Source organism: Pseudonocardia abyssalis (assembly GCF_019263705.2).
Taxonomy (GTDB): Bacteria; Actinomycetota; Actinomycetes; order Mycobacteriales; family Pseudonocardiaceae; genus Pseudonocardia; species Pseudonocardia abyssalis.
This window is the reverse complement of sequence record NZ_JADQDK010000001.1, coordinates 1,870,069-1,926,847: the sequence shown is the minus strand read 5'-3', so window position 1 is coordinate 1,926,847 and position 56,779 is coordinate 1,870,069. Positions and strand designations below refer to the sequence as shown.

Here is a 56,779-nt window from a genome sequence, read left to right as displayed (position 1 = left end):
ACGCGGCGACCGCGGCATGCCCGGCGAGTGCGTTCTCGACCTCGGCCGAGTACACGTTCTCCCCGCCCGTCACGATCATGTCCTTGACCCGGTCGACGATGAAGACGTAGCCGCGTTCGTCCATGTACCCCGCGTCGCCCGTGTGCATCCACCCGCCGCGGAGCGCCGTCGCGGTCTCCTCGGGCCGGTTCCAGTACCCGAGCATGACGTGCCCGCCGCGCACCACGACCTCGCCGACGGTCCCGGACGGGACCTCGCCGTCGCCGGGATCCACGATGCGCACCTCGGCGCAGACGGCGGCCCGGCCCGCCGAGCGGCGCAGCACCGGGTCGGCGTGGTCGGCCGGGGTCAGCAGTGTCGCGATCGGCGACAGCTCGGTCATCCCGTAGGCCTGGGTGAACCCCGCGGTCGGGAAGTGCTTCTCCGCCCTGACCAGCAGCGCCTCGGAGATCGGGGAGGCCCCGTAGATCAGGGAGCGCACGCCGGAGAGCTCGGCGGGCTCGTTCTCCAGGTGCGCCACCAGCATCTGGATCATGGTCGGGACCAGTAGCACCTCGGTGACGGCGTGCCGCTCGATCGCCCGCGCCACCGCCGCCGGTTCGAACATCGGGACGATGACGTGGGTGCCGCCGACGATGCCCCGTCCCACCCACGTCGCGATGGCGGCGAGGTGGAACATCGGCGCCGCGTGCAGGAACCGCCCGTCCGGGACGACGAACCCGCCCCCGGTCGCGCCCCCGCCCATCGCCGACACCAGCAGGTTGGCGTGACTGAGCATCACGCCCTTCGGGTGAGCGGTGGTGCCGCCGGTGTAGAAGATGCCGGCCAGGTCGTCGCCGCTGCGGTGCGCATCGGGCGCGGGATCGTGTCCCGCCACGAGGCCTTCGTAGGGCAGTGAGCCCTCCGGCGCGGGACCGTCGCCGCAGTGGACGACGGTGGTCAGGCCGGGGCACAGGCTTCGCAGGGTGGGCAGCATCGGGGCGAAGGCGTCGTCGACGAACAGGACCGTCGAGCCCGAGTCGCCGAGCGCGTAGGCGATCTCGGCCGGGTTCCAGCGGATGTTCATCGGCGTCACGACCCCGCCCGCCCACGGCACCGCGAACAGGTACTCGTGGTAGCGGTCGGAGTTCAGCGCCAGCATCGCGACCCGGTCCCCGACCCCGACCCCGGCCCCGCGCAGGGCGGCCGCGAGGCGGGCCACCCGGTCGGCGCTCTGCGCCCAGGTCCGGACGCGGTCGGCGAATATCGTGGCGGGCGTGTCCGGCGTCTGGCGGGCGCAGCGGTGCAGGGCCTGGGTGAGGTACACGATGTCCGCTCCTGGAGTCGTTCGGGTGCGCCCGGCGCGGCGCGTGCGGACGGAGTCCTGATGTCCGGTGGGAGATACCGGCCGTTCAGGTGGTCGTCGGAACCGGCGGTGCGCCCGTTCGGGAACCGCCGGGTCGTCCTGGCCCCGGTCCGGTGCTCGACCGGTGGCGTCACGCCGGGATCAGGCCGGGGCCGGCACCGTGTCCGAGGCGCCCATCGCATGGACGTGCTGAGCGAGGACACCCAGATCGGTGCCGCGGGCCATGGCTTCCGGCACCCCACCGACGAGGCCGGTCACGTTCATGACGACGGGGTGCTCGAGTCCGGCGGCGGCGTAGGGCTCGAGCCGCCGCGCGACGTCCGCGGCGGTCCCCATCAACAGGTACTCCTCCAGCAGCTCGAACGGGATCCGGGGGGCGAGATCGCGCAGCGCGGCCGGGTCGAGCTCGTGCGGGATCATGTCGATGAAGCCGCGACCGCCGGGCCCGGCCGGGTGCTCGATCCCGTACGCGGCCCAGGCCGGGGCCGGTGACAACCACAGGGCGAGCAGCTTCGCCATCGGTTGGGCCTCGAACATCTCCCGGATGCGGTCGCGGCTCTCGCCCAGCAGGACGAAGACGAACAGCCCCGACTCCGGCTCCGGGCGTCCGGCCGCCGCCGCGTGCCGGGCGACCGTCGCCTTCATCGTCCGGTACTCCTGCGGGTCCGGGGCGTCCACCGGGAGCCAGCCGTCGGCGTACTGGCCGGTCAGTCGGAGCATCCTGGGCCGGTGGGCGGCCACCCACACCTTCGGCCTGCCCGCTGCGGACTCCAGCGGCAGCCCGAGACGACCGAGGGTGCCGGGCATCGTCCCCTGGTCGAGGAGGTGGCGGAGGGTCTGCAGGAAGGCCTCGGTGCGGGTGACCGGACGGTCGAAGGAGTAGCCGAAGGGCAGCAGGTTCTCCGCCTCGCCGCAGCCGAGACCCAGGTTGAACCCGCCGGGGCACAGGTGCTGCAGGCTCAGCGCCGCCCGGGCGACGTCCGGGGCCGCGCGGCGGATGCTGTCGGTGACGGCGATCCCCAGCGGCAGGTCGGTGCGGCGACCGGCCCAGGCGCACATGCAGAAGGGGTCGAGCAACCCGTCGGGGTCGGGGACCAGCTCGGCGAAACCGGTCTCGCCGTACAGCTCGGGATGGAACACCCCGAGCAGGTGGTCGAAGGCCCACAGCGAGTCGGCCCCGACGGCGTGCGCGGCCTCGAGCGTCATGTCGGTCAGGGCGGGCGGGTGGAACGGCGGTACGACGAGTCCGAGCTTCATGGCGGTGGTTCCTCCTGAGTCGCCTCTGGGGTGGGTCGGGCGTCCGGGCTCCGGGCCGGTGTTCAGCCGTTCGGCGCGTCGGCGCCCAGGTGCCCCAGCTGGGCGAGGATCGTCATGTTGTCCCAGGTCACCCACCATTCGGCGATCCGGCCGTGCTCCATGCGCATGATGCCGCTGTACCAGAAACGGGCCGTCTTCCCCGACGCCGGGAACGGCCCCATCGGTCCGTCCTGCGTGCCCTCGTAGGTCGCCCAGACCGCGGCCATGTCGCCGTCGACGAGGATGTGGTCGAAGGTCTGGACGCTGTCGGGGAACACGGTCAGGTCCTGGTCGAGGAAGTCGGCGAACTCCCCTCGGGTGCGGACCTCGACGCCCGGGGTCGCCTCGCAGTGGCGGACGAAGTCGTCGGTGACGATGTCGACGAGGAGGTCGGGCTGCCGGGTGTTCACGGCGTGCTCCAGGCGTCGGATCACGGCTCGGGTCGCCTGGGTGTCGGGGACGGTGTCCGGGCTGGTCATGTCGGGCCTCCAGAGGGTGCTGGGATCAGCCGGCCAGGCGCTTGGCCGGGTCGGGGGGCGCGGCGCCTGCCGCGACGAGGGCGTCGGACCATTCGGCGAGCTGCGTGGTCAGGGAGTCCAGATCGGGCCCGATCGCGTCGATGACGGTCCGTTGCATCGCGTCGGTCGTGTGCTCCAGCGCGTCGCGCACGCGCAGACCCTCGGCCCCGAGCGCGTCACCGTCGAGCAGGCCGCGCGCACGTAGGCCCGCGACGGCGGTGTCCATCCGCTCCGCGGTCCAGCCGCGCGACGGGGTGTAGGTGAGCAGCGGGTAGCCGCACCACAGCTCGGTGAGCACGTTGGCCTGCACCGGGTCGAGGCCGGCGGCGGCGCACGCGGCGAGGTGGGAGTCGCCGCGGTGCTCGCGCAGCACGTTGCCGGCGTGCACCAGCGCGGCGAGCGGGTCCTGCGGCCAGGGGTCGGCGCAGAGACCGGTGAACAGCGGGCGGGCCGTCGACTCGGCGGCCTCGATCCCCCGGCGCAGCAGCGCCACCGCCCGGGCCGCCTCGGCGTCGATCCCGCCGAGCTCACGGCGGAGGGTGCGGCCGGGCGCGTCGAGCCGCACCCGGACGACGTCGGCCCGGGACAGCGCCGCGACGCCCGCCTCGAACACCGGCCCGACCAGGTCGGGCGCGAAGACCCCCAGCGCGGTGACCGCGAGCCGGGTCGGCGGCGTGCCCAGCGCCGCGGTGCGCTGCCACACGTAGGCCGCGAAGTAGTCGTCGAGCCCGAGCGCGGCATAGTCCTCGGCGGCCTCGGGTGACCAGATGGCCTGGCAGGCCAGCGGCTCGATCGCGTCGCGCAGCAGCCGGGCGGGGGTGCGGTGCGCGGTGGCGGGACAGGGCGGCCGGGGTGCGCCGGGCGGGGTGAAGAACAGCCCGCGCATGGTCTGGTAGTCCACGGATGCTCCGGTGGTCGTGGTGTGCGGAGGGTCGCCGGCCCGGGATGCGGGCCGGGGCGACGGTCGCCGGTGGGCAGCCCGGTCCGACGGCGGGCACGCCGTCGGACCGGGCCGATCGTGGGGTGCAACCGGCCGCAGGGCTACGGGTTCCGGCGCGGCGGCTGGTCGCAGTTCGCGTAGCCCGCGTTGTCGACGACCTGCAGGTGCGCACCGGCCGCGACGACCCGCCCGAAGTCGGGGACCTGGGTGGCGGCGACCCGGATGGCGCTGCCTGCGCAGTCGTGGTCGGCGGAATCGCCTGCCGCGACCGCCGGGCCGGCCGACAGCACCGCTGCGGCCCCGGCGATGGTGGCGACGACGAGCAGGCGCCGGACGGTGCGGGTGGTCATGATCGCTCCCGGTTGTCGGTGGGGGTCGAAGCATCGGCCCAGCCGGTTGCGGCACGGTTGCGCCACACAGCGGGCGGGGGTGGAGAGCCTGCGGCGCTGGTCCGGACCCGGCCCCGAAACGTCCGGTGGCGCCGGTACGAACCTAGGAGGGGAGCGGCGTCGTCGTCGTCGGCACGAGTCCCTGAGAAACACCCCGAGAAGGTGATCCGGATGCCCGAGCTGCTGGAACGTGACCACGAGACCGGTTGCGTGCGGCGGCTGGTCGACGCGGCGGCCTCCTCGGCCGGGGGACTGCTGGTCATCGAGGGGGACGCGGGCATCGGGAAGACCGGTCTCGTCCGGGCGGCGGCCACCCTGGCCGCCGAGCGGGACGTCCGGGTGCTCGGGGCCCGGGGCGCGGAGCTCGAGCAGGATCTGGCCTTCGGGATGGTGCGCGAGCTGCTGGGAGCGGCGGCGTCCGAGCCGGGAACGGCACTCGAGGGTGCGGCCACCCTCGCCGGACCGGTGCTGGGCCCGGTGTCGGCGGCCGGTCCGGGCGGCCAGGACCTCTTCGGGATCCTGCACGGTCTGTACTGGCTGGTGGCCGACCTCGCCGCCGTGCGTCCGTTGCTGCTGGTCGTCGACGACGCGCACTGGTGCGACGTCCCGTCCCTGAGGTTCCTGGCGTACCTCGCGCGGCGGCTCGACGGGGTGGCGGTCGGGTTGCTGGTCGCCACCCGGCCGACCGCGGTCGGGGGCAGGCAGGACCTGCTCGGCGTGCTGGCCGCCGAACCGGGGGCGGTCATGGTGCGACCCCGACCCCTCACTGCGGACGGGGTCCGCCGCCTCGTCACGGCCGCGCTCGGCCCGCCCGACCCGGCGTTCTGCGCGGCGTGTCGCACCACCACCGGGGGCAACCCGTTCCTGCTCGGCGAGCTGCTGGCGGAGCTCGCCGCGGCCGGGGTGACGCCCCGGGCGGCCGACGTCGACCGGGTCGCGGCCGTGGTGCCCCGCGGGGTGCTGCGCGCCGTGCACACCCGGTTGGCCGCCCTGCCCGGGCCGGCCGTGGCCCTCGCCGCGGCCGCGGCGGTGCTGGGTGACGGTGCCGATCCGGGGCGTGCGGCGCGCCTGGCCGGGATCCCGGACGCCGAGGTCGTCGCGGCGGCCGACGCACTCGTCGCCGCGCGGCTCGTCGAACGGGACACGGCCCTGACGTTCCTGCACCCGCTCCTGCGCTCCGCGGTGGCCTCCACGCTGGGGCCCGCCCGGCTGGCCGCGACCCACCGGCGGGCGGCGACGGTCCTGGCCGCCGACGGCGAGCACGGGGACGCACTCGTGCCGCACCTGCTCGCCGCACCGCCCGCGGGCGACCCGTGGATCGTCGACGCCCTGCGCGCGGCCGCGAGGCGGGCGACGGCCCGGGGTGCCCCGGAGACGGCGGCCCGCTACCTGATCCGCGCCCTCGCCGAACCGGTGACCCCGGCCGACCGCCACGGCGTGCTGCTCGCACTCGGCCAGGCCGAGATGCAGGCGGGTTCCGCCGCCGCGGCCACGCACCTGGCCGAGGCCGTCGAGGACGCACCCGACGGCGTCGCCCGGGCCCGCTCGAGCCTCCTCCTGGCGCGCGTGCTCGCCCACAGCGGCCGGTTCCCGGAGGCGGTGCAGGTGTGCGAGCGGGCCGTCGAGGCACTCGGGGAGGCCGACGCCGACCTCACCACGGAGCTGACCGTCGAGCTGCTGACGGCGGCGACCCAGCACGGGTCGACCCGTCCCGTCGCCCTGCGGTGGCACGCCGCACGCGCCGCCGACCCGGAGCCGACGACCCGCGCCGCCTGCATGCTCCTGGCCAACCTGGCCCTGGAGGAGGTCGTGCGGAACGGCTCACGGGAGCGGGCACTCCGGCTCGCCGAGCTGTCGCTCGGCGGGCGGCACCTGCTCGACCCGGCGGCGATGATGTCGCTGCCGAGCGCGCTGATCAGCCTGACGCTCGCCGGGCGCGCCGGGCGGGCCGTCCAGGTGTGGGACGAGGCGATCGCGCTGCACCGGCTGCGCGGAGACGTGCGTGGGTTCGCGCTCGCGTCGGCCTTCCGGGGGTACGCGTCCCACTACTGCGGCGATCTCGACGCCACGATCGCCGACACCCGCTGCGCCCTCGACCTGGTGCGCGCCGAGGCCGGGCCGACGGTGACCGAGGGCTTCGCCGTGGCCTGGCTCGTCTACGCGCTGATCGACACCGGGGACCACGCCGGCGCCGACGCCGAACTGGCCGCGCGGGCGTCGCTGTTCGAGTCCGGGCCGTGGTCGACCACGAACTACCTGTTCAGCGCCCGCGGACGCCTGCGGGTCGCACAGGGCCGCCACGACGAGGCGGTGGCGGACCTGGAGCAGTGCGGCCGGCGCGCGGCCTCCATCGACGCGGACGGTCCCGTGATGTTCCGCTGGCGGCCGCACCTGGCGCTGGCCCTGTTCGGCCGCGGCGAGGGCGACCGCGCGTCGGTCGTGGCGAAGGACGCCGTGGACAGCGCGAGGGGGTGGGGTGCACCGTTGCCGCTCGCGGAGTCGCTGCGCGTCGCGGGCCTGGTCACCGCGGGCCCGGAGGGCGTCGCGCTGCTGCGGCAGGCCGTCGACGTCGCGACGGACACCCCGCTGGAACGGGCGCGGGCGCTCACCGCACTGGGCGCGGCGCTGCGGCGGTCCGGGCGGCGGGTCGAGGCGCGCGTGCCACTGCGCGCGGGGTTGGATCTCGCCCTCGCGCGGGGGGCGGGGGCGGTCGCCGACCTCGCCCACGAGGAGCTCGTGGCCGCGGGCGGGCGCCCGCGCCGGCTGCGGGCGACCGGTGTCGACGCGCTCACCGCCACCGAGCGACGGGTGGCGACGATGGTGGCGGGCGGCCTCACCAACCGGGCCGTGGCCCAGGCCCTGTTCGTCTCCGAGAAGACGGTGGAGACCCATCTCGGCCACACCGACCGCAAGCTGGGCGTCACCTCACGCACGCAGCTCGGCGCCGCCCTCGGCTAGCTCCGGCTCGGCCGGGCCGACGCGCAGCCCGCCGCCGGTGGCCGCGCCCCGCCCCGCCGCGCCCCGCCCCGCCGCGCGCCGGTCCGCGACGCGGGCCGGCCCTCGACCTGCGCCCGCACGTCGGGCACGATCGCGGCCGTGGTGGAGGGGGTGACCCGGTGTCCGACGTCGAGGTCCGGGTGCTCGGTCCGCTGGAGGTGTGGGTCGACGGGTGTGCGGTACGGATCGGCAGCCGCAAGCAGCGCCTGCTGCTGGCCGCCCTCGCGGTACAGGACAACCGGCCGGTCGGCACCGACGCGCTGACCGAGCTGCTGTGGGCCGCGGGCGAGGTGCCACCGAGCGTCCGGGTGACGCTGCGCAGTCTGGTCTCCCGGCTGCGCAGCGCGCTCGGGCCCGCCGGGGACCGCCTCGCCCCCCGCGGCGGCGGGTACGTCCTCACGGTCGACCCGGCCGCGATCGACGCGGTCCGGTTCGAGCGCGGGCTGGCGCGGGGTCGCGAGCAGCTCGCCGCCGGACACGCCGCCGCCGCGGTCGGCACGCTGCGCGACGCCCTCGCGCTGTGGCGGGGACCCGCCCACGCCGAGCTCGACGGGCACGGGTTCGCCCGCGCCCCCGCACACCGCCTGGAGGAGGCGCGGGCCTCGGCGGTGGAGGACCTCGTCGACGCCGAGCTCCGCGCCGGGCTGACCGCGGACGCGCTGGACCGGGCCGAGGGGCAGGTGCTCGCGCACCCGCTGCGCGAGCGGGCCTGGGGCCAGCTGATGCTGGCGCGCTACCGCTGCGGCCGGCAGGCCGACGCGCTGGCCGCCTACCGGACGGTGCACGCGCTGCTCCGCGACGAGCTGGCCGTCGCACCGACCCCGGCGCTGGTGGAGCTGCAGGCGCGGATCCTGCGGCAGGACCCGCTGCTGGCCGCGGACGGCGGTCCGGGTCCCGCCGACCACGCCGCGGTCCCGGACCTGCCGACGGCGCCGACCCCGCTGGTCGGCCGGTCGGCCGTGCTGGCGGAGCTGGCCGGGCTGCTGGCCGGGACCCGGCTGCTCACGCTGACCGGCGTGGCGGGAGTCGGGAAGACCCGGGTGGCGTTGCAGCTCGCCACCGACGCCGCACCCGCCCACGACGGAGGCGTCCGGCTCGTCGAGCTGGCCCCGCTCGACCGGGCGGCGGGCGACGGGACCGTGCTCGGCGAGGTCGCGACAGCGCTCGGCGTCGCCACCGCGGGCGCCGGCACGCCCGCGGCGATCGTGCAGCGCATCGCCGGCCGACTCGGTGACCGGCCCCTGCTGCTGGTGGTCGACAACTGCGAGCACGTCGTCGGCGCCGTCGCCCGCGCCGTCGAGGCGCTGCGCCGGCGCTGTCCCCGGCTCACGGTCCTCGCCACCAGCCGTGAGCCGCTGGGGCTGGCCGGGGAGGTGACCAGGGTCGTCCCGCCGCTGTCGCTGCCGGCGCCGGACGCGGTGGCGGTGGCGGACCTCGCGGGCTCCGACGCCGCCGTGCTGTTCCGGCAGCGGGCCCGCGCGGCGGCCGCCGACTTCGAGCTCGACGCGGGCACCGCCGCCGCGGTGGCCCGCATCTGCCGTCGCCTCGACGGCATCCCGCTCGCGTTGGAGCTCGCCGCGGCGCGGATGCGCGTGTTGTCCGCCGAGCAGGTCGCGGCCCGGCTCGACGACCGGTTCACCCTGCTCACCGCGGGGCACCGGACCGCATCGCCGCGGCAGCGGACGCTGCGGGGCGCGATCGAGTGGAGCCACGACCTCCTCAGCGTCGACGAGCAGGTCGTGCTGCGCAGGCTGGCGGTGTTCGCCGCGGGTTTCGACCTCGACGCGGCCGCGGCGGTCGCCGGCGACGGCGGGGACGCGGGCCGGGTCGCGGAGCTGGTCTCGCGGCTCGTGGACAAGTCGGTCGTGAGCACCCGGCGCCGCCGCGGCGAGGTCCGCTTCGTGCTGCTGGAGACCGTGCGCGGCTTCGCCGCCGAGCGGCTGTCCGACGCGGGGGAGGTCGGGTCGGTCCGGGCCCGGCACCGTGCGCACTACGTCGGATCGGCCCGCGAGCAGCGCCGGGTGTGGGGGGCCGGCTGGGACTCCGCGCTGTGGCACCGCCGGGTCGCCGCCGAGGAGGAGAACTTCCGCGCCGCCGTCGCCTCGGCGCTGGCCGACGGCGACCACGACGGCGCCCTGTTGCTGCTCAGCGGGCTGTGGGTGCACTGGGCGTGGGCCGCGGGACGCGCCGAGGCGGTGGGCTGGCTCCAGGCCGTGGTGGACGGCCCGGGTACCGACGCCGTCGCGCGGTGCGAGTGCGTGGTCGGTCTGGCGGTGCTGCTGCGGTGGTGGGAGGTCGGTGACCCGGAACGGTCGGTGCGGTTGTTCGTCCGGGCCGCGGAGCTGGCCGAGGAGGCCGACGACGACGCCTGCCGGTTCTGGGTCCGCTACTTCCACGCGGAGTTCCGGATGCTGCGGGGCGACCGGGACGGGGCCCGGGCCGGCTATCTCGACGCGCTGCGCTGGGCCGTGCCGCGCAGCAGCGCGGGGTGGTGCAGCTACAGCTTCGGATGGCTCGCGATGGGAGCGGGCGACGCCGCGGCGGCCCGGGCCGAGTTCGCCCGGGCGGTCGATCTGTCCGGGGACGACGACCTGGTGCGCCCGCACGCCCTCGCCGCGCTCGCGCCGCTGCTCGCCGGGGCCGACCCTGCGGAGGCCTCGGCCGTGGCGGGGCGGGCTCTGGCGTCGGCCCGGGACTTCCCGCTGCCCGGTGTGCACGTGATGGCCCTCGTGCGCGCGGCGCAGACCTACGTCCTGTGCGGGGAGGACGACATCGCGCGCGACGTCGTCGCCGAGCTACTCGACCTCCAGCACCGCCTCGGCAACCTGCAGTTCCGGGCCGAGACCTTCGAGGTGGTCTCGGTGCTGGCCGCCCGGTCCGGTGACCACCGGGTGGCGGCCCGGCTCCTCGGTGCGGGCGGCGCGGTCCGCGCCGCCCGCACCGAGGACGACGCAGGCGTGCGGGTGCTCGGTGACGTCGTGGCCGCGACCCGCCGCAGCATGCTCGCCGGGCTCGGCCCCGAGGCCTACGGGCGGGAGGCCGCGGCGGGAGCCGCGGTCCCCGTACCGGACCTGGTCGCGGAGGTGCGTGCGGCCCGGCTGCGGCGCTGACCGGCCCCAGGAGCTACCCGACGCGGAACACCCGGTAGTCGATGCACGGGCCGGGCAGGATCCGCGCCTCGGCGACGAACAGGACCCGGTTGACCCATGCGTACCGCTCGTCACCGGTCTCGAGGCGGGGTGTGGTGACGAAGTACTGCCCGCCGAAGTCGGTCGGGACGGCACCACCCGCGAAGACGGCCAGGACCGCAGGAGTCAGCTCGACGAGACCGTGCAGCTGGATGTAGACGCAGGCGCCGTCGGCCGTGAGCACGGTGTTGCGGACGTCGAGCCGCCCGTAGCCGTCCTGGCCCAGCAGGAGCCAGTCGCCGCCTGCCGACGGGGCGATCGTCCCGGTGAGGCGGTCGCCGACGACCTTCCCGCCGGACCCGGCGGCGATCATCCGGTGGCCGTACGGGCCGGTCCCGACGTCGGCGACCCCGCCCACGTCGACGTGGTAATCGAACTCGTGGATCAGTGTGGGCACGGTGCACCTCTCGGCGGCGGGAGTCACGGACTCCGGCAGGGTCGCCCCACGAGGTTGCGCGTCGGTTGCGCGGGCGTGAGCGGCCTCCGGATCAGCCATGGCCCAGGACGGCCGGGCCGAGGCCCAGCACGCCGTCGGTGAGCGGTTCGCAGCGCATCCCGCCCCGGTGGCGCAGGGCGCGGAAGGCCCCGGGCGCCAGCACGACGTCCATCCAGGCGCACGGGTTCGCCGGACGGTGGGCGCGGAAGCGGACCGGGCCGTCGCCGGAGTCGAGCGAGAACTCGGAACCGCGCGGCAGGTCGTCGACGGCGAAGCCTCGCAGGACGATCGTGCGGCGGGTCCGCAGCGGGTCCGGCACCGCGGCCAGGTCCAGCTCCGCGGCCATGTGCTCCAGCGACTCGACGGCGAGCACGGTGACCGACGCGGTGCGGTGCGCCGGATGGCCGAAGTAGCGGTCGCCGACGACCCCGAGCCCGGCGCGGACCTCGATGCGGTCGTGGGCGCCGCCGTCCGGGTCGGGGAGGGGGCCGTCGCCGGGACGTCCGGAGTAGGCGTGGACGGGCGAGGTGTGCAGCGCGACGATCTCCACGTGCATTCCCCCGAGCGTACGGAACGACCCCGCCGGATCCTCGTCGCCGGTGGGTCGGGATCGGGCAGCAGCACGATGGTGCGGCTGTGCAGCCGCACCGAGATCAGGTCGTGCCCGGCCGGGGCCGGCGGGCGACCAGCACCCGGGCCGGGGGCAGGTTCGCCCACACCGGGCGGCTGAGGGAGACCTCGGCGAACCGGGCCCGCACGGCGTGCTCCTGGCGGCGGGCCGGTGGCATCCAGGTCGTCGGCAGCAGCGTGACCTGGGTGAACGTGCCGGTCGGGGTCAGTGCGGCGGCGGCCAGGTCGGCGATCGGGGCGTGCCAGGCGATCCAGGGCAGCAGGCTGGACACGGCGTCGACGCGGTCGATCCCGTGCTCGCGCAGCACCCCGGGGAGCCGCCCGGCGTCGGCGCAGACGACGGTGACGCCGGGGTGGCGAGCGGCGAGGCGCCGCGCCAGCTCCGGGTTCAGCTCGACGGCGACGTGGCGGCCGCGGCCGCCGAGCCGGGCGACGAGGGCGTCGGTGACGCGGCCGGTCCCCGCCCCCAGCTCCACGACCGTCGGGTCGTCGCCGAGGTCCAGCGGGGCGAGCATCGCCGCGACCAGCGCGTCGGAGCTGGCGGTGACGGTGGCGACGCGGGTGGGGGCGCGGAGGAACTCGCGGAACAGGACGTGGCGGTCGGACACGGACCGGACCGTAGGGGGCGCGGGTGAACGGCCGGTGACCCAGTGCGTGCCCGGGGTGAGGTCGTCGCGGTCGGGACGGGTGTCGGGCAGGACCAGACCGGCGCGCTCCGGCGTGCCCCCGCGGTCCCGGGCCGGGGCGCCGGTAGCCTCCGTCGTCGAACAGGTGTTCGCGGAGGGGGAACCAGGTGCGGGTGCTCGGAGTCGACCCGGGGCTGACGCGGTGCGGCCTCGGGGTCGTCGACGGCGCGTCCGGGCGTACGGTGCGCGCCGTCGCCGTCGACGTGGTGCGGACCGCGCCGGACCTGCCGCTGGAGCAGCGCCTGCTCGCCGTCGGCGCCGAGGTGGAGCGGTGGATCGAGCGCCACCGGCCCGACGTCGTCGCGATCGAGCGGGTGTTCAGCCAGCACAACGTGCGCACGGTGATGGGCACCGCGCAGGCCAGTGGGGTGGTGGCTCTGCTCGCCGCCCGGGCCGGGCTGCCGGTCGCGTTCCACACGCCGAGCGAGGTGAAGGCGGCCGTCACGGGGGAGGGCCGCGCGGGCAAGGAACAGGTGACGATCATGGTCACCAAGGTGCTGGGGCTGGCGCAGGCCCCGCGCCCCGCCGACGCCGCCGACGCACTGGCCCTGGCGATCTGCCACTGCTGGCGCGCCCCGATGATGGAGCGGATGGCGCAGGCCAAGGTGCGGTCCGACGAGCTGGCGAAGGCGCACCGCGCCCGTCTCGCGGCGGCGGCGCGGGCGGCGAGGTAGCCGGCTCGCACGGAGGGTCGGGGGCTCGCACACGGGACCGGACCTGTGTGCGACCCGCGGACGGTGTGTGCGAGCCTGCGGGCCAGTGACCAGCAAGCGACCAGGAGGGATGTCACCGTGATCTCGTCGGTGCGGGGTGAGGTGCTGGAGATCGCGCTCGACCACGCCGTCGTCGAGGTCGGCGGGGTGGGGCTCGCGGTGGTCGCCGCCCCCAACACGCTGGCCGGGCTGCGCCGCGGTGAGCAGGCGCGCCTGTCGACGGTGCTGGTGGTGCGCGAGGACTCGCTGACGCTGTTCGGGTTCGCCGACGCCGACCAGCGGGAGCTGTTCGGGCTGCTGCAGTCCGTCGCGGGCATCGGGCCGCGGCTCGCACTGGCCACGCTCGCCGTCCTCACCCCCGACGACGTCGTCCGCGCCCTGCTCGACGGCGACACCAAGGTGCTGACGCGGGTGCCCGGCATCGGCCCGAAGGTCGCGCAGCGGATGGTGCTGGAGCTCAAGGACAAGGTCGTGGCCACCGCCGCCGCGCCGGCTGCGACGCTGCCCACGCCCGTCACCGGCACCCGTCGTGACGAGGTCGTGGAGGCACTGGTCGGGCTGGGTTTCACCCCGAAGACCGCGGAGACCGCGGTGGACGCCGCGCTGGCCCGCGACGCCGACGCCGACGCCGCGACGCTGCTGCGTGCGGCGCTCGGCAGCCTGGGCCGGTCCCGGTGAGCACATCCCCCGTGAGCACGACATCGGCGAGCGCGTCCTGCGGGAGCACGTCTCCGGTGAGCACCTCGCAGACCCCGCGGTCGCCGCGCAGAGCGCCGGCGGTCGGTGCGAGGCCCGCAGGTCTGCGGGGTCGGCCGGACCGGTGCGTAGCGGTGCGCGGAGCAGGGGGCGGCGGCCGTGGGTGAGCTGAGCGCCGCCGCCGAGCCCGAGGACGTCGAGGTCGACGCCTCCCTGCGCCCCCGCAACCTCACCGAGTTCATCGGGCAGCCCCGCGTGCGCGAGCAGCTGGAGCTGGTGCTGCAGGGCGCGCAGGGCCGGGGGACCCCGCCCGACCACATCCTGTTGTCCGGGCCTCCCGGGCTGGGCAAGACGAGCCTCGCGCTGATCGTCGCCGAGGAGCTGGGGGCCGCGGTGCGCCTCACCTCGGGCCCGGCGCTGGAGCGGGCGGGTGACCTCGCCGCGATGCTGTCCAACCTCGCCCCCGGCGACGTCCTGTTCATCGACGAGATCCACCGGATCGCCCGTCCCGCGGAGGAGATGCTCTACCTCGCGATGGAGGACTTCCGGGTCGACGTCGTCGTCGGCAAGGGCCCGGGCGCGACGTCCATCCCGCTCGACATCGCCCCGTTCACCCTGGTCGGGGCCACGACGCGGTCCGGTGCGCTGACCGGTCCGCTGCGCGACCGGTTCGGGTTCACCGCGCACATGGAGTTCTACGAGCCGCACGAGCTGGAGCGGGTGCTGCGCCGCGCCGCGGTGATCCTCGGCGTCGACCTGCACCCCGACGGTGCCGAGGAGATCGCCGGGCGCTCCCGCGGCACGCCCCGCATCGCGAACCGGCTGCTGCGCCGTGTGCGGGACTTCGCGGAGGTCCGGGCCGACGGCCGGGTCACCCGGGCGGTCGCCCGCGACGCACTGGCCGTCTACGACGTCGACGAGCTCGGCCTGGACCGCCTCGACCGGGCCGTGCTCGGCGCGCTGGTGCGGTCCTTCGGCGGCGGCCCGGTGGGTGTCTCGACGCTGGCCGTCGCGGTGGGGGAGGAGCCGGGTACCGTCGAGGAGGTCTGCGAGCCCTACCTCGTCCGGGCCGGCATGCTCGCCCGGACGCCACGAGGGCGGGTCGCCACGGCGTCCGCGTGGGCCCATCTGGGCCTCACCGCTCCGCCGGACGTCCTCCCGGGTGGCCCTCCGCCGTTGTTCTGAGGCCGGGCTGGCAGACTCACCCACCGGCCGACGACGTGCGGAGATACGGAGACCATGGACCTCTCGCAGCTGTTCCCCCTGTTCATCCTGCTGCTGTTCATCCCGATCTTCCTGTCGGGGCGCAAGCAGCGCCGGCAGATGGCGGAGATGCAGCAGATGCAGTCCGACCTGGTGGTCGGCGACATCGTCGTCACCGCCTCCGGCCTGCGTGCCACGGTCGTCGACGTCTCCTACAAGGAGACCGTCGACCTGGAGATCGCCGACGACGTCATCACCACCTGGGTGCGGGGCTCGGTCCGGGAGAAGGTCGTGGCGTCCGAGCCCGCCGACGCCCTGACCAACGACGACGCCCCGCCGTCGTTGGTCAAGGACAACGACTCCAACGGCGCCACCCAGAGCTGAGCGGCTGAAACCCCCGCCGCGGCCACCGGCCGCGGCGTGACGTCAGGAAGAGACCACCGTGGCCACCACCCCGGGGCAGATCCGCCCCTGGCGCTACCTCGCGTCGTTCGTCGGCGTGATCGCCGTCCTGTACTCGCTGGTGTTCTTCACCGGTGACGGCGCCATCACGCCCAAGCTCGGCATCGACCTGCAGGGCGGCACCCGCGTCACGCTGGAGGCACGCACCGAGACCGGGGCGCAGGCCCCGCGCGACCAGCTGCTGCAGGCGCAGGCGATCATCCAGCAGCGCGTCGACGGGCTGGGTGTCGGTGGCTCCGAGGTGGTGCTCGACGGCAACAACCTGACGATCACCGTTCCCGGCGACGACGGCGAGCAGGCCCGGTCGCTGGGCCAGACCGCGCAGCTGCGCATCCGCGAGGTGGTCGGCGGCCCCGTCGCCGCCGCCCCGGCGCCCGCCACGGCCCCGGCGGTACCCAGCGACCCGGCCGCGCCTGCCGAGGTCGCCCCCGCCGACCCCGCCGACCCCGCCGCCCCGACGGGGACGCCGCAGGGCGCGGGCCTCCCGGTCGTCGAGACCGACGTGGCCCCCGTCGCGCAGACCACCCCGCTGACGGCGCCGACGCCCGGCCCCACGCCGGAACCGACTCCCGCCCCCGACGCCCCCGCGGCGGACATCCCGGACGCCCCGGCCGACCCCGAGCTGGCCGCGGCCATCGACGAGGCCAGGGCCCTGCGGCAGAGCACCGACCCGGCCGTGCAGCAGCAGGCCCTCGCCACGTTGGACTGCACCGCGAACGACCCGCTGCGCGGTTATGACGACCCGACTCTGCCGCTGGTCGCCTGCGACGTCGACGGCACCGCGAAGTACGTGCTCGCCCCGATCCTGCTGGAGGGCACCGAGATCGCCGGGGCCCAGGCCCAGCCCGCGCAGGGCGGCATCGGCACCGTCGTGAGCGTCCAGTTCACCACCAGCGGTGCCGCCACCTGGGGCGCGTACACCTCGGCGAACATCGGCAAGAACGCCGCGTTCGTGCTCGACGGCGAGGTCGTCTCCGCCCCGCGGATCAACTCCGCGATCTACGGCGACACCCGGATCGAGGGCCAGTTCACCCCCGAGGAGGCCCAGGACCTCGCCGGGATCCTGCGCTACGGCTCGCTGCCGCTGTCGTTCACCTCGTCGGAGGCGCAGACGGTCTCGGCCACGCTCGGGCTCGCCTCCCTGCAGGCCGGCCTGATCGCGGGCGGCGTCGGTCTGCTGCTCGTCTTCCTCTACTGCCTCGCCTACTACCGCGTGCTCGGACTGCTGACGATTCTGTCGCTGATCCTGTCCGGGGCGGTCGTCTACGCCGTGCTGGTGCTCCTCGGGCGCTGGATCGGGTTCACCCTCGACCTCGCGGGCGTGGCCGGGTTCATCGTCGCCATCGGGATCACGGCCGACTCGTTCGTGATCTTCTTCGAACGGTTGAAGGACGAGATGCGGGAGGGCCGGACGTTCCGCTCCGCCGTCCCGCGGGCCTGGGTGCGCGCGCGGCGCACGATCCTCGCCGCCGACGCCGTCAGCTTCCTGGCCTCCGTCGTGCTCTACGTGCTCGCGGTCGGGCAGGTGAAGGGCTTCGCGTTCACCCTGGGCCTGTCGACGGTCCTCGACCTCGTCGTCGTGTTCCTCGTGACGCACCCGCTGGTCGCGCTGGCGTCGAACAACAAGGTGTTCGGCAGCTCCAAGTTCTCCGGCCTCGGTTCCGCCGCGCGGATGGGGGCCGAGCACAAGAAGGCCACCGCCGCCGCGTCCGGACGTCGCGTCTCCACCACGAAGGGGGCCTGACATGCCCAGCGTGTTCGCCCGGCTCTACACCGGCACCGGCGCGTTCGACGTCGTCGGCCGGCGGAAGACCTGGTACGTCGCGTTCGGCGTGCTGGTGCTCGTGTGCATCCTGTCGATCGCGATCCGGGGCTTCAACCTCGGCATCGACTTCACCGGCGGCACCCAGATCCAGTTCCCGACGTCGGGCACGACGACCCCGGTCGACGTCGAGTCCGTCCGGGCGGTCTACGAGCGGGCCGTCGGCGAGGAGCCGGCCGCCGTGCAGGTCGCCGGCACCGGGGCGGCGCAGTCGGTGCAGATCCGCTCCGAGACGCTCGACGCCGCGCAGCTCGTCACACTCAAGGACGCCCTGTTCGCCGAGTTCGCCCCGGTCGGGCCGGACGGTACGCCGACGCAGACCGCGATCAGCGACAGCGCGGTCAGCGGCAGCTGGGGCGACCAGATCACCCGACAGGCCGTCATCGCGCTCGCGGTGTTCCTCGTGCTGGTCACGGTGTTCCTGGCGTTCTACTTCGAGCGCTCCATGGCGATCGCGGCTCTGGTCGCGCTGGTGCACGACGTCGTCGTCACCGCGGGCATCTACTCGATCATCGGGTTCGAGGTCACCCCGTCCACGGTGATCGGCCTGCTGACGATCCTCGGCTTCTCGCTCTACGACACCGTCGTGGTGTTCGACAAGGTCAAGGAGAACACCCGCGGGCTGCTCGGGCTCTCCCGCCGCACCTACGCCGAGGCGGCGAACCTCGCGCTGAACCAGACGCTGATGCGCTCGATCAACACCTCGCTGATCGCGGTGCTGCCGGTGCTGGGCCTGCTGGTGATCGGCGTCGGGGTGCTCGGCGTCGGCACGCTGGCCGACCTCGCGCTGGTGCAGATGGTCGGCATCATCGCCGGTGCCGTGTCCTCGCTGCTCCTGGCCACGCCGCTGCTCGTCGACCTCAAGCTGCGCGACCCGAAGGTCCGCGAGCAGGCCGAGCGGGTGCGGATGCGCCGACTGCGCGCCGCCGCCCCGGGCGCCGGCGACCCGGACGTCGGCGACCCGGGCGTCGGCGAACCGGGAGTCGGCGACGACGCCGTGCTGGCCACCGAGCTGCGCAAGGAGAAGGCGCTCACGGCCGCGTCCGGGGTGCCGTCGCGTCCGGGCAAGGCGCCTGCGCAGCGGCCGCAGGCCAACCGGCCCACCGGACGTCGGCGCACGTGACCGTCGCCGACCCCGACCTCGACGAGGACGGCTCGCTCACCCACGTCCTCGGGCTCGTCCACGACGTCCCCGACTACCCGGGCCCCGGGATCCTGTTCAAGGATCTCACCCCGGTCTTCGCCGACGCCCGCGCGTTCACCACCGTCGCGACCGAGCTGGCGGCGTGCGTGGGGGAGGCCGACGTCGTCGCCGGCATCGAGGCGCGGGGGTTCCTGCTCGGGGCCGCGGTGGCGCTCGTCGCGGGTGTCGGGATGATCCCGGTGCGCAAGGCGGGCAAGCTGCCGCGCGTCGCCGGATCGCGCACCTACGACCTCGAGTACGGCACCGCCACCCTGGAGCTGCCCGCCGACACCGTGGCGCCGGGCGCGCGCGTGTTCGTCGTCGACGACGTGCTGGCCACCGGCGGCACGGCGGCGGCCACGGTCGCCCTGCTCGCCGACGCGGGGGCCGAGGTCATCGGGTTCGGGGCGCTGCTGGAGCTCACCGCGCTGTCCGGGCGCCAGGCGCTGGCGCCGCTGCCGGTGCACGCGCTCCTGCACGCCTAGAGCGTCTATCCTCACCGAGGTGACCGACGTCCAGCCGGCAGCGCCCCCGGTCCCCACCCCGGACGGCCCCGCCAAGCCCTCGGCCACCCGCCGTGTCCGGGCCCGGATCGCCCGCCGGATGACGCCGCAGCGCGTCGCCGTCGTCGCGCCGGTGCTGGAGCCGCTGGCCAGCGTCCACCGCACCGTGCACCCCAAGGCCGACCTCGCACTGCTGCAGCGCGCGTTCGACGTCGCCGAGGCCAAGCACGAGGGCCAGAAGCGCAAGTCCGGCGACCCGTACATCACGCACCCGCTCGCGGTGTCCACGATCCTCGCCGAGCTGGGCATGGACACCACCACGCTGGTCGCGGCGCTGCTGCACGACACCGTCGAGGACACCGACTACTCGCTCGACCGCCTGCGCGCCGACTTCGGCGAGGAGGTCACCCAGCTCGTCGACGGCGTCACGAAGCTCGACAAGGTCGAGTACGGCAACGCGGCCGAGGCCGAGACGATCCGCAAGATGATCGTCGCGATGGCCCGCGACCCCCGCGTCCTGGTGATCAAGCTGTCCGACCGGCTGCACAACATGCGCACCATGCGGTTCCTGCCGCCGGAGAAGCAGGCGAAGAAGGCGCGCGAGACCCTGGAGGTCTTCGCGCCGCTCGCGCACCGGCTCGGGATGGCCACGGTCAAGTGGGAGCTCGAGGACCTGTCCTTCGCGATCCTGCACCCGAAGAAGTACTCCGAGATCGTCCGGCTCGTCGCCACCCGCGCCCCGTCGCGCGACACGTACCTCAAGCAGGTCATCGACGAGGTCACCGCCCAGCTCGACTCCGCGCGGATCGCCGCGACCGTCGAGGGCCGGCCGAAGCACTACTGGTCGATCTACCGCAAGATGATCGTCAAGGGCCGCGACTTCGACGACATCCACGACCTCGTCGGCGTGCGGATCATGGTCGACGACGTGCGCGACTGCTACGCGGCCATGGGCATGGTCCACGCGCTGTGGCAGCCGATGCCCGGGCGGTTCAAGGACTACATCGCGCAGCCGCGGTTCGGGGTCTACCAGTCGCTGCACACCACGGTGATCGGGCCCGACGGCAAGCCGCTGGAGTGCCAGATCCGCACCGCGGAGATGCACCGCACCGCGGAGTACGGCATCGCGGCGCACTGGCGCTACAAGGAGACCGCACAGAAGAACGGCGCGGCGTCGCACGCGGGATCGACCGTCGAGGTCGACGACATGTCGTGGATGCGCCAGCTGCTCGACTGGCAGCGGGAGGCCGCCGACCCCGGCGACTTCCTGGAGTCGCTGCGCTTCGACCTGGGCACCAAGGAGATCTTCGTCTTCACGCCGAAGGGCGACGTGCTGACGCTGCCGCTCGGCTCCACGCCCGTCGACCTGGCCTATGCCGTGCACACCGAGGTCGGCAACCGCTGCATCGGCAGCAGGGTCAACGGCCGGCTGGTGGCGCTGGAGCGCAAGCTGGAGTCCGGCGACGTCGTCGAGATCTTCACCTCCAAGGCGGAGGGGGCCGGGCCGTCGCGCGACTGGCTCGCGTTCGCCGCGTCCCCGCGCGCCCGCACCAAGATCAAGCAGTGGTTCGCGAAGGAGCGCCGCGAGGAGGCGATCGAGAACGGCAAGGACGCGATCACCCGTGAGGCCCGCCGCACCGGTGTGCCCCTGCAGCGGCTCGTCTCCGCCGACTCGATGGCCGCGCTGTCGCGGGAGCTGCACTTCCCCGACCTGTCCGGGCTCTACGCCGCGGTCGGCGAGGGTCACGCGAGCGCGCGGCACGTCGTGCAGCGGCTCGTCGCGCTGCTGGGCGGGATCGAGGACGCGGAGGAGGAGCTCGCCGAGCGGGCCACCCCGTCGACGGTCCGGACCCGGCGCGCCACCGGCGACGCCGGGGTCGTGGTCCGGGGCGACTCCGCCGACCTGGCCGACCTCTACACGAAGCTCGCCCGCTGCTGCACCCCCGTGCCCGGCGACGACATCCTGGGCTTCGTCACCCGCGGCGGCGGGATCTCGGTGCACCGCACGGACTGCACGAACGCCGCGGAGCTGCAGAGCCGCTCCGAGCGGATCATCGACGTCGCCTGGTCGGTGTCGGCGGGCTCGGTGTTCCTGGTCGCGATCCAGGCCGAGGCCCTCGACCGGCACCGGCTGCTGTCCGACATCACGAAGGTGCTGGCCGACGAGAAGGTCAATATCCTCTCGGCGTCGGTCACCACATCGCGCGACCGGGTCGCGGTGTCGCGGTTCAGCTTCGAGATGGGCGACCCGAAGCACCTCGGGCACGTGCTGAAGGTGGTGCGCAACGTCGAGGGCGTCTACGACGTCTACCGGGTGACCAGCGCGGGCTGAGCCCCGGGGTCGGCGTGGCTCGAGCCGCGCGGCCGTCGACGGTGTGTCTGATCCCGATGACGGTGTCGGCGATCGCCGTGACGTCCTCCTCCACCCGTCGGACGCGCGGGGTGAGGTCGGGCGTGGTCACGGCCGGGGACGGTACCGGGAGCCGGGGACGGTACCGGGAGCCGGGGACGCCCGCGCCGGTTCGCCGGGATCGGTTCCGGTGGCGGGCGGCGGCCCGGGTGCTGGTGGAGCACGAGGGCCCGTCGACGATCCTGCCCCTCGACCTCGACGGCCACATCCTGCGCGCCCGCACCCACCCCCGACCTCCGGGTGACGGTGGGGGAGACCGTGCCGCCGGCGTGCGATCCGGCGCAGGTGCACGTGTTCGACCCCGACTCGGGGCGGAACCTGGGCACGGCCGCCGAGCCGGTCCCGGAGGCGATGGTGGCCGGCGCGTGAGCCGCTACGGCGACACCTTGGTCGTGTTCGACCGGAACGACACGATCATGTCCGACGTCGCGCGGGCGGTGGGGGCCACCAACACGGTCCTCACCGCCCGGGGGCCGGCCGGGCTCACGGAGGAGCGGTTCCGGGACGGGTTCTCCCTCCCGCTCGCCGGCCGGCTGGCCGGGCTCGGGGTGGTCGACGCCGATGCGGCGGAGGACGAGCGGAACCGCGCGCTCGCCGCCGCACCGGCGGAACCCCGATCCGAGGCGGCGGCGGTGCTCGCCGAACTGGTGGGGCACGGCGCGCTCACCGGGGTGGTGTCGGCGGCGCTGGACCCGATCGCGGTGGGCTCGCCGCGGTGCGGACCGACGTCGACGCGGCCGGGCCGGGGCGCTGGCTCGGGTCCGTCCGGGGCGGGGTGGCCGACAAGGCGGCGCACCTGAGCGCGGTGCGCGGGCTGCGGACCCGTGCGGTCTACGTCGGCGACACCGAGTACGACGTGCGGGGCGCGCTGCGGGCCGGGTTCGAGGCGGTGGACGTCACCGGGGGGCACCGGCCCGCGGCCGCCCTGCGCGGGGCCGGGCGGGCGCGGTGATCGACTCGCTGTTCGAGCTGGTGGTGGTCCTGGACGGGGTCGCCCCGCGTCAGGACGCGGCGAGCGGGCCCACGTAGGTGCCGGGGCGGGTGGCCCCGTCCTGGCGCAGGACCGTGTCGCCGTTCCACGGCACGGTGAGCTGGGAGGTGTCGCCGGGCGGGGTGGTCACGAGCTCGGTGGGCACCCAGCCCGTCGAGCCCAGCGTGCCGACGGAGCCGTCGCTGTCGGTCAGGTAGGTGAGCGTGGCGGAGACGGAGCCCCCGGGCTCCAGCGTCGCGCCCGCACCGTCGGCCTCCTGGCGCAGCACCGAGTAGACGGGGCCGTTGGGGTCGTCGGGGCCCCGGAGGTCGACTCCGGGCACACCGCGCGCCTCGCACGGCCGGTCGGAGACGTTGCGGTAGACGATCGACACCGTGCGCTGGCCCTCGCCGGACGCCTCGCCCAGGCCCGCGCGGAGGTCGGCGGCGACGCAGCGGGCGACCTCGCCCGTGGGCGGGGTGGTGGTCGCGGCGGCGCTCGTCGTCGTGGGCGCGGGTTCCGTGGTGGGGGCCGGGGCCGCCGGCGCGCCGCCGCAGCCCGCCAGCGTCAGCAGCAGGGCGGGCAGGAGCAGGCTCCGTAGCATGATCACGGGGCCGAGGCTACCGCCAGATGCCGCAGTGGTGCTCCGCGGCGATGTCCCCGGCCGGGTGATCCGCGGGCGCACCCGCGGTGATCGTGCGGACGGTGCCGCCGCCGGTCCAGGCGGGCCAGCCGGGGTCACCGGAGCGGGCGAACCGGGCCCACGCCGTCACCAGTTCGGCGGCGGTGCCCCCTTGCGCCGCCGTCAGCGTGACGCCCGGGCGCAGGTCGAACAGATAGGGCACCTCGGCGCCGTGCGTGACACCGTCGGCCAGGTCGGGGGCGAGTGCGGCGAACGGGGACGGGGCCGTAATGTCGGCGAACTCGTAGGCGAAGACGGGGCCGCGGCCGGCGAGGGCGGCGTAGGTGTCGAGTGCGGGGCACGCGTACGCGCGGTCGGTGACGACGGCGGCCCAGACGCGCGACGGCGTGCGGTCACCGGGGGAGTAGGTGCGGCCGACGTCACGGGCCCGGTCGCCGCCCGCGCGGGCGAGCAGCGTGCGGAACGTCGACGGGTCGAGCGTCGGCAGGAACGCGTTCGTGAACAGGGTGCCCTCGTCACGGGTGGTGCCGGCGAGGATCGGGACGGGCGGCATCGTCGTGAGCACGTCGGACGGGCGTCGGGGGAGCAGGGGTGTTCCGGTGGCCGGGCTCCAGTAGCCGGGCGCACCGACCAGCTGCTCGACGGGCCGGGTGCGCAGGCACTCCAGCGGGCGTCGGCCGCCGCAGCCCAACGCCTCGGCGGTGTCCGTCCCCAGCTCCTCGGCGACGTCGAGGAGTTTCCAGGTGTCGCCCGCCGGGCCGGTGCCCGGCCCGATGACGTCGAGGAGGTTGGCGGTGCCGCACCCGCCGCTCTGCATCACCGCGCGCGCGAACAGCCCGGCGGCCGCGGGGGCGGCGAGCTGCGCGCACACCCCGTCGGCCCCGGCCGACTCCCCGGCCAGCGTCACCTGTGCGGGGTCGCCGCCGAACACGGCGGCGTTGCGGGCCACCCAGCCGAGCGCGGCCTGCTGGTCGGCCAGCCCGAACGTGCCCGACCCCGCCAGGCCGGGCAGGGCGAGGAACCCCAGCATCCCGAGCCGGTAGTTGACGGTGACGACGACGAGCCCGGCGCGGGCGAGGCGGCGCGGGTCGTAGTCGGCCCCCGCCCCCGCGGAGAACCCGCCGCCGTGCAGCCACACCAGCACCGGCAGCCGCGCGTCGGCCGGGGTGCCGGTGGGGACGGTGACGTCGAGGGTGAGGCAGTCCTCGTCGACGCTCGCCGCGGTGGCGTGCGGGACGTCCGGTGCGGCGGCGGTCTGCGGGCAGCGGGACCCGGGACCGGTGGCGTCGCGGACGCCGTCCCATGCCGCCGGCGGGGCCGGGGCGACCCAGCGCTGCGCCGGGGCGGCGTACGGGACGTCGCCGAAGCGCAGGACGTCGCCGTCGGTGCGGCCCCGCAGCTCGCCCTGCTCGACGCGGACGGTCTCGCCGACCGGCGGGCCCGCGCCGCACGCGGACACCACGAGCGCGCCGAGCAGCGCGCACGCGATCGCCCGCAGGTGCACGGCGGGTCAGCCGGCGATCGTGGCCGTCTCGATCACGACCGGCTCGACGGGGGCGCCGCCGCCCGGCGAGGGGTCGAGCGACCCGTCGTGCCCGGCGCGGGCGATCGTGTCGACGACCTCCAGTCCGGCGGGGTCGATCGAGCCGAACGCGGTGTACTGCGGCGGGAGCTCGCCGTCGCCGTAGACCATGAAGAACTGGCTGCCGCCGGTGTTCGGCTGGCCGGTGTTGGCCATCGCGAGGATGCCGCGCCCGTAGGTGAGGCCGTCGAAGAACTCGTCGGGGACGGTGTAGCCGGGGCCGCCCTGGCCGGTGCCGGTCGGGTCGCCGCACTGCAGCACCTGCAGGCCCGGGTCGGTGGTGAGGCGGTGGCACGGGGACCGGTCGAAGTACCCCTGCTGCGCGAGGCTCACGAAGCTGTCGACGGTGCAGGGCGCGAGGGCCTTGTCCAGCGTCAGCGGGATGGCCCCGGCGCCGGTCTGCAGCGTCACCGCGACGGTGCCGGTGCTGCTGACGTCGGTGCCGGCCGGCGGCTGCACGGGCTTGGCCGCCGCGCTGCCGTCGGGGGTGAACGTGCACGTCGTGGGGTTCGGCAGCGGCTCGGGGCGGACCGGGAGCGCGACGGCCTCGGTGGGGATCTCCGCCGGGGTGACGGCCGTCGACGCCGGGTCGGCGGCCGCAGGGGCGTCCTCGCCCCCGGACAGCGTCGTGAACAGCACGATCCCGACGACGACCACGACCACCACGGCCACCGAGGTGAACACGGCGACCTGCTTGCGGCGCTTGTCCTGCTGGACCCGCCGCTCCTGCTGACGCTCGAGCTTCCGCTTGGCCGCCTCGCGCCGCATCTGGTTGGTCGCCACCCGTGCACCTCCGTGTCCACCGATCGGCCGCCACGATATCCAGGAGCACCGGGCTCTACGCTGGTCGGGTGCTCGTTGCCGGATTTCCCGCAGGTTCGTTCCAGACCAACTGCTACGTCGTGGCGTCGGGTCCGGGGGAGGCGTGCGTCGTGGTCGATCCCGGCCAGGACGCCGTGGAGCCCCTCGACGCTCTGCTCGCCGAGCACCGCCTGACCCCGGTCGCCGTGCTGCTCACGCACGGGCACTTCGACCACACGTTCAGCGTCACCCCGGTCTGCGACGGCCACGACATCGCCGCGTGGATCCATCCCGAGGACCGCGAGATGCTCGCCGACCCGATGAAGGGGCTGTCGAGGGAGTCCGCGGCGTTCTTCGGCGGGCGGCTGGAGATGCGGGAGCCGAAGTCGGTGGAGGAGATGACCGACGGGTCCTCGCTCGACCTCGCCGGGCTCACGCTGCGCGTCGACCACACCCCGGGCCACACCCGCGGGTCGGTGATCTTCACGCCGACCTCGGCCGCCGACGAGGGGCAGGGCGCCGAGGTGATCATCGCGGGCGACACGCTGTTCGCCGGGTCGATCGGGCGCACCGACCTCCCGGGTGGTGACCACGGCCAGATGCTCGCGAGCCTGCGCGACAAGCTCCTCACCCGTTCCGACGACGCGCTGGTCCTGCCCGGGCACGGGGCGACCACGACGATCGGGCGGGAGCGGGCGTCGAACCCGTTCCTGCAGGGGCTGCCGGTCCCGGGGCGCGGGCTGTGAGCACCTTCGCGGCGCCCAAGGGGATCCCCGAGTACACCCCGCCCGACTCCGCCGCGTTCGCCTGCGTCCGCGACACCCTCGTCGGGTCCGCGACCCGCGCGGGCTACGGGCTGCTGGAGCTGCCGGTCTTCGAGGACACCGGGCTCTACGCGCGGGGCGTCGGGGAGTCGACCGACGTCGTCAGCAAGGAGATGTACACCTTCGCCGACCGCGGCGACCGCTCGGTGACGCTGCGCCCGGAGGGCACGGCGGGCGTCGTCCGCTCGGTGATCGAGCACGGGCTCGACCGCGTCGGGCTCCCGGTCAAGGTCTATTACGCGGGCCCGTTCTTCCGGTACGAGCGCCCGCAGGCCGGGCGCTACCGGCAGCTGCAGCAGGTGGGCGTCGAGGCGATCGGCGTCGACGACCCGGCCCTGGACGCCGAGGTCATCGCCGTCGCCGACGAGGGCTTCCGCTCGCTCGGCCTCACCGGCTACCGCCTGGAGATCACCTCGCTCGGCGACGCCGACTGCCGTCCCGCGTACCGCGGGCTCCTCCAGGAGTTCCTCGCCGGGCTGCCGCTCGACGACGCCACCCGCGCCCGGGCGGAGCTCAACCCGCTGCGCGTGCTCGACGACAAGCGGCCGGAGGTGCGCGCGCTGACGGCCGACGCCCCGCTGCTGGTCGACCACCTGTCCCCGGCGGCCGCCGAGCACCACGCGGCGGCGCTCGCCCACCTCGACGACCTCGGCGTGAAGTACGTCGAGAACCCGCGGATGGTGCGCGGGCTCGACTACTACACGAAGACCACCTTCGAGTTCGTCCACGACGGGCTCGGCGCGCAGTCCGGCATCGGCGGCGGCGGGCGCTACGACGGGCTCATGGAGACGCTCGGCGGGCAGCCGCTGTCCGGCGTCGGCTTCGGGATCGGCGTCGACCGCACGCTGCTCGCCTGCCGGGCCGAGGGCGTCACACCCTGGTCGGACGCGCGGGTCGAGGTCTTCGGGGTGCCGCTGGGCGACGCGGCGAAGCGCCGGCTCGTCGTGCTCGCCGGGGCGTTGCGCCGCTCGGGCGTACGCGTCGACCTGGCCTACGGCGGGCGCGGGCTCAAGGGCGCGATGAAGTCGGCCGACCGCTCCGGCGCCCGCTACGCCCTCGTGCTCGGCGACCGCGACCTCGATGCCGGCACCGTCGGGGTGAAGGACCTGGTGTCGGGGGAGCAGCGGTCCGTCGCCCTCGACTCGGTCGTCGACGAGCTGGTGACGCTGCTCGATGCCTGAGCCCGACGCGGTACCCGGAGCCGATGCGTCCCGCTGGGACGCCCGCCACGCCGTCGCGGGGCCGGTGGTCCCGATGCCGCCCGACGCCGTACGCGGCCGCGAGCACCTGCTGCCCGCCGGTGGTCGCGCGCTCGACGTCGCGTGCGGGCGCGGCGGGGTCGCGGCGTGGCTGGCGGGACGCGGGTTCGCCGTCGACGCGGTGGACGTCTCGCCGGTCGGGTTGGCGGCCGGGGCGGCGCTCGCGCCCGGCGTCACCTGGATCGCGCACGACCTCACCACGGGGCTGCCGGTGGCCGGGCCCTACGACCTGGTGGTCTGCCAGCGCTACCGCGAGCCGTCGCTCTACCCGGCGCTCGCCGCGGCACTGGCCCCCGGGGGTCTGCTGGTGATCACCGTGCTGTCGGAGGTGGGTGACTCCGGCGGACAGTTCCGCGCGGCCCCGGGCGAGCTCGTCGCGGCGTTCGCCGACCTGGTGCCCCTCGCGATCGCGGAGGGTGGCGGCGAGGCGACGCTGGTGGCGCGGCGCCGCGAGTGACGTCGGATCCGCAGGTCGTCGGATCCGCAGGTCGTCAGATCCGCAGCGCCTCGGGGGTCTCGCGGCGCGCCACCACCGCGGCCAGTGCCGTGGTGATCGGGACCGACGCCACCAGACCGATGCTGCCCACCAGCGTCCGCACGATCTCCGTGGCCACCGCCTGCGAGGTGGCGACGTCACCCAGGGACTGCCCGGACAGGGAGAACAACAGCAGCAACGGCAGGGACGCGCCCGCGTAGGCGAGCACGAGGGTGTTGACGGCCGAGGCGACGTGGTCGCGCCCGATCCGCATGGCCGCGGTGAACAGCCCGGCGGTGCTCATGTCGGGGTCGGCGCGGCGCAGCTCCCAGACGGCGCTGGTCTGGGTGACCGTGACGTCGTCGAGCACGCCGAGCGCCCCGATGACGACGCCGGCCAGCAGCAGGCCGCGCGCGTCGACGCCGGTGCCGAGCGACGCGATCAGGGTGGTGGTCTGGTCGTCGAGCCCGGTGAGCCGGGCGACCGCGGAGAACAGTGAGCCGAGCACGCCGATCAGGGCCAGTGAGGCGAGTGTGCCGAGCACGGCCGTCGAGGTCCGGGCGGACGGGCCGTGCGTCAGGTATAGGACCGCGAACATGATCAGGCAGGACCCGACGACGGCGACGGCGAGGGGGTTGGCGCCGGCCAGGATCGCGGGCAGCACGAACCCCAGCAGCACCACGAAGCTCAGCACCAGCGCCCCGAGGGCCGCGAGGCCGCGCCACCGGCCCAACAGCACGACCGCGGCGGCGAACAGCACGGTGAGCCACACCAGCGCGCCGCTGCGCTGGAAGTCGACGACCTGGTAGGAGCCCGGATCGGTGGCGTCCCCACCGGAGTAGCCGAGGACGATGTCGTCGCCGACGCCGAACGTCGGGGTGCCGGGCTCGACCGGCACGACCTGTACGAGATCGCGGCCGGGCAGCGGCCCGTCGGTCATCCGGACGACGAGCGCGACGCACCCGCCCTCGCCCGAGCCGGGGGAGCAGTCGGTGGCCCGGGCCGCGGTGATCTCGCCCTGCACCGGCTGCTGGGCGGTGGCGGGCGGGGCGATCGCCGGGCCACCCGGCCACAGCAGCGCCACCCCGACCAGCGTGGCCAGCGCGCACGGCACGAGAAGGGCGGCGATGAGGATCCGCACCCGGCGACCGGCCGGTGCGGCGGGCCCCCCGTGGGAGTGGCCGTGGCCGACGGCGGCGGGGGCCGAGCGGGCGCGCTGCCGCGTCGCCCGTCCTGCCGGGGTCGCCCTACCGTCCGGGGCCGCGGGCTCGTGGTCGTCCGCGGTGTCCTGGTCGGTCCGCCCGGCCGTCCGCCCGTCGGGTCGCCCGGTCGCCCGGCCGGTGAGGTCGCGCGAGGGGTCGGCATCCCGATGCTCGACCGGGTGCGCCGGCTCCTCCCGCTTCGGCTCCTCCCGCTTCGGCTCCTCGCGGCCGCCTGTCGGCCGTCGCGGGGTGGGTCGGCCGAGGACCGGCAGCTCGTCGGTCACGGCGTCCCCGCCGGTGTCCGCTGCCCGGCGGCGCTCGCCGGGCGTCGGGGGGTCGGCGGCTCTCACCCCGTCATCCTCCCTAGACGACGAGCGACAGCAGCAGCACCCCCGCGAGCCCGACGACCGAGATCACCGTCTCCATCAGCGACCAGCTCTTGAGCGTCTGCCCCACCGTGAGCCCGAAGTACTCCTTGACCAGCCAGAACCCGGCATCGTTGACGTGGGAGAAGAACAGCGAACCGGCCCCGATCGCGAGCGCGAGCAGCGCGACGACCGGGGCGTCGAGGCCCGCCGCGAGCGGCGCGACGATGCCGGCCGCGGTGATCGTCGCGACCGTCGCCGACCCCGTGGCCACCCGGATCCCGACGGCGACGAGCCAGCCGAGGATCAACGGGGAGAGCGCGACGCCCTCGGCGTAGCTGCCGACGAGGTCGCCGACGCCCGCGTCGATGAGGGTCTGCTTGAACCCGCCGCCCGCGCCGACGATGAGCAGGATGCCCGCGATCGCCGGCAGCGCGCCGCCGACGGACGCCGAGATCGCGCGGCGGTCGAGCCCGGCGGGGGCGCCGAGCACGACCATCGCCAGCAGGACGCCCGCGAGCAGTGCGACCACCGGCTCGCCCGCGACCTCCAGCGCCCCGCGCACGGAGTCCCCCTCGGGCAGGAGGACCTCGGCGACGGCACGGATCAGCATCAGGGCGACGGGCGTGAGCACGACGGCGATCGCCGATCCGACGCCGACCTTGCGCCCGGTGCCGGTGGGCGTGGCGGTGCCGGTGGGCGTGGCGGTGCCGGCGGGCGTGGCAGGGTCGGTGGCGGCGCCCGGCTTGTCGGCCGGCCGGTCGTCACCCGTCGACGACGCGGCCGCCGTCGGGACGGTGGCGGCGGGCAGGGGTACCCACCGCACGACGAACCTCGCCAGCAGCGGCCCGGAGACGATCACCGTCGGGACCGCGACCAGCAGCCCGAACGCCAGCGTCAGGCCGAGGTCGGCACCGAGGGCGTCGATGGCGACCAGCGGACCGGGGTGTGGGGGCACCAGGCCGTGCAGCACCGACAGTCCGGCGAGCGCGGGGATGCCGACCGCGAGCACCGGCACCCCGACGCGTGCCGCGACGAGCAGCACGACCGGCACCAGCAGCACGACCCCGACCTCGAAGAACAGCGGCAGGCCGATCAGTGCGGCGACCCCGGCCATCGCCCACGGCAGCCCGCGCGGGCCGAACCGCGAGGTGACCGACTCGACCACCCGGTCGGCCCCGCCGGAGTCGGCGAGCAGCCCCCCGATCATGGCGCCGAGCGCGATGAGCACGCCGACGCCCCCGACGGTGGACCCGACGCCGTCGGTGAAGCTGTCGATCGTGCCGGACGGCCCGAGCCCGCCGGTCACGCCGAGCACGGCCGACCCGAGCAGCAGCGCGAGGAACGGGTGGACGTGCAACCACGAGATCAGCACGACGATGACCGCGATGCCGAGCAGCGCGGCGGTGACGAGCTGCCCGGCGCCGGCCGTCGGTGCGGCGGCGTCCTGGGCGAGCAGGGAGATCACGACGCGGCCCCTTCGGTCGAGTGCCCGAGCAGGGCGAGCGCCCGATCGGCGACCGTGCCCGGGTCGCCCGTCGTGTCGACCTCGACGCCCGGTTCGTCGTCCTCCAGGGGCTCCAGCGCGGCGAGCTGGCTGGCCAGCAGGGACGGCGGCATGTAGTGCCCCTTCCGGGCGGTGATCCGCTGCTCGACCAGCTCGGGCGGGGCGAGCAGGTGCACGAACCGCACCGACGGGTGACCGTCGCGCAACAGGTCGCGGTAGCGCCGCTTGAGCGCCGAGCAGGTGATGACGGCGCCGAGCCCGGCCTCCTCCTGTGCACCGATCCGGTCGGCGATGCGGTGCAGCCACGGCCACCGGTCGTCGTCGTCGAGGGGATGGCCGGCCGCCATCTTCCGCCGGTTGGCCTCGGGATGCAGGTCGTCGCCCTCGGCGAAGGCCCACCCGGTGCGCGCCACGAGCTCCTGCGCCACGGACGTCTTGCCGACGCCGGAGACGCCCATCACCACCAGGGTCTGTCGGTCCATGGGGGCAGAGTGCCCCACGGCACCGACAACCGCTGGAGGAGAACCCGCTTGCCGCGAGTTCGAACGTGTGTTCGAATGACGCCATGCGGTGGAGCGGGCAGCAGGTCCTGGACGAGGGCGTCGGTGCGGAGGCGGCTCTGCCGGGCCTGCGCGGCCTGTTGCGCTCGGTGCGCACGCCGGAGTTCGCCGGCGCGGTGTTCCACGAGGTGGAGGCGCGCTCCGCGCTCAACCGCGTGCCCGGCACATCGCCGGTTCCGTTCCGCTGGACGGTCAACCCGTACCGCGGCTGCTCCCACGCCTGCGTCTACTGCCTCGCCGGGCCCACCCGGGTGCTCATGGCCGACGGCTCCACGCGCCCGATCGCCGACCTGCGTGTCGGCGACGCCGTGGTCGGCACGGAGCAGGTGGACGGATGCCGGCGCTACGTCCGCACGACCGTCCGGGCGCACTGGTCCACGGTCAAGCCATCGGTGCGCCTGCGCCTGTCCGGCGGCACCGAGATCGTCGCGAGCGGGGAGCACCGCTTCCTCACCGACTCCGGCTGGCGCCACGTCACCGGCGGCTGGTGCCGGTCCGGGCGCCGCCCGCGTCTCCGCGCCGGGAGCGCGCTGCTCGGCCCCGGCCCGTTCGCCGGGCGCACCGCGGCACCGACGCCCGGTTACCGGCGGGGCTACCTGTCCGGGCTGGTCCGCGCCGACGGTCCCACCCCGGCCGAGCCCGACCGCTGCTTCCCCTCGGCCCACCTGGAGCTGGAGGCCCTCGGTCGGGCGCACCACTACCTCGCGGAGATCGGCCGGGAGGTCCCGGTGCCGGTCGCCGTCGGGGGAGCGGTCGACGGCCGCATCGCGCCGCCGGTGCCCCGCCCCGCCCGGCCGGGCGCCGGGATCGCACCGGTCGCCGAGGTCGTCCGCTGGCCGGAGAGCCCGGGCGACGACTGGTGCGCCGGCTTCCTGGCCGGGGTCGTCGACGCCCGGGGTGCCGTCGCACACGGCGAGCTGCGGGTGCGGCACGCCGACGAGGAGGTGGTCGGGCGGGTCGCCGGGGCGCTGCACCGGATGGGGTTCGGCTTCGTGATGGAGACCCCCGACCGCGGCGAACGGATCGTCCGGCTCACCGGCGGCACGGCGGCCTACGTGCGGTTCCTGCAGCTCACCGGGCCCGCCGTGGGACGGCGCCGGGACCTGTCCGGCGCGCCGGTCGGGGTGGCCGCGGAGGTCGTCGCGGTGGAGCCCACCGGCCGCACCGTGGCCATGTACGACATCACCACCGGCACGGGCGACTTCGTGGCCGAGGGCGTCGTCAGCCACAACTGCTTCGCCCGCGGCACCCACACCTACCTCGATCTCGACCCGGGAGCCGATTTCGACTCCCAGATCGTCGTCAAGGTCAACGTCGCCCGGGTGCTCGACCGTGAGCTGCGCCGCCCGAGCTGGGCCCGTGAACCGGTCGCGATGGGCACCAACACCGACCCCTACCAGCGCGCAGAAGGGCGCTACCGGCTGATGCCGGGCGTGATCGACGCGCTGGCGCGGTCGGGCACCCCGTTCTCGTTGCTGACGAAGGGCACGGTGCTCACCCGCGACCTGCCCCGGCTGGCGGCCGCTGCCCGCGACGTCCCGGTCGGGCTCGGCGTCTCGATCGCCCTGCTCGACCGCGGTCTGCAGACCCGGCTCGAACCCGGCACGCCGTCGCCCGGGGCCCGTCTCGACCTGGTCCGCCGCATCGCCGACGCCGGGATGGGCTGCGGGGTCATGGTCGCACCGGTGCTGCCGCTGCTCACCGACTCCGACGACGCCCTCGACGCCCTGTTCGGCCGCATCGCCGCGGCCGGCGCCACCGGGGTGAGCGTCATGGCCCTGCACCTGCGTCCGGGCACCCGTGACTGGTTCCTGGCCTGGCTGGCGCGGGAGTACCCGCGACTCGTCGAGCCCTACGCCCGGCTCTACCGCCGCGGCGCCTACGTCGACGCGGAGTACCGGCGGGCGCTGGGCGCCCGCGTCGTGCCGCTGCTGCGCCGCCACGGTCTCGCGGCGTCGCAGGGGGTGGTGCGGGGTGCGCCCGGTCCGGTCGAGTCGGAGCGGGCCGCCGTGCACGCCGCGGAGGCTGAGCAGCTGACCCTGCTGTGACAGCCTGCCGTGGCGAGCCACCCGCACGACCGGCAGGTGGTGGCCGGGTCGGGATCCGGCTGCGCCCGCGCGACGGGCCGGGTCCGGGTCGTGACCGGGCGTAGGGAAACCTGCTGGCCGGGTGCCGGGGGGTGCCGGATAGCCTCGTCGCCGTGATGCGATCCCACCCCGCCGGTACGTTGCGTGCCGAGCACGCCGGACAGTCCGTGACCCTCGCCGGCTGGGTGGCGCGCCGCCGTGATCACGGCGGAGTGATCTTCGTCGACCTCCGCGACGCCTCCGGGTCGGCGCAGGTCGTGTTCCGTGAGGGCGAGATGGCCGAGCGGGCGCACCGGCTGCGCTCGGAGTTCTGTGTGCAGATCACCGGCGAGGTCGTCGCCCGTCCCGCGGGCAACGAGAACCCGGAGCTGCCCACGGGCGCCGTCGAGATCACCGTCACCGGGTTCACGGTGCTGTCGGAGTCGGCCCCGCTGCCGTTCCCGGTCGACGAGCACGGCGAGGTCGGCGAGGAGATCCGCCTCAAGCACCGCTACCTCGATCTGCGCCGCAGCGGCCCCGCAGCGGCCCTGCGCCTGCGCAGCGCGGTCAACAAGGCCGCCCGCGGCGTGCTCGACGAGCGCGACTTCGTCGAGATCGAGACCCCCACGCTCACCCGGTCGACGCCCGAGGGGGCCCGCGACTTCCTCGTGCCGGCCCGTCTGCGCCCGGGGAGCTGGTACGCCCTGCCGCAGAGCCCGCAGCTGTTCAAGCAGCTGCTCATGGTCGGCGGGATGGAGCGGTACTACCAGATCGCCCGCTGCTACCGCGACGAGGACTTCCGCGCCGACCGCCAGCCCGAGTTCACCCAGCTCGACATCGAGATGAGCTTCGTCGAGCAGGACGACGTGCTGGAACTCGCCGAGGCCATCCTCGCCGCGCTGTGGAGCCTGATCGGCTACGAGGTCCCGCTCCCGATCCCGCGGATGACCTACGAGGAGTCGATGCGCCGGTACGGGTCCGACAAGCCCGACCTGCGGTTCGGCATCGAGCTCACCGACATGACGGAGTACTTCTCCGAGACGCAGTTCCGCGTCTTCCAGAACCCCTACGTCGGTGCCGTCGTGATGACCGGCGGGGGATCGCAGGCCCGCCGCGCGCTCGACGCCTGGCAGGAGTGGGCCAAGCAGCGCGGCGCCCGCGGTCTCGCCTACGTGCTCATCGGTGAGGACGGCTCGGTCGACGAGCGCGGCCCGGTCGTCAAGAACCTGTCCGAGGCCGAACGCGAGGGGCTCGCGAAGGCCGTCGGCGCTCAGCCGGGCGACTGCATCTTCTTCGCCGCCGGCACCCCGAAGGACGCCCGCGCGCTGCTCGGCGCGGCCCGCGGGGAGATCGCGCGCCGCACCGGCCAGATCGACGAGTCGGCGTGGTCGTTCGTCTGGATCGTCGACGCCCCGATGTTCGAGTCCACCGCCGAGACCGACGACGTCGCCGTCGGCAGCGGTCAGTGGACCGCGCTGCACCACGCGTTCACCTCGCCGAACGCCGACTGGATCGACACGTTCGAGTCCGACCCGGGCAACGCGCTCGCCTACGCCTACGACATCGTCTGCAACGGCAACGAGATCGGCGGCGGGTCGATCCGAATCCACCGTGCCGACGTCCAGAAGCGCGTCTTCGAGATCATGGGCCTCGGCGCGGAGGAGGCGCAGGAGAAGTTCGGCTTCCTGCTCGACGCGTTCGCGTTCGGCCCGCCCCCGCACGGCGGCATCGCGTTCGGCTGGGACCGGATCACGGCGCTGCTCGCGGGCGTCGACTCGATCCGCGAGGTCATCGCGTTCCCGAAGACCGGTGGCGGCTACGACCCGCTCACCGCGGCGCCCGCCCCGATCACCCCCGAGCAGCGCAAGGAGGCAGGGGTGGACGCCAGGCCCGCGGCCAAGGCCGCCCCGGCCGCGCCCGCCGAACCGAGCTGACCCGCGGTGCAGCACCTGCGGGTCATCTCCCCGGTGGAGACGACGGCCGCCGTCCGGGACCTGCTGCTCGCCGAGCCCGGCGCCACGCACCTCACGGTGCTGACGGGAGCGGCGGTCCAGCCGGCCGGTGACGTCGTCGAGGCCGACGTCACCCGCGAGGCCGTCGACGCCGTGCTCGACGGCCTGTGCGCGCTCGGTGTCGACCGCGTCGGTGGCGTCACGCTGGAGACGATCGACACCACACTGTCCGACGCGGCCGACACCGCCGAGGAGGTGGTGCCCGGCGACCCGCAGGACGCCGTCATCTGGGACGAGGTGGTGGCCCGCACCGGCGAGGACTCGCGGCTGTCGGTGAGCTTCCAGGCGTTCCTCACCGTCGCCTGCCTGCTCGCCGCGATCGGCGCGATCACCAACTCGCCGGTCACGGTCGTCGGCGCGATGGTGCTCGGCCCGGAGTTCGGGCCGCTGGCCGCCGTGGCGGTCGGGATCGTGCTGCGCCGCCGTGATCTCGTGCGCCGGGGCGCACTGGCGCTGGCCGTCGGCTTCCCGCTCGCGATGGCCGTCACCGCCGTCGCCACCGTCCTGTTCGACTACGTCGGGCTGCTCGACGCCACCACCCTCGACGCGCTGGACCAGGTCGACTTCATCTACCAGGTCGGCTGGTTCTCCCTCATCGTCGCGCTGCTGGCCGGGGCGGCCGGCATGCTCGCCCTGACCTCGGCGAAGTCGGCGTCGCTGGTCGGGGTGTTCATCTCGGTCACGACCGTGCCCGCGGCGGCGTTCGCGAGCGTCGCGCTGGTGGAGGGCCGGTTCGCCGAAGCCGCGGGCTCGGCCCTGCAGCTGGTCGTCAACATCGTCGGGATCGTGCTGGCCGCCATCGCGGTGCTCCTGGCCTCGCGCACGTCCGCGGCACGGCGGCGCGGGACGCGGCGGCTGTCCACCGGCTGACGCCTTCGGCCGCCCGGCGGGCGAGCGGGTAGGGTCCCGGGCGATGGTAAGCGACCTGGGCAGTTTCCCCAGGCCGGTGCTCGTCGCGCTGGCTGCCGCCGAACGCCTGCTCACCCGCAGGGCGGGTGCTTCCGTCGTTCTCGCCGACCCGGAGGATCTGGGCGGCAGCGACCGCTCGGTCGTCGCCCGCGCCCGGGTCGCGCGCAACCCGTTCTCGTTGCCGCGCACGCTCGTCGTCAAGCACTACCTGGCCGACCCGGAACCGGGGATGCCCGACCCGTTCCACCACGAGGTCGCGAGCTGCCAGCTGTTCACCGCGCTGCCCAGCGAGGCCCGCGCGAGCCCGGTGCTGATCGCCCACGACCCCGTCGCGCGGCTGCTCGTCCTGGAGGACCTCGGCCGCGGCTCCACCCTCGCCGACGCCCTGTTCGGTCCCGATCCCGCCGCCGCGCAGCGCTGCCTGCTGGGCTGGGCGCGCGGGCTGGGCCGGATGCAGGCGGCCACGGCCGGGCGTGAGAACGACTTCGGCGCGCTGCTGCGTCGGATGGGGGAGCGGACGTCACGCGACCCCGTGATCGACGACGCGCGCGCGGCCCTCGCCGGGGTCTCCGCGATGCTGACCGACGAGCTCGGCATCGCGGTGCCCGCCGCGGCGCACCGCGAGGCGCAGGACACCGCGCGGCTGCTCGGCGGCACCCGCTACCGCGCGTTCAGCGCATCGGACACCTGCCCGGACAACAACCTCGTCACCAGCCGCGGTGTGCGGTTCGTCGACTTCGAGGGCGGGTGCTTCCGTGACGTCGCCCTGGACGCCGCGTACTTCCGCGTGCCGTTCCCGGCGTGCGAGGCGAGCTTCGCGCTGCCGTCCGGCACGGCCGCGGTGATGCTGGAGGCCTGGCACAACGAGATCGCCGACATCTGGCCCGACCTCGACGACCCCGAGTTGCTCGAGCACCGGCTGCTCGACGCGCAGCTGCTGTGGGTGTGGTTGTGCACGTGGTGGCTGCTGCCGCGGATCCGCAGCCGCGACGTGCCACTGGGCGCCGACCCGACCCGCACCCCGCGGGTCAGCACCGTCCTCGCGCACTACTGGCGGGAGATGGCGGTGTCCGCTGCCGCAGCCGGACGGCCCGCCAGTGCCGGGCTGGGTGTCGCCGTCGCCGACGTGCTGCGCGACCGGCACACCGACGCCCCGTCGACGCTGCCGGTGTACCCGGCGTTCCGCTCGGTGGCCTAGCGGGGTGCGCGGCGGCCGGGAGGGCCCGCCGCCGCGCACCGTCCGTCCGGTCAGCCGGCGGCCTGCCGTGCGTGCTCGACCTGCTCCACCCGGTCCTCGGCGGCCAGGCGGGTCAGCTCGGCCCCCGCGTCGGCGTCGCGGGTGAGGTTGTCACCGGTCTCCGGGTCGAAGACGTGCACCTTGCGGCTGTCGAGCCAGAACTCCGCGTCGCGCCCCTCGCGGATGCGGCTGGTCGCGTCGATCGACACGATCGCCTGGGTCCGCAGCTGGTCGGAGTCGAGCTCGCGCGAGAGCTCCTTGAGCTGCAGCGTGACGTCCTCGGGCGCGTCGTAGGGGATGTAGGCGTACTGCGAGTCGCCGAGCCACTCCGTGACGTCGACGCGCGCGGTGAACACCGACCCCAGCGGGCGCTTCGCCTCGTCGACCAGCGAGGCGTCCTCGAAGTACTCCGGGCGGATGCCGACGAGCACCAGCTCCTTGCCCTCGACGGCCTTCGCGCGCCGCTCGTCGAGCTGGATCGGCCCGAACGGGGTGTCCAGGCTGCTGCCCGAGACCGTCGCGGGCAGGAAGTTCATCGGGGGGGACCCGATGAACCCGGCCACGAACAGGTTGACGGGCTGTTCGTAGAGCTCCCGCGGCGAGGCGACCTGCTGGATGAGGCCCTTGCGCAGCACGCAGACGCGGTCGCCCAGCGTCATGGCCTCGGTCTGGTCGTGGGTGACGTAGACCGTGGTGATGCCCAGGCGTCGCTGCAGGCGCGCGATCTCCGTGCGCATCTGCCCGCGGAGCTTGGCGTCGAGGTTCGACAGCGGCTCGTCGAACAGGAACGCGTCGGCGGAGCGGACGATCGCCCGCCCCATCGCGACGCGCTGGCGCTGCCCACCGGAGAGGTTCGCCGGCTTGCGCTCCAGGTGCTCGTGGAGCTCCAGGACGTCGGCCGCCTCGGTGACGCGCCTGCGGACCTCGTCGTCGGGGACGTTCTGCAGGCGCAGCGGGAACGCGATGTTCTCGTAGACCGACAGGTGCGGGTAGAGGGCGTAGTTCTGGAACACCATCGACAGGTTGCGGTCGCGCGGCGCCTTGTCGTTGACGCGCGTACCGCCGATGATCATGTCGCCGGTGGTGATGTCCTCCAGGCCGACGATCATCCGCAGCAGCGTGGACTTCCCGCAGCCGGACGGGCCGACCAGGATCATGAACTCGCCGTCGGCGATGTCCAGGCTGACGTCGTTGACGGCGGGGAAGCCGTCGCCGTACTTCTTGACGATGTTGCGCATCTCGATCGAAGCCATGACTTCTCCTAACCCTTGACCGCGCCGTTGGTGAGACCGGCGACGATGCGCCGCTGGAAGAACAGGACGAGGATGATCACCGGGATGGTGACGACCACGGCGGCCGCGGCGATGCCGCCCGTCGGGTCCTCGAACTGCGATGCGCCGGAGAACAGGCCGAGCGCGGCCGGCACGGGGCGGGCCGCCGAGGTCGAGGTCAGCGAGATCCCGTACACGAAGTCGTTCCAGGCCAGGAAGAACGCGATGATCGCCGTGGTGAACACGCCGGGGGCGGCGAGCGGCACGATGACCTTGCGGAACGCCTGCCAGGTGGTGGCGCCGTCGACCTGCGCGGCCTGCTCCATCTCCCACGGGATCTCCCGGAAGAACGCCGACATGGTCCAGATCGAGATCGGCAGCGTCAGCGACAGGTACGGGATGATCAGGCCGGGCCAGGTGTCGTAGAGCCCGATCTGGCGCCACAGGTTGAACAGCGGCGTGACGATCGAGATCACCGGGAAGATCGCCACCGCGAGGGCCGTGGACAGGATGATCTTCTTGCCGGGGAAGTCGAGCCGGGCGATGGCGTACGCCGCGAACATCGCGAGCAGGCACGACAGCGCCGTGGCGATCAGGCAGATGCCGAAGGAGTTGAGCAGGGCGGGCAGGAACAGCTCACTGGCGTCCCCGGTGAGGATCAGCGAGTAGTTCTCCCAGGTGAAGACGGTGGGCAGGAACTGCCCGTTGGAGATGTCGGAGGCCGATTTGAACGACAGCGACACGATCCAGGCGATCGGGAACAGGGCGTAGAGGATGATCCCGATGCCGGCGACGATCCACCAGGTGCGTTCGCGCGTGGACATCTACTTCTCCCCTCGGGCCTGGGCCAGGTCGACCTTGAACCCCTTGATGAATCCGAACGCGATGAGCACCACGGACAGGAAGAGCAGAACCGACACCGCCGACCCCAGGCCGATCTCGAGCCGGGCGATCGTCTGGCGGTAGGCCAGGAACGACACCGTCTCGGTGCCGTTGGCGCCCGCCGTCATGATGAAGACGCTGTCGAACACGCGGAACGCGTCGAGCGTGCGGAACAGCAGGGCCACCATGATCGCGGCCTTCATGTTCGGGATGGTCACCTTGCGCATCCGCTGCCACCAGGTGGCGCCGTCGACCTGCGCGGCCTCCTGCAGCACGTCGGGCACCTGGGCCAGACCCGCGAGCAGCAGCAGCGAGATGAACGGGGTGGTCTTCCAGATCTCGGCCAGGCAGATCACCAGGAGCGACGTGCCGGTCTGGCCGAACCAGTCGGTCTCCGCCGAGATGCCCGGCAGCCACGCGAACCAGCTGTTGACGAAGCCCGACGTCAGGTCGAACGCGAACTGCCACGCGAACGCCGAGACGACGGTGATGATCGCGTAGGGCAGCAGGATCGCGGCCCGCAGGATCGGGCGCAGGCCCTTGAGCGCCTTGAGCATCACCAGCGCGAGCGCGAAGCCCAGCACCAGTTCCACCGCGACGGTGACGACCGTGATGAACGCGGTCACGCCGAAGGACTGCCACCACAGGGCGTCGGTGAGGACGACCCAGTAGTTGCCCAGCCCGACGAACGAGCGGTTGCCCGGGTCGGTGAGCCGGTAGGAGAACAGCGAGTCGTAGATCGCCTGGAAGATCGGGTACGCGGTGACGAGCAGCATCACCGCGAACGCCGGACCGGCGAGCATCCAGCCCAGGCGCCGCTCGGCGCGGACGCGGTCGCTGGTGTGCCGGGCCGGTGCCGGCGCGGCCGTGGCCGACCCGGTGGACGGGGGCGCGGTCGTGGTCACAGCAGTTCCTCCCCGGACAGGACGGCGCGGATCAGGGCGGCGGCGTCGGGCCCGGTCGCGGGCGACACCGCGGTCGGCGGGTGGTACTCGCGCTGCAGGCTGCCGGAGACCTCGCTGTAGTACGCGGTCTGCGGGCGGGGCTTCGCCTGCTGCAGGGACTGGGCGATCACCGGGGCCATGGGGAACTCCGCGATGACCTCCGGGTCCTCGAACACCGCGAGGCTGGCCGCGGGGTTGCCGTCGGAGATGAAGTACGCCTTCTGGTTCTCGTCGGAGGTGATGCACTCGGTGGCCTGGTACGCGAGGTCCGGGTAGCGGCTGGACGCGCCGACGCCGAGGTTGATCCCGCCGTAGGGCGGGGCGCTGGGCGTACCCGGGTCGACCTCGGGGTAGACGGCCCAGCCGTAGTCGTCGACCACGGACTGGTCTAGCGTGCCGCCCTCGACGCCGCTCTTCGCGCGGCCCCAGACGAACGGCCAGTTGACCATGAACCCGGCGGCGCCGTTCTCGAAGGACGCGACGCTCTCGTCCTCACCCGCGGTGGTGAACGCCGGGCCGACCACGCCGCTGTTCGCGATCTCGCTCATGACGGCGGAGGCGCGCTGGGACTGCGGGCTGTCCAGACCGAGCTGGATGTCCTCGGGCCGGTCGGCGGTCTGCGTGATGACCTCGCCGCCCGCCGACTGGATCAGCGCGTTGAACCACACGACGAGCGACTCGGCGCGGCGGCCCTGCGCCGCGATCTGGGTGTCCTGGGCCTGGGCGGCGGCGACGAGCTGGTCCCAGGTGACCGGCTGGGTCATGTCCAGCCCGGCGGCCTCGGCGACCGACTTCTTGTACCAGAGGAGCTGGGTGTTGGCCCAGAACGGGATGGTGACCAGCTGGTCGTTCCACGTCGCACCGTCGATCGCGCTCTGCGCGACGCCGTCGATCGCGCGCGCCCCGACCTCGGCGGGCACGGGGGCGAGGAAGCCGGCCTGTGCGAACTCCGGGATGTAGGGCGGGTCGAGGCTCATGATGTCGATCGAGGAGTCGCCCGCCGCGAGGCGGCGCACGAGCTGCTGGCGCTGCTCGGAGGACTCGCGGGGCAGGGTGGAGACCTCGATGTCGTAGGCGCCGTTCGCCGCCGCGGTGCAGGCGGCGGCGATCTCGGCCTGTCCGCCGGAGTCGGGGTTGATGTACCAGGTCAGGGTGGGTGGTCCGGGATCGGAGACCCCGCACCCGGCCAGGCCGCACAGGGCGAGCGCGGCCACCGCCGCGGTGCCCAGGCGCCGCCGTCGTCGTTGACGCATGCTGCTCCTCCGTGGGATCGAACTGCCTTCATCGGGACGTCTGCGCCGCACGAGCCGGCGGTCAGTGGCCTCGGCCCACCGGGCCGGATCGGCGACCCGGGGCGGGCGGCACGCCGGGGGCCGGCGTGGGTGGGCGGGTGTCGACCGCGCCCGGGGGAGCAGGGCCGGGCGGGCGGCGGCGGGGCGCGCCGCCCCGGTTGACGGCGGCGGGGCCGCGCGGGTATACCTCACGGACCGCCACGGAGCACCCCCGGGAGCCCGACGACTCGGTCACAGGCCCCCCTTGGAAGCGCTTCCAGTTCTAGCACTCTGGACGACCCGCGTACGTGCTGTCAAGAGTGCGTAAGTGCTCCGGAAGCCCTTCCGGTGACCTAGGCTGGTGCGATGAGCGTCACCCTCGCTGACGTGGCGCGCCGGGCCGGGGTCTCCCCGGCCACGGCGTCGCGGGCGTTGAGCGACCGACCCCACGTCGCGGTCGCGACCCGTGCGCGGGTGCGTGCGGCGGCCGAGGAGCTGGCCTTCGTGGCCTCCCCGGATGCCGCCGGTCTGGCGCGGGGGACCACCGGCCGGGTCGGCGTCGTCCTGCCGCACCTGTCGCGCTGGTTCTTCGGGGCGGTGCTGGAGGGCATCGAGTCGGTGCTGCGTCACGAGCGCATCGACCTGCTGCTCTACCGCGTCGGTGACGCCGCCGACCGGCGCGCCTTCTTCGATACCCTTCCGGCCCGCCGCAAGGTCGATGCGCTGGTGGTGCTGGGCCTCCCGGTCGACGCCCGGGAGCGGGAGCGCCTCGAGCTCATGGGCGTCACGATCGTGGCGGCGGTCGGGCAGGTGGCGGGGCACCCCTTCGTCGGGGTCGACGACCACGTCGCGGGACGCCAGGCCGTCGACCACCTGGTGCACCTGGGGCACCGCCGGATCGGCATGATCGCCGCGACCGACCCGCAGAGCGACGGGTACCCGGACGCCCGCTCGGTCGCCTACCGCGACTCACTGGCCGACGCGGGCATCCCCTACGACGAGGACCTGGTGGCGGTCGTCGACTGGGGCGGTGCCGGGGGCGCCGAGGGGATGGCGCGGCTGCTCGGGCTCCGCGAACCGCCGACGGCGGTCTACGCGCACTCCGACGAGGTGGCCCTGGGCGCGGTGCGGACGCTGCGCCGGGCCGGGCTGCGGGTCCCGGAGGACCTGTCGGTGATCGGGATCGACGACCATCCGCTGGCCGACCTGACCGACCTCACCACCGTGCGGCAGCCCGCGCGGGAGCAGGGCGAGGTGGCGGCGCGGATGGTGCTCGCGGCCCTGGCCGATGCCCCCGGGGCGGACGTACCGGGGGCACGTGCTCCCGGGGGTGTCACGCTGCCCACGCAGCTCGTGGTCCGCCGCAGCACCGCGCCCCCGCGCGACGGGGTGACCGCGCCCCCGCGCGACGGGTGACCGCGCCCCCGCGCGCCGGGTGACGGTCCGTCCCGGGCGGGTGCGGGTCAGGCGGCGCGGCGCACCGGTTCCGGGGCGGCGGGGGCCCGGGGCGTCGCGATCGTCATTCCGGCTTCGATGAGCCAGAGCTGGGCGCGGGTGCAGGTCGGGCAGATCCAGACGACGGTGCCGTCCGGCTCGTGCTGGCTGCTCCACGTCAGGTCGCCGGGGGTGTGCGGGAGGGCGCAGAGCGGGCAGGTGTCCATGCCGGTAGAGCCTGACGCACCCGCTTTGCCGCCCCGTGAACCCGGCGCTAACTCCACGGTGCGTGGACGTCCTACTACAGGGAGTGCAGGAACCTGTCGATGCGCACCAGCGCCTCCTCCAGCTGAGGCAGCGCGGTGGCGTAGGAGCAGCGGATGTGGCCCTCGCCGGAGGGCCCGAACACGTTGCCCGGCACGACCGCGACGCTCTCCGCGTGCAGCAGCCGCTCGGCGAAGGTCTCGCTGTCGAGCCCGGAGGACCGGATCGAGGGGAACGCGTAGAACGCCCCACCCGGCTCCGGGCAGTCCAGCCCGATCTCGCGCAGGCCCTTGACGAACACGCGGCGGCGGCGGTCGTAGTCGGCGACCATCGCGTCGACGTCGTCGTCGGGCCCGGTCAGCGCCTCCACCGCGGCGAGCTGGGAGACGTGCGGCGCGCACAGCATCGTGTACTGGTGCACGCGCACGCACAGCTCCGCGACGGCCTGCGGCGCGCAGATCCAGCCGACCCGCCAGCCCGTCATCGCGTGGGCCTTGGAGAAGCCGCCCAGCAGCACGGTGCGCTCGCGGGCGCCGGGCAGCGCGCCGAGGCAGGTGTGCGTGCCGTCGTAGGTGAGGCGGTCGTAGATCTCGTCGGAGATCAGGTAGAGGTCGTGCTCCTCGGCGAGCCGGACCAGCGCCTCCAGGGCCGCGCGGGGCTGCACCGCACCCGTCGGGTTGGCGGGGGAGCCGATCAGGATGGCCTTGGTGCGCGGGGTGATCGCCGCGGCGACGACGTCGGCGTCGATCGCGAAGTCGTCCTCGGCGCGGGTCGGCACCCGCACCGGCGTGCCGCCGGCGAACCCGACGCACGGCTCGTAGGCCACGTAGCAGGGCTCCGGGACGATCACCTCGTCGCCGGGGTTGAGCAGCACCCGCAGCACCAGGTCGAGGCCCTCGGAGACACCGGTGGTGATCAGGCACTCGTCGCGCGGGTCGTAGGAGGCGCCGTAGCGGGTGGCGAGGTCGTCGCAGATCAGCTCGCGCAGCCTCGGCAGGCCCGCGTTGGAGGTGTAGGTGGTGTAGCCGTGCTCGAGGGCGTAGATGCCGGCCTCGCGGATGCGCCACGGCGTCACGAAGTCGGGCTCGCCGACCCCGAGGGAGATCACGTCGTCCATCTCGGCGGCGATGTCGAAGAACCGCCGGATGCCCGAGGGCGGGCAGGCCGCGATGACGGAGTTGAGCGGCTTCACGGCGTGACCGGCAGGCGGTGGTCGGCGTCCGGCGTGGCGAACGAGTCGCCGTCGCGCTTGTAGGTCTTGAGCACGAAGTGCGTGGCCGTGGCGCGGACGCGGTCGATCGTGGAGAGCTTCTGGGACACGAAGTCCGACACCGCGCGGATCGTGCGGCCCTCGACGGTGCAGCGCAGGTCCTGGCTGCCGGAGACCAGGTACACGCTGCGGACCTCGGGGAACCGGGCGATCCGCTCGGCCACGTCGTCGAAGCCGACGCCGCGGGCCGGGGCGAGGGAGACGTCGATGAACGCGGTGACGGTCTCGGCGGTGGAGTCGCCGTCGACGGCGTCCCAGTCGACGACGGCCTTGTAGCGGCGGATCGCGCCGGACGCCTCCCAGGCCGTGACCGCAGCGCTGACGTCGGCGACGGGGATGCCGGTCATCGTGGCGAGGGTGTCGTGGGAGAGCTGGGCGTCGCGCTCCAGCAGTTCGAGGATCTGGCGCACCCGGCGACCCTACGTCGCAGCGCGCGCGAGCCTGCGCACCGCCTCGTGGATCACCGGTTCGGGGTGCGAGGCGTAGCAGCAGCGGATCGCGTGCGGCTGTGGTGCCTCCACCGCGAACGCGCCGCCCGGCACGAATCCGACCCCGTGCTCCAGCGCACGGGGGAGCAGTGCGGTGGTGTCGACGCCGGGGAGCTCCAGCCAGCAGAACATCCCGCCCGTCGGGGCCGAGCAGGTGACGCCGGGCAGGTGCCGCGCCACGGCCGTGGTGAAGGCGTGCGCCCGGCTCGCGGTGGCGGCGCGGACGCCGCTCAGGTGGGCGTCGAGGAAGGCGGTGTCGGCGAGCAGGTCGGCCGCGATCGCCTGCGTCAGCGACGACGTGCACAGGTCGGTGCACTGCTTGAGGAGCTCGACGGCGGCGAGCAGCCCGGGCGGCCCGCTGAGCCACCCGACGCGCAGGGCCGGCGCCAGCACCTTCGACGCGCTGCCCAGCCGGACCACACGATCGGAGTGCGCGGCGACCGGGAGCGGGGGTGCGCCGTCGAAGGCGAGCAGGCCGTACGGGTCGTCCTCGACGACGGTGAACCCGTACCGCTCCGCCAGTCCGGCGAGCCGCACCCGCCGCTGCGGGGAGAGGGTGACCCCGCGCGGGTTGTGGAAGGTCGAGACGGTGTGCACGAGCCGCGGCCGCAGCCCGTCGCGCAGGTGGTCCTCCAGCACGTCGACCCGCAGGCCGTCGCCGTCGAGCGGGACCGGGTGCAGCGCGGCCCCCGCGGCCTGGAACACCTGCAGCGCGCCGACGTAGGCCGGGTCCTCGACCACCACCGCGTCGCCGGGGTCGAGCACCGCGCGGGCGACGAGATCGAGCGCCTGCTGCGACCCGGTGGTCACGACGACGTCGGTGATCTCGCGGCGGCAGCGGGCGGTCTCGTGGGCGGCGAGGACGACGCGCAGCGCGGGGAGCCCGGCCGTCTCGCCGTACTGGATCGACGCGGGGTGCGCGAGCGCGGCCGCGGCGGCGGCGGCGATCCGCTCGCGCGGCATCAGGTCGGCGGCGGGCAGGCCTCCGGCCAGGCTGATCACCTCCGGGCGGGAGGTGAGGGCGAGCAGGTCGCGGATGGCGGAGCCGCGGACGGAGCGGGCGGCGGTGGACAGGGGCACGGGGACCTCGCAGGGTCGATCTGGACGGGGTGGGGCGTCCTGGATCGACAGGGCGGGGGTGCGGTCCGGGGTGGCGGGCCACCTCCGATGATGCCGGGCGGTCCCGGGATACGGAACCGGTTTCCCGACAGATGGAACGCAGATCCACCTCCTTCGACCGATGCGGTCCGCCGGCGGCGGTCCTGGCGTCGGGGCATGACGGCGAAGGCGGTGCTCGGAGTGGTGCTCCTGGGGGCGGGTCTGGTGCTCGCCCTGGTGTTCCCGGAGCTGCGGTCCCTGTGGTTCGAGGGGAGAACGCCCGGGATCCTGCCGGCCGTGATCGGTGCGTTCGAGCTGTTCGACGGCCACCGGCGGAGACGAAACCTCGACGCCGGACGAGAGCGTCCAGATCGAGGGTGACGGGGTGGCCCGCGACGTCGAGCGTGGCGGCGCCGGTGTGCTCCCCGGACAGCTCGTAGTGCCCGTCGATCAGGGCGTACGTGGTCGGGGAGACGGGGCCGTCGATGTCGAGCATCCAGTACCGGCCGATCCCGGCCTCCGGGTACCCGGCGAACTCGAGGATGCGGTCGACCTTGCGCGTACCGTCCGACGGGATCTCGACTGCGAGCAGCACGTCACTCCGTCGACCAACTCCAGCCGGAAGGCCTCGTCCTCGGGAAGAGCCTCCCGTTCCTGGAGCGTCAGCAGGTGGCTCGGCCAGGTGGCTGTCAGCGCGCTCTCCCTTCGACGTCGTCATGGTGCCATGGGACCCCGACAGCCACGGGCCGTTCGGGACGTCCGGCGCGCCGGTGGCAGGGTGGCGCCGTGACCACCGACGCGGACGGGCTGTTCGAGCTCGACGAGCCGGCCCCCGAGGCCGTTCCGGAGCGCGCGCGGGCCACCGCCCCGCTCGCCGCCCGGATGCGCCCGCGCACCCTGGACGAGGTCGTCGGGCAGGCCCACCTGCTCGCGCCGGGCGCCCCGCTGCGGCGGCTCGTCGAGGGCGGGGCGGCGGCGTCGGTGCTGCTCCACGGCCCGCCCGGCACCGGGAAGACCACCATCGCGCGGTTGCTGGCGGGTGTCGGGTCCCGGCACTTCGTCGCCCTGTCGGCGCTGTCGAGCGGCGTCAAGGAGCTGCGCGAGGTGATCGCCGACGCCAGGCGCCGCCGCGACCACCACGACCAGCAGACCGTCCTGTTCATCGACGAGGTCCACCGCTTCTCCAAGACCCAGCAGGACGCCCTGCTCGGTGCGGTCGAGGACCGGTTGGTCCTGCTCGTCGCGGCCACCACGGAGAACCCGTCGTTCTCGGTCGTCTCGCCGCTGCTGTCGCGCTCGCTGGTGCTGCAGCTGCAGTCGCTCACCGAGGACGACGTGCGGGCGCTGCTGCGCCGGGCCGTCGCCGACCCGCGGGGCCTGGCTGCCGCGGTGGAGCTGGCGGCCGACGCCGAGGACGCGCTCGTCCGGCTCGCCGCGGGTGACGCCCGGCGCGCGCTCACCGCGCTGGAGGCCAGTGCCGACGGGGTGCTCGGCACCGGGGCCACCGTGATCGACGTGCCCGCGGTCGAGCGCGCGGTCACCGAGGCGACCGTCCGCTACGACCGCCAGGGCGACCAGCACTACGACGTCATCAGCGCGTTCATCAAGTCCATCCGCGGCTCCGACCCCGACGCCGCGCTGCACTACCTCGCCCGCATGATCGTCGCGGGGGAGGACGCCCGGTTCATCGCGCGGCGGCTGATGGTGCACGCGAGCGAGGACATCGGCCTCGCCGACCCCACCGCGCTGCAGGCCGCCGTCGCCGCCGCTCAGGTCGTGCAGCTCATCGGCATGCCGGAGGCCCGGCTCGCGCTCGCGCAGGCCACGGTGCACCTGGCGACGGCGCCGAAGTCGAACGCGGTGATCGTCGGCATCGACGAGGCGATGGCCGAGGTCCGGGCCGGCGCCGTCGGAGCGGTGCCGCCGCACCTGCGCGACGGGCACTACGCGGGGGCGCAGAAGCTCGGCAACGCCGTCGGCTACCGCTACCCGCACAACCACCCCGACGGCGTGCTCGCCCAGCAGTACCCGCCCGACGCGCTGGTCGGGACGGACTACTACCGGCCCACCCCGCACGGCGGCGAGCGCACCCTGTCCGAGCGGCTGGCCAAGCTGCGCCGCGCCGTCCGGGGCCGCTGACGCGCACCTTCCCGCCGTTCGCGCACGTCCGGACGTGCGCGGGGCGCCGGGAGGTGCGCGGGGCTCAGGTGCTGAGGTCGGTGCGGAACTGCATCGCCCGGTACGGCCAGCCCAGCGCGGTGTTCCACTGGCTCACGACCAGGTGCAGGTCGTCGAGGCGGGAGCCGGGGAGCACGTAGCCGCCGTAGAGCTGGGCGACGCGGCCGGCGGCGTGGTCCTCGTGCTCCCACGCGCAGCCGTCGAGCACGGTGACGCGCCGGGCGGTGTGCAGGTCCTCGAGCGGGGAGGCGAGGTCGAGGACGTCCATGCGGTAGTTGCCGGCGTCGAAGACGGAGAGCAGCCAGCGGTCCTCGACCCGGCGGAGCGAGAGCTCCCCGTACGCCCCGGGCAGGGCGACCGTCGGCGGGCGGCCCCACGCCCAGCCGTCGTCGGGGGAGAAGCCCCAGCTCTCCCAGGCCCCGGGCGTGGTGATCCGGTCGGCGGGCACCCGGTGCAGCACGAGCCCCTTGTCGCGCTGGAAGCCGGTGGTGAAGGCGTGGACGAACCCGTCGTCGCCGAGCTCCCAGGTGAGCATCTGGAACATGCCGTCGAGGTGCCCACCCGGCCACCGCACACCGGTGGGACGCCAGGTGACGCCCTGGTCGCGCGAGGAGTGGATCTCCGTCCAGTGCACGTGGCCCAGCTCCCGGCACACCATGACGTGCAGGTACATCGTGTCGCCGATCGTGATGACGTCGGTCGGCAGCACGGTGGTGACGCGGCGGGGGCGGCGGGCGAACCAGCGCGGCACCTGGTGGACGTAGCGCACCACCTGCCGGGCCCGCGGCCCGCGGCCGGCGCTGCCGGTCCAGCGCAGCCCGGTCGGGACCGACGCCGGGTCCCCGAACAGCACGACGGGCGAGCGCCAGCCGCGGCCGCCCGCGCGGGGGGAGGCGAAGGTGTCGCCGAAGACCGACACCAGCCGCCCGTCCGGGGCCGTCGTGGTGGCGCCGAGGTCGGTGCCACCGATGCCGAACGCGTCGGTGTGGCCGGGTCCGGTGAGGTCGGTGACCTTGTACGCCGGTGCCCGGGTCACCGGGCCGTCGCTCGCCGCGCTCATGCGGCCGAGCCTGCCACGCCCCCCACCCACGCGAGTCGCGAGATCCCCGCCCGCGAGTCGCGACACTCAGGCCGGGTCGCGCTCGATCGGGCAGCTCATGCAACGGGGCCCCCCGCGGCCGCGCCCGAGCTCGCCGCCGGGGATGTCGAGGACCTCGATGCCGTGGCGGCGCAGGAACGTGTTGGTCGTGACGTTGCGCTCGTAGGTGAGCACCACCCCGGGCGAGACGGCGAGGACGTTGCAGCCGTCGTCCCACTGCTCCCGCTCGGCCGCGTGCACGTCCTGCTCCGCGGTCAGCACGCGGATCTCCGGCAGCCCCAGCACCTCGGCGATCGCGGCGTGCATGCCGTCGGGGGAGTGGTCGGTGACGTGCAGTTCCTTCTCGTTGTCGCCGGGGCGCACGGTGTACGCGGGCAGCATCCCCAGCCCCGCGTACTTCGTGAACGTCTCCGGGTCGACCATCGTCATCACGGTGTCGAGGTGCATGAGCGCGCGGGTCTCGGGCATCCGCAGCGCGACGATCCGGTCGACGTCGCCGCCCGCGAACAGCGCCCGCGCCAGCCGCTCGACGCCCGCCGCGGTCGTCCGCTCGCTCATCCCGACGAGCACGGCGCCGCCGCCGAGCACGAGCATGTCGCCGCCCTCGGTGGTGGCGACGCCGTTCTCCGAGCCCGCCGACCAGATCCGGAACCCGGCGTCGGCGAACAGCGGGTGCCAGCGGTAGACCGCCTCGTAGTGCACGGTCTCGCGGATGCGGGCCTGCTTGCGCATGCTGTTGATCGACACGCCGCCGCCGATCCATGCCGACGTGTCGCGGGTGTAGAGGTGGTTGGGCAGGGGTTCGAGGACGAAGTCGTCGGGTTCGAGGACGTGGAAGGCGACCGAGCGCGGCTCCGGGATCCGGGCGAGGACCTCGCGCTTGGTGATCCCGCCGATCAGGTGCTCGGTGAGGGTGTCGAGGTCCATCGCGTCGAAGCAGTTGCGCAGTGCGTCGATCGCCATCGGGCCGTAGACGCGCTCGTCGAAGATCCGGTCCAGGACGTAGGCGTGCGCCTCGGGGATCTCGACGGTCGAGCGGAGCAGCTCGCCGAAGAGGTGGACGGACACGCCGCGGGAGCCGAGCACCTCCGCGAACCGGTCGTGCTCCTCCTGCGCGCGCTGCACCCACAGCACGTCGTCGAAGAGCAGGCGGTCCTTGTTGCCGGGCGTCAGGCGTTTCAGCTCCAGGCCGGGGCGGTGCAGGATGACCTGGCGCAGCCTGCCGACCTCGGAGTCCACTCGGTACATGCGTGACATCGTGGCACCCGTGGACCTCGACCGGCTCGACGAGCAGATCATCGCCCTCCTGGTCGACGACGCCCGGCGCAGCTACGCCGACCTCGGCACGCGGGTGGGGCTGTCGGCGTCGGCGGTGAAGCGGCGGGTCGACCGGCTGCGCACCGGGGGGGCGATCACCGGGTTCACCGTGCGGCTCGACCCCGGAGCGCTCGGCTGGACGATCGAGGGCTACGTCGAGCTGCACTGCCGCATGCGCACCCCGCCCGCGACGATCCGGGCCGCGGTGGAGCGGTTCCCCGAGGTCGTCGACGCGAGCACCGTCTCCGGGGAGGCCGACGCGGTGCTGCGCATCCTCGCCGCCGACATCCGGCACTTCGAGAAGGTGCTGGAGCAGATCGGGGCGGAGCCGTTCGTGGCGCGGACCAAGAGCGTGCTCGTGCTCAGCCCGCTGATCCGCCGCCCGGCCGCGCCCCATCCGCCGGTCTGACCGGTCGCGCGGGTTCCGTGCGTCGACGCCCGGATCCACGCGGGTTCCGTGCGTCGTCAGGCCGCGGATCGCGGTTGTCCCGCGCACCGGGCGTTCCTACCGTTGAGGTGTCCCGGCCCCGCCGTCGCGGCCGTCCCGCCGCATCCGTGGAGCGTGTTCGTGACCAGCGTCCTGTCCCGCCCCGATCCCGTCGGCGACCGCGTCGCCCGGCCCCGCCACTACCTGATGTGCCGGCCCGACCACTTCGCCGTGACCTACGCCATCAACCCGTGGATGCGCCCCGACCTGCCCGTCGACACCGCCCGCGCGGTGCGGCAGTGGGAGGACCTGCGACGCACCTACCTCGACCTCGGCCACGTCGTCGACCTGCTCGACCCCGTCCCCGGCCTGCCCGACATGGTGTTCGCCGCCAACGGCGCCACCGTCGTCGGCGGGCGGGTGCTCGGCGCGCGGTTCCGCCATCCCGAGCGGGCCGCCGAGGCCGCCGCGCACACCGCCTGGTTCCGGGCGGCGGGGTTCCCGACCACCGAGCCGGAGTTCGTCAACGAGGGGGAGGGCGACCTGCTCGTCGTCGGCGACGTGGTGCTCGCCGGCACCGGGTTCCGCACCGACCCCCGCGCCCACGCGGAGGTCGCGCGCGTGCTCGGCCGCGAGGTGCTGACCCTGGACCTGGTCGACCCCCGCTACTACCACCTCGACACCGCGGTCGCCGCCCTCGACGACGCCACGATCGCCTGGCTCCCCTCGGCGTTCACCCCGGCCGCGCAGGCCGTGCTGCGCGCGCGGTTCCCCGACGCCGTCGTCGCCGACGTGGCCGACGCCGCCGTGCTCGGCCTCAACGCGGTGAGCGACGGCCGCCACGTCGTGCTCCCCGCGCAGGCCCCGCGGCTCGCGGCCGCGATCGCCGACCGCGGCTTCGTGCCCGTCCCCGTCGACCTGTCCGAGCTGCTCCTGGGCGGCGGCGGACCCAAGTGCTGCACCCTGGAGGTACGACCGTGACCGCCGCCGAGATGGCAATCACCGAGGAGTCCGCCACCGCGTTCCACGAGCGCCTGATGGACGAGCACTCCGCGCACAACTACCACCCGCTGCCGGTCGTGGTGGCGCACGCGCAGGGCTCCTGGGTCACCGACGTCGAGGGCGACCGGTACCTCGACTGCCTCGCCGGCTACTCCGCGCTCAACTTCGGCCACGGACATCCCGCGTTGCTCGCCGCCGCGCACGCCCAGCTCGACCGCGTGACGCTGACCAGCCGCGCGTTCGGCAGCGACCGCATCGGCCCGTTCTGCGCGGGCCTCGCGACCCTGCTGGGCAAGGAGATGGTCCTGCCGATGAACACCGGCGCCGAGGCCGTCGAGAGCGGGATCAAGGTCGCGCGCAAGTGGGGCTACGAGGTCAAGGGCGTGCCGGAGGACCGCGCCCGGATCGTCGTGGCCGACGGCGGGTTCCACGGCCGCACGACCACGATCGTCGGCTTCTCCACCGATCCCGACGCCCGCGGGGGCTTCGGCCCGTTCACCCCGGGCTTCGACGTGGTGCCCTACGGCGACGCCGAGGCCCTCCGCGCCGCGATCACGCCCGACACCGTCGCCGTGCTGATCGAGCCCGTCCAGGGCGAGGCCGGGGTCGTCGTACCGCCGCCGGGGTACCTCGCCGCGGTCCGCGAGGTGTGCACCGCGCACCGGGTGCTGTTCGTCGCCGACGAGGTGCAGTCCGGGCTGGGTCGCACCGGGCACGTCCTGGCGACGCGCGCCGCGGGCGTCGACGCCGACGTCTACCTGCTCGGCAAGGCCCTCGGCGGCGGGATCATGGCGCTCTCGGCCGTGGTCGCCGACCGGGACGTGCTCGGCGTCCTGCGCCCCGGCCAGCACGGGAGCACGTTCGGCGGCAACCCGCTGGCCTGCGCCGTCGGCCTCGCGGTGCTCGACCTGCTCGCCGACACCGGCCCGGACGGGATGCCGGCCCGGGCCACCGCGCGGGGTGCGGAGCTGCACGCCCGGCTCGGTGAGCTGGTCGGGCACGGGGTCACCGCGGTACGCGGGGTCGGGTTGTGGGCCGGCGTCGACGTCGACCCGCGGATCGGCACCGGCCGCGCGGTGAGCGAGGCACTCGCCCGCCGCGGGGTCCTGGTCAAGGACACCCACGGCGCGACGATCCGGTTCTCGCCCCCGCTGGTGATCACCTCCGAGGAGGTCCGGGTGGCCGTCGACGCCCTGCGGGACGTGCTCAGCCCAGCGTGATCTCCAGGTTCGGCACGTTCGGGCTCTCCGCCGACCCGAGCCGCTTCCAGCCCTGCGGCGAGGCCTCGTCGGCGGCGCGCAGCATCATGGTCCCGGTCGGCACGCCCGCCGCGGACCAGGCCCGCACCAGCTCGGTGACGTCCACCTGCGTCCAGCCCGCGGCGCAGGCCGGGGCGTTGCCGCGGGTCTCGGTGCTGGTCGACCACAGCCGCTCGGCGGCGGGCTGGTTCGCGAAGCGCGTCGCGGGTCCGACGGCCGGGGCGGACCAGACCTCCCACGCCGCCGGGGCGCACGACGAGGACCAGTCCTGGTGCACCCGCAGCACGGCCGTGCCGATCGGGCGGCCGGCCACCTCGGCCAGGTCCCAGGACAGGAAGCTGCGCGCGACCGCTACGCCGTCGTAGCTGCCCAGTCGCAGATCCGGGTCACCGGAGGCGTCGCTGCGCAGGATCGTCGACTGCACGGTGGTGTCGAACGGTGCCGGGGTCGCGCCGGACACCGGGGCGGACGCGACGACGCGGCTGACGGCGGACTCGGTGGCGGCCCCCTCCACGACGCGTTCGGTGCCCGGGGCGGTCGTGGTCAGCGCGAGCACCGGGGCCGGGCCGACCGCGGTGCCGGCACGCCGGATCGACGCGGCGAAGCCGGTGCGGGTCGCCTCGACGACGAGGTCGTACCCGGGGGCCACCTGGGGGTAGGTGGCGCGGTTCCCGGCGAGGGCGGGCGCGGGCAGCGGGTCCGGCCCGACCGGGGCGAGCGCGGCCGACCCGCCGCCGGTCCACCGCACGACCGGGCCGGTCGGGGTGAGCGTCAGGTCGTGGAGGGCGGCGGCCGGCCGGATGACTCCGTCCGGACCCGATCCGAAAGTCAGGTCGACGGGTACCCACTCGGCCCCGCGGCGCAGTTGCACCGGCCCGGCGAAGAGGGTGACCGCGCGGGAGCCGTCGACGCGGGCCACGGTCGTGCTGGTCTCGGTACGGGTCTCGGGTGTGTCCGGTTCGTCGGCTCCGGCGGTTCCGGGAACGGCCAGTGCGAGCGCGACACCGAGGAGGACCGCGGTGCGTGCCGCGTACGTCTTCATGATCGTGATCAGACGTGGTGTGACGCAGAGCCGACAAGATCAACGGGTGCATCGCACCCACAACGGTGACGCCGTCCATCCGTTCGGGGTGCCCGGTGACCGACGGATCGCCGAGCGGTACCACCGTCCGGCTCAGGATCTGCGGCGGAACGGGCGATCGTCGGCAGGGCCTTTCACGAGGAGTTCGGGCCGCAGGGTTCCGAACAGCACGGTCAGCAACAGCTCGGCCCGGGAGTCCGCCGGCTCGTCGGGTCGGTTCATCGTGCGCGTCAGCAGGGTGTTGACGAGCAGGGCGCTGATGTCGGCCGCGACCGGGTAGGACCGCAGCTCCCCGGTGCGCTGCCCGTGCTCGATCAGCAGCCGGATCGAGTCGGGGACCGGGGCGAGCAGGCGGGGGTCGATCTCGTCGGCCGGATCGGCGGGGCCCTCGACGCGGATCGTGTAGTCCTGCACCGCGGAGAAGAACGACGCGCTGAGCTCGCGGTGTCGCGAGGTCATCCGGGCCAGGGCTCTGACCTGGTCCTCCAGGGCCGCGACCGCCGCACGTCCGGCCGCCACGTCGCGTTCGGCCTGCACGAACAGCGGCCGCACCAGCGGCGCGTAGACGTGTCCGATCAGCGAGTGCTTGGACGGGAAGTGGTTGTACGCGGTGGCGGCGGAGACCCCGGCCGCGGCCGCGATGTCCTCGATCCGGGTACGCGCCCACCCCCGTGAACCGAACGTCGCGTCGGCAGCATCGAGCAGCGCGCGCCGTGTGCGGTCGCGCTTCGTCTGGGCGGCCCGGGCCCGTGGATCGGCCGCTCGGGGTTCGTCGGCAGAGGACATTGAACGCAGAGTAACCAACTTCGGGCTGAAGTGCTCTTGACTCCAACTTGGAGAGTCACCCAAAATGCGTACTTGAACGGTGAACGAGTTCGCTCCGCAGGGCACAGCGGAGCGGGTTCGGGAGGGTCACGATCCGGGAGCGTCGGGGGACGCTCGCGTATCTCGCGGACAACGGGTCTCTCCGACTGCAGGGCAGTACGACTGTCGCTCCCGGGGCCCCCGGGGCGTGGCAGCAGTCCGCACGACGTCGGCGCCGCAGTGCTGATCCGGGACGCCGACCTGGGAGGGGAACCCGCATGAACGAGTTCGTCCGATGACGGCCGCGACGGTGCTGGAGCCGGTCGCCGTCGAGACCGCCGGCCGCACCGGGGTCGTCGAGGAGTACGCCGACCGGGAGCCGGCGGCCCCGGAGTCCACCCTGGAGTCGATGGTCGCCGCGGCCGTCGCGGGGGAGGACCGGGCACGTGACCGACTTCTCGCCGAGATTCACCCGTTCGTGCTCCGCTACTGCCGCGGACGGCTCGGCCGGCAGGAGAGCGTCACGGGTTCGGCCGACGACGTCGCCCAGGAGGTCTGCCTCGCCGTGGTCAGCGCGCTGCCCGCGTACAAGATGCGTGGGCTGTCGTTCCGGGCCTTCGTCTACGGGATCGCCGCACACAAGGTGACCGACGCGTTCCGGGTCATCGGCCGCAACCGCACCGAGCCCGTCCCCGAGCTGCCCGACGCCCCCGTGTCCGACGACGGCCCCGAGCACCGGCTGCTCGAGTGCGAGCTCAGTGAGCGGCTCGGCGAGCTGCTGCACATCCTCACCCCGCGCCAGCGGGAGGTCCTCGTGCTGCGCATCGCGGTGGGGCTCAGTGCGGAGGAGACCGCCGCCGC

General features: G+C 74.5%; 53 protein-coding genes (2 of these 53 running past the window's edge). 27 read left to right on the top strand and 26 right to left on the bottom strand.

From position 1 onward, the window contains the following. From I4I81_RS09220 to I4I81_RS09200, 5 genes are all read right to left on the bottom strand, one after another. Window positions 1-1,306, bottom strand: partial view of a long-chain-fatty-acid--CoA ligase gene (locus tag I4I81_RS09220; protein ID WP_218615963.1) — the 5' portion only. 245 nt of this gene lie to the left of the window's left edge; the window shows 1,306 of its 1,551 coding nt (coding positions 1-1,306); the start codon lies at window positions 1,304-1,306; its stop codon lies off the left edge, out of view. A 180-nt stretch (window positions 1,307-1,486) separates the two neighbouring features. Next, window positions 1,487-2,602 carry an LLM class flavin-dependent oxidoreductase gene (locus I4I81_RS09215; protein WP_218606206.1) on the bottom strand — a complete coding sequence of 372 codons (1,116 nt, stop codon included), beginning with the start codon at window positions 2,600-2,602 and terminating at the stop codon, window positions 1,487-1,489. A gap of 62 nt (window positions 2,603-2,664) precedes the next feature. Beyond that, window positions 2,665-3,120: an ester cyclase gene (locus tag I4I81_RS09210; RefSeq protein ID WP_218606205.1), complete on the bottom strand. Its 456-nt coding sequence runs from the start codon at window positions 3,118-3,120 to the stop codon at window positions 2,665-2,667. Window positions 3,121-3,145: 25 nt separating this feature from the next. Further along, window positions 3,146-4,060: an SCO6745 family protein gene (locus I4I81_RS09205; protein WP_218615962.1), complete on the bottom strand. Its 915-nt coding sequence runs from the start codon at window positions 4,058-4,060 to the stop codon at window positions 3,146-3,148. 140 nt (window positions 4,061-4,200) lie between these two features. Then, the gene (locus tag I4I81_RS09200; RefSeq protein WP_218606083.1) at window positions 4,201-4,449 is read right to left on the bottom strand and encodes a hypothetical protein; all 249 of its coding nucleotides are present in this window, start codon (window positions 4,447-4,449) and stop codon (window positions 4,201-4,203) included. A 210-nt stretch (window positions 4,450-4,659) separates the two neighbouring features. On the opposite strand from I4I81_RS09200, the gene I4I81_RS09195 reads away from it, so the two are divergent. Continuing rightward, the gene (locus I4I81_RS09195) at window positions 4,660-7,446 is read left to right on the top strand and encodes a helix-turn-helix transcriptional regulator (protein WP_218615961.1); all 2,787 of its coding nucleotides are present in this window, start codon (window positions 4,660-4,662) and stop codon (window positions 7,444-7,446) included. Between the two features lie 158 nt (window positions 7,447-7,604). Then, window positions 7,605-10,595 carry an AfsR/SARP family transcriptional regulator gene (locus tag I4I81_RS09190; protein ID WP_218615960.1) on the top strand — a complete coding sequence of 997 codons (2,991 nt, stop codon included), beginning with the start codon at window positions 7,605-7,607 and terminating at the stop codon, window positions 10,593-10,595. A 13-nt stretch (window positions 10,596-10,608) separates the two neighbouring features. Here I4I81_RS09190 and I4I81_RS09185 read toward each other — a convergent pair whose 3' ends face one another. From I4I81_RS09185 to I4I81_RS09175, 3 genes are all read right to left on the bottom strand, one after another. After that, window positions 10,609-11,070 carry a DUF3237 domain-containing protein gene (locus I4I81_RS09185; protein ID WP_218604847.1) on the bottom strand — a complete coding sequence of 154 codons (462 nt, stop codon included), beginning with the start codon at window positions 11,068-11,070 and terminating at the stop codon, window positions 10,609-10,611. A gap of 91 nt (window positions 11,071-11,161) precedes the next feature. Beyond that, entirely contained in the window at window positions 11,162-11,665 is a 504-nt protein-coding gene (locus I4I81_RS09180) for a molybdenum cofactor biosysynthesis protein (protein WP_218604846.1), read from the bottom strand. 97 nt (window positions 11,666-11,762) lie between these two features. Next, window positions 11,763-12,347: a class I SAM-dependent methyltransferase gene (locus I4I81_RS09175; RefSeq protein WP_226363846.1), complete on the bottom strand. Its 585-nt coding sequence runs from the start codon at window positions 12,345-12,347 to the stop codon at window positions 11,763-11,765. A 185-nt stretch (window positions 12,348-12,532) separates the two neighbouring features. Between I4I81_RS09175 and ruvC the strand changes: the two genes are divergently transcribed. The 11 genes from ruvC (at window position 12,533) to I4I81_RS09125 (ending at window position 22,369) form a co-directional block, all read left to right on the top strand. After that, window positions 12,533-13,099, top strand: coding sequence for a crossover junction endodeoxyribonuclease RuvC (gene ruvC / locus I4I81_RS09170; protein WP_218604845.1), 567 nt, complete (start codon window positions 12,533-12,535; stop codon window positions 13,097-13,099). Between the two features lie 117 nt (window positions 13,100-13,216). Continuing rightward, on the top strand, window positions 13,217-13,816 hold the full coding sequence (gene ruvA / locus I4I81_RS09165; protein WP_218604844.1) for a Holliday junction branch migration protein RuvA: 600 nt from the start codon (window positions 13,217-13,219) through the stop codon (window positions 13,814-13,816). 177 nt (window positions 13,817-13,993) lie between these two features. Then, window positions 13,994-15,019 (top strand): Holliday junction branch migration DNA helicase RuvB, encoded by a 1,026-nt coding sequence (ruvB, locus tag I4I81_RS09160; RefSeq protein ID WP_218604843.1) that lies wholly within the window; start codon window positions 13,994-13,996, stop codon window positions 15,017-15,019. Between the two features lie 54 nt (window positions 15,020-15,073). After that, window positions 15,074-15,421: a preprotein translocase subunit YajC gene (yajC, locus tag I4I81_RS09155; protein WP_218604842.1), complete on the top strand. Its 348-nt coding sequence runs from the start codon at window positions 15,074-15,076 to the stop codon at window positions 15,419-15,421. Between the two features lie 58 nt (window positions 15,422-15,479). Beyond that, window positions 15,480-17,243: a protein translocase subunit SecD gene (gene secD, locus I4I81_RS09150; RefSeq protein WP_218615959.1), complete on the top strand. Its 1,764-nt coding sequence runs from the start codon at window positions 15,480-15,482 to the stop codon at window positions 17,241-17,243. Window position 17,244: 1 nt separating this feature from the next. Continuing rightward, entirely contained in the window at window positions 17,245-18,444 is a 1,200-nt protein-coding gene (gene secF, locus I4I81_RS09145; RefSeq protein ID WP_218606176.1) for a protein translocase subunit SecF, read from the top strand. Further along, window positions 18,441-18,989, top strand: a complete 549-nt coding sequence (locus I4I81_RS09140) for an adenine phosphoribosyltransferase (protein ID WP_218606177.1) — start codon at window positions 18,441-18,443, stop codon at window positions 18,987-18,989. Before secF ends, I4I81_RS09140 begins: the two co-directional genes overlap by 4 nt. A gap of 19 nt (window positions 18,990-19,008) precedes the next feature. Further along, window positions 19,009-21,339, top strand: a complete 2,331-nt coding sequence (locus I4I81_RS09135) for a RelA/SpoT family protein (RefSeq protein WP_226363845.1) — start codon at window positions 19,009-19,011, stop codon at window positions 21,337-21,339. Window positions 21,340-21,657: 318 nt separating this feature from the next. Then, the gene (locus I4I81_RS31140) at window positions 21,658-21,786 is read left to right on the top strand and encodes a hypothetical protein (RefSeq protein ID WP_267460901.1); all 129 of its coding nucleotides are present in this window, start codon (window positions 21,658-21,660) and stop codon (window positions 21,784-21,786) included. Further along, on the top strand, window positions 21,783-22,217 hold the full coding sequence (locus tag I4I81_RS09130) for an HAD family hydrolase (RefSeq protein ID WP_218615958.1): 435 nt from the start codon (window positions 21,783-21,785) through the stop codon (window positions 22,215-22,217). Before I4I81_RS31140 ends, I4I81_RS09130 begins: the two co-directional genes overlap by 4 nt. Then, window positions 22,193-22,369: an HAD hydrolase-like protein gene (locus I4I81_RS09125; RefSeq protein WP_218615957.1), complete on the top strand. Its 177-nt coding sequence runs from the start codon at window positions 22,193-22,195 to the stop codon at window positions 22,367-22,369. The genes I4I81_RS09130 and I4I81_RS09125 overlap by 25 nt, the downstream gene beginning before the upstream one ends. 49 nt (window positions 22,370-22,418) lie before the next feature. On the opposite strand, the gene I4I81_RS09120 is transcribed toward I4I81_RS09125, so the two are convergent. From I4I81_RS09120 to I4I81_RS09110, 3 genes are read right to left on the bottom strand one after another with little or no spacing between them, the layout of a single operon-like run. Further along, window positions 22,419-22,991 (bottom strand): DUF4232 domain-containing protein, encoded by a 573-nt coding sequence (locus I4I81_RS09120; RefSeq protein WP_218616548.1) that lies wholly within the window; start codon window positions 22,989-22,991, stop codon window positions 22,419-22,421. A 16-nt stretch (window positions 22,992-23,007) separates the two neighbouring features. Further along, window positions 23,008-24,534 carry a carboxylesterase/lipase family protein gene (locus I4I81_RS09115; RefSeq protein ID WP_218615956.1) on the bottom strand — a complete coding sequence of 509 codons (1,527 nt, stop codon included), beginning with the start codon at window positions 24,532-24,534 and terminating at the stop codon, window positions 23,008-23,010. A 6-nt stretch (window positions 24,535-24,540) separates the two neighbouring features. After that, on the bottom strand, window positions 24,541-25,395 hold the full coding sequence (locus tag I4I81_RS09110; RefSeq protein ID WP_218602486.1) for a peptidylprolyl isomerase: 855 nt from the start codon (window positions 25,393-25,395) through the stop codon (window positions 24,541-24,543). A 68-nt stretch (window positions 25,396-25,463) separates the two neighbouring features. Here I4I81_RS09110 and I4I81_RS09105 point away from each other — a divergent pair, with 68 nt between their 5' ends. Genes I4I81_RS09105 through I4I81_RS09095 form a run of 3 tightly spaced genes read left to right on the top strand, consistent with a single transcriptional unit; the run spans window position 25,464 to window position 27,953 of the window. Continuing rightward, window positions 25,464-26,159 (top strand): MBL fold metallo-hydrolase, encoded by a 696-nt coding sequence (locus tag I4I81_RS09105; protein WP_218602487.1) that lies wholly within the window; start codon window positions 25,464-25,466, stop codon window positions 26,157-26,159. Beyond that, the gene (hisS, locus tag I4I81_RS09100) at window positions 26,156-27,418 is read left to right on the top strand and encodes a histidine--tRNA ligase (RefSeq protein ID WP_218602488.1); all 1,263 of its coding nucleotides are present in this window, start codon (window positions 26,156-26,158) and stop codon (window positions 27,416-27,418) included. Before I4I81_RS09105 ends, hisS begins: the two co-directional genes overlap by 4 nt. After that, window positions 27,411-27,953: a class I SAM-dependent methyltransferase gene (locus I4I81_RS09095; protein WP_218602489.1), complete on the top strand. Its 543-nt coding sequence runs from the start codon at window positions 27,411-27,413 to the stop codon at window positions 27,951-27,953. Before hisS ends, I4I81_RS09095 begins: the two co-directional genes overlap by 8 nt. A 34-nt stretch (window positions 27,954-27,987) precedes the next feature. Here I4I81_RS09095 and I4I81_RS09090 read toward each other — a convergent pair whose 3' ends face one another. Genes I4I81_RS09090 through I4I81_RS09080 form a run of 3 tightly spaced genes read right to left on the bottom strand, consistent with a single transcriptional unit; the run spans window position 27,988 to window position 31,527 of the window. Then, window positions 27,988-29,523 carry a YibE/F family protein gene (locus tag I4I81_RS09090; protein WP_226363844.1) on the bottom strand — a complete coding sequence of 512 codons (1,536 nt, stop codon included), beginning with the start codon at window positions 29,521-29,523 and terminating at the stop codon, window positions 27,988-27,990. Window positions 29,524-29,536: 13 nt separating this feature from the next. Beyond that, window positions 29,537-30,997 (bottom strand): GntT/GntP/DsdX family permease, encoded by a 1,461-nt coding sequence (locus I4I81_RS09085; RefSeq protein ID WP_218602498.1) that lies wholly within the window; start codon window positions 30,995-30,997, stop codon window positions 29,537-29,539. Window positions 30,998-31,002: 5 nt separating this feature from the next. Then, the gene (locus I4I81_RS09080) at window positions 31,003-31,527 is read right to left on the bottom strand and encodes a gluconokinase (RefSeq protein WP_218602490.1); all 525 of its coding nucleotides are present in this window, start codon (window positions 31,525-31,527) and stop codon (window positions 31,003-31,005) included. Window positions 31,528-31,610: 83 nt separating this feature from the next. Between I4I81_RS09080 and I4I81_RS09075 the strand changes: the two genes are divergently transcribed. From I4I81_RS09075 to I4I81_RS09060, 4 genes are all read left to right on the top strand, one after another. Beyond that, complete coding sequence (locus tag I4I81_RS09075) at window positions 31,611-33,653, top strand: intein-containing Rv2578c family radical SAM protein (RefSeq protein WP_218602491.1); 2,043 nt, start codon at window positions 31,611-31,613, stop codon at window positions 33,651-33,653. 152 nt (window positions 33,654-33,805) lie between these two features. Next, window positions 33,806-35,605, top strand: coding sequence for an aspartate--tRNA ligase (gene aspS / locus I4I81_RS09070; RefSeq protein WP_218602492.1), 1,800 nt, complete (start codon window positions 33,806-33,808; stop codon window positions 35,603-35,605). Window positions 35,606-35,611: 6 nt separating this feature from the next. Beyond that, on the top strand, window positions 35,612-36,553 hold the full coding sequence (locus I4I81_RS09065; RefSeq protein ID WP_218602493.1) for a DUF389 domain-containing protein: 942 nt from the start codon (window positions 35,612-35,614) through the stop codon (window positions 36,551-36,553). Window positions 36,554-36,596: 43 nt separating this feature from the next. Continuing rightward, window positions 36,597-37,790 carry a hypothetical protein gene (locus I4I81_RS09060; protein WP_218602494.1) on the top strand — a complete coding sequence of 398 codons (1,194 nt, stop codon included), beginning with the start codon at window positions 36,597-36,599 and terminating at the stop codon, window positions 37,788-37,790. Between the two features lie 50 nt (window positions 37,791-37,840). On the opposite strand, the gene I4I81_RS09055 is transcribed toward I4I81_RS09060, so the two are convergent. The 4 genes from I4I81_RS09055 to I4I81_RS09040 are packed head-to-tail and all read right to left on the bottom strand — an operon-like array spanning window position 37,841 to window position 42,179. Then, window positions 37,841-39,082, bottom strand: coding sequence for an ABC transporter ATP-binding protein (locus tag I4I81_RS09055; protein ID WP_218602495.1), 1,242 nt, complete (start codon window positions 39,080-39,082; stop codon window positions 37,841-37,843). Between the two features lie 8 nt (window positions 39,083-39,090). After that, window positions 39,091-39,924 carry a carbohydrate ABC transporter permease gene (locus I4I81_RS09050; protein WP_218602496.1) on the bottom strand — a complete coding sequence of 278 codons (834 nt, stop codon included), beginning with the start codon at window positions 39,922-39,924 and terminating at the stop codon, window positions 39,091-39,093. Then, window positions 39,925-40,887 (bottom strand): carbohydrate ABC transporter permease, encoded by a 963-nt coding sequence (locus I4I81_RS09045; protein WP_226363843.1) that lies wholly within the window; start codon window positions 40,885-40,887, stop codon window positions 39,925-39,927. Continuing rightward, window positions 40,884-42,179, bottom strand: coding sequence for an extracellular solute-binding protein (locus I4I81_RS09040; protein ID WP_225924525.1), 1,296 nt, complete (start codon window positions 42,177-42,179; stop codon window positions 40,884-40,886). The genes I4I81_RS09045 and I4I81_RS09040 overlap by 4 nt, the downstream gene beginning before the upstream one ends. Window positions 42,180-42,563: 384 nt before the next feature. Here I4I81_RS09040 and I4I81_RS09035 point away from each other — a divergent pair, with 384 nt between their 5' ends. Beyond that, the gene (locus I4I81_RS09035) at window positions 42,564-43,613 is read left to right on the top strand and encodes a LacI family DNA-binding transcriptional regulator (RefSeq protein ID WP_218605851.1); all 1,050 of its coding nucleotides are present in this window, start codon (window positions 42,564-42,566) and stop codon (window positions 43,611-43,613) included. Window positions 43,614-43,660: 47 nt separating this feature from the next. Here I4I81_RS09035 and I4I81_RS09030 read toward each other — a convergent pair whose 3' ends face one another. The 4 genes from I4I81_RS09030 to I4I81_RS09015 all read right to left on the bottom strand — a co-directional run bounded on the left by I4I81_RS09030 (window position 43,661) and on the right by I4I81_RS09015 (window position 46,733). Next, window positions 43,661-43,858, bottom strand: a complete 198-nt coding sequence (locus I4I81_RS09030; RefSeq protein WP_218605852.1) for a hypothetical protein — start codon at window positions 43,856-43,858, stop codon at window positions 43,661-43,663. A 74-nt stretch (window positions 43,859-43,932) separates the two neighbouring features. Further along, window positions 43,933-45,087 (bottom strand): aminotransferase class I/II-fold pyridoxal phosphate-dependent enzyme, encoded by a 1,155-nt coding sequence (locus tag I4I81_RS09025; RefSeq protein ID WP_218605853.1) that lies wholly within the window; start codon window positions 45,085-45,087, stop codon window positions 43,933-43,935. After that, a complete protein-coding gene (locus tag I4I81_RS09020) occupies window positions 45,084-45,575 on the bottom strand; it encodes an Lrp/AsnC family transcriptional regulator (protein ID WP_218605854.1) in 492 nt (163 codons plus the stop codon). The genes I4I81_RS09025 and I4I81_RS09020 overlap by 4 nt, the downstream gene beginning before the upstream one ends. A gap of 9 nt (window positions 45,576-45,584) precedes the next feature. Beyond that, window positions 45,585-46,733 carry an aminotransferase-like domain-containing protein gene (locus tag I4I81_RS09015; protein WP_226363842.1) on the bottom strand — a complete coding sequence of 383 codons (1,149 nt, stop codon included), beginning with the start codon at window positions 46,731-46,733 and terminating at the stop codon, window positions 45,585-45,587. 195 nt (window positions 46,734-46,928) lie between these two features. On the opposite strand from I4I81_RS09015, the gene I4I81_RS09010 reads away from it, so the two are divergent. Then, window positions 46,929-47,132, top strand: a complete 204-nt coding sequence (locus I4I81_RS09010) for a hypothetical protein (RefSeq protein WP_218605600.1) — start codon at window positions 46,929-46,931, stop codon at window positions 47,130-47,132. Between the two features lie 426 nt (window positions 47,133-47,558). Next, complete coding sequence (locus I4I81_RS09005; protein WP_225925251.1) at window positions 47,559-48,890, top strand: replication-associated recombination protein A; 1,332 nt, start codon at window positions 47,559-47,561, stop codon at window positions 48,888-48,890. Between the two features lie 64 nt (window positions 48,891-48,954). Here the strand turns inward: I4I81_RS09005 and I4I81_RS09000 are convergent, their stop codons facing one another. Next, window positions 48,955-49,989: a glycoside hydrolase family 183 protein gene (locus I4I81_RS09000; protein WP_218605601.1), complete on the bottom strand. Its 1,035-nt coding sequence runs from the start codon at window positions 49,987-49,989 to the stop codon at window positions 48,955-48,957. 66 nt (window positions 49,990-50,055) lie between these two features. Next, the gene (locus I4I81_RS08995; RefSeq protein ID WP_443690155.1) at window positions 50,056-51,276 is read right to left on the bottom strand and encodes an arginine deiminase; all 1,221 of its coding nucleotides are present in this window, start codon (window positions 51,274-51,276) and stop codon (window positions 50,056-50,058) included. On the opposite strand from I4I81_RS08995, the gene I4I81_RS08990 reads away from it, so the two are divergent. The 3 genes from I4I81_RS08990 to rocD all read left to right on the top strand — a co-directional run bounded on the left by I4I81_RS08990 (window position 51,275) and on the right by rocD (window position 53,994). Next, the gene (locus tag I4I81_RS08990) at window positions 51,275-51,754 is read left to right on the top strand and encodes an Lrp/AsnC family transcriptional regulator (protein WP_218605603.1); all 480 of its coding nucleotides are present in this window, start codon (window positions 51,275-51,277) and stop codon (window positions 51,752-51,754) included. The two genes, I4I81_RS08995 and I4I81_RS08990, sit on opposite strands and share 2 nt — an antisense overlap. Window positions 51,755-51,979: 225 nt before the next feature. Then, window positions 51,980-52,753 (top strand): dimethylargininase, encoded by a 774-nt coding sequence (gene ddaH, locus I4I81_RS08985; RefSeq protein ID WP_218616546.1) that lies wholly within the window; start codon window positions 51,980-51,982, stop codon window positions 52,751-52,753. Window positions 52,754-52,764: 11 nt separating this feature from the next. After that, window positions 52,765-53,994 carry an ornithine--oxo-acid transaminase gene (gene rocD / locus I4I81_RS08980; RefSeq protein ID WP_218605646.1) on the top strand — a complete coding sequence of 410 codons (1,230 nt, stop codon included), beginning with the start codon at window positions 52,765-52,767 and terminating at the stop codon, window positions 53,992-53,994. Here the strand turns inward: rocD and I4I81_RS08975 are convergent. Continuing rightward, entirely contained in the window at window positions 53,981-55,075 is a 1,095-nt protein-coding gene (locus I4I81_RS08975) for a DNRLRE domain-containing protein (protein WP_218605644.1), read from the bottom strand. The two genes, rocD and I4I81_RS08975, sit on opposite strands and share 14 nt — an antisense overlap. Window positions 55,076-55,207: 132 nt before the next feature. After that, entirely contained in the window at window positions 55,208-55,900 is a 693-nt protein-coding gene (locus I4I81_RS08970) for a TetR family transcriptional regulator (RefSeq protein WP_218605643.1), read from the bottom strand. Between the two features lie 313 nt (window positions 55,901-56,213). Between I4I81_RS08970 and shbA the strand changes: the two genes are divergently transcribed. Beyond that, on the top strand, window positions 56,214-56,779 hold the 5' portion of the coding sequence (gene shbA / locus I4I81_RS08965) for an RNA polymerase sigma factor ShbA (RefSeq protein WP_218615955.1). Its footprint extends 130 nt past the window's final position; 566 of the gene's 696 nt are visible here — the first part of the coding sequence; the start codon lies at window positions 56,214-56,216; the stop codon falls past the right edge of the window.

Excerpts from the sequence above, each read along its gene's own strand:
- ddaH (WP_218616546.1), top strand. The coding sequence starts at position 51,980 with ATGTGCCGGCCCGACCACTTCGCCGTGACCTACGCCATCAACCCGTGG.
- I4I81_RS09120 (WP_218616548.1), bottom strand. The coding sequence starts at position 22,991 with ATGCTACGGAGCCTGCTCCTGCCCGCCCTGCTGCTGACGCTGGCGGGC.
- I4I81_RS09200 (WP_218606083.1), bottom strand. The coding sequence starts at position 4,449 with ATGACCACCCGCACCGTCCGGCGCCTGCTCGTCGTCGCCACCATCGCC.
- I4I81_RS09030 (WP_218605852.1), bottom strand. The coding sequence starts at position 43,858 with ATGGACACCTGCCCGCTCTGCGCCCTCCCGCACACCCCCGGCGACCTG.
- I4I81_RS09215 (WP_218606206.1), bottom strand. The coding sequence starts at position 2,602 with ATGAAGCTCGGACTCGTCGTACCGCCGTTCCACCCGCCCGCCCTGACC.
- I4I81_RS09060 (WP_218602494.1), top strand. The coding sequence starts at position 36,597 with ATGGTAAGCGACCTGGGCAGTTTCCCCAGGCCGGTGCTCGTCGCGCTG.
- yajC (WP_218604842.1), top strand. The coding sequence starts at position 15,074 with ATGGACCTCTCGCAGCTGTTCCCCCTGTTCATCCTGCTGCTGTTCATC.
- I4I81_RS08975 (WP_218605644.1), bottom strand. The coding sequence starts at position 55,075 with ATGAAGACGTACGCGGCACGCACCGCGGTCCTCCTCGGTGTCGCGCTC.
- I4I81_RS09180 (WP_218604846.1), bottom strand. The coding sequence starts at position 11,665 with ATGCACGTGGAGATCGTCGCGCTGCACACCTCGCCCGTCCACGCCTAC.
- I4I81_RS09040 (WP_225924525.1), bottom strand. The coding sequence starts at position 42,179 with ATGCGTCAACGACGACGGCGGCGCCTGGGCACCGCGGCGGTGGCCGCG.
- I4I81_RS09050 (WP_218602496.1), bottom strand. The coding sequence starts at position 39,924 with ATGTCCACGCGCGAACGCACCTGGTGGATCGTCGCCGGCATCGGGATC.
- rocD (WP_218605646.1), top strand. The coding sequence starts at position 52,765 with ATGGCAATCACCGAGGAGTCCGCCACCGCGTTCCACGAGCGCCTGATG.
- I4I81_RS09095 (WP_218602489.1), top strand. The coding sequence starts at position 27,411 with ATGCCTGAGCCCGACGCGGTACCCGGAGCCGATGCGTCCCGCTGGGAC.
- I4I81_RS09035 (WP_218605851.1), top strand. The coding sequence starts at position 42,564 with ATGAGCGTCACCCTCGCTGACGTGGCGCGCCGGGCCGGGGTCTCCCCG.
- I4I81_RS08995 (WP_443690155.1), bottom strand. The coding sequence starts at position 51,276 with ATGTACCGAGTGGACTCCGAGGTCGGCAGGCTGCGCCAGGTCATCCTG.
- I4I81_RS09055 (WP_218602495.1), bottom strand. The coding sequence starts at position 39,082 with ATGGCTTCGATCGAGATGCGCAACATCGTCAAGAAGTACGGCGACGGC.
- I4I81_RS09210 (WP_218606205.1), bottom strand. The coding sequence starts at position 3,120 with ATGACCAGCCCGGACACCGTCCCCGACACCCAGGCGACCCGAGCCGTG.
- I4I81_RS09075 (WP_218602491.1), top strand. The coding sequence starts at position 31,611 with ATGCGGTGGAGCGGGCAGCAGGTCCTGGACGAGGGCGTCGGTGCGGAG.
- I4I81_RS09000 (WP_218605601.1), bottom strand. The coding sequence starts at position 49,989 with ATGAGCGCGGCGAGCGACGGCCCGGTGACCCGGGCACCGGCGTACAAG.
- I4I81_RS09195 (WP_218615961.1), top strand. The coding sequence starts at position 4,660 with ATGCCCGAGCTGCTGGAACGTGACCACGAGACCGGTTGCGTGCGGCGG.
- I4I81_RS09010 (WP_218605600.1), top strand. The coding sequence starts at position 46,929 with ATGACGGCGAAGGCGGTGCTCGGAGTGGTGCTCCTGGGGGCGGGTCTG.
- I4I81_RS08970 (WP_218605643.1), bottom strand. The coding sequence starts at position 55,900 with ATGTCCTCTGCCGACGAACCCCGAGCGGCCGATCCACGGGCCCGGGCC.
- secF (WP_218606176.1), top strand. The coding sequence starts at position 17,245 with ATGCCCAGCGTGTTCGCCCGGCTCTACACCGGCACCGGCGCGTTCGAC.
- I4I81_RS08990 (WP_218605603.1), top strand. The coding sequence starts at position 51,275 with ATGCGTGACATCGTGGCACCCGTGGACCTCGACCGGCTCGACGAGCAG.
- I4I81_RS09080 (WP_218602490.1), bottom strand. The coding sequence starts at position 31,527 with ATGGACCGACAGACCCTGGTGGTGATGGGCGTCTCCGGCGTCGGCAAG.